The organism is Bacillus sp. EA-CB0995, assembly GCF_055814245.1.
Window position 1 is genome coordinate 4,405,515 of sequence record NZ_CP169269.1, and the last position, 54,486, is coordinate 4,460,000.

At 37.5% G+C, this 54,486-nt stretch carries 44 protein-coding genes, 2 rRNA genes, 5 pseudogenes and 2 riboswitches (2 of these 53 running past the window's edge); of the genes and pseudogenes, 13 read left to right on the forward strand and 38 right to left on the reverse strand.

The genetic code is table 11. From position 1 onward, the window contains the following. Positions 1-551: the 5' portion of a 23S rRNA (uracil(1939)-C(5))-methyltransferase RlmD gene (rlmD, locus tag ACEWFJ_RS22570; RefSeq protein ID WP_473689992.1), read on the reverse strand. The gene continues 826 nt to the left of window position 1, outside the view; the window shows 551 of its 1,377 coding nt (coding positions 1-551); the start codon lies at positions 549-551; its stop codon lies off the left edge, out of view. Positions 552-672: 121 nt separating this feature from the next. Further along, positions 673-774, forward strand: a riboswitch (purine riboswitch). Positions 775-955: 181 nt separating this feature from the next. Between rlmD and ACEWFJ_RS22575 the strand changes: the two genes are divergently transcribed. The 4 genes from ACEWFJ_RS22575 to ACEWFJ_RS22590 all read left to right on the forward strand — a co-directional run bounded on the left by ACEWFJ_RS22575 (position 956) and on the right by ACEWFJ_RS22590 (position 6,293). Beyond that, positions 956-2,152 carry a NupC/NupG family nucleoside CNT transporter gene (locus ACEWFJ_RS22575; RefSeq protein ID WP_098309164.1) on the forward strand — a complete coding sequence of 399 codons (1,197 nt, stop codon included), beginning with the start codon at positions 956-958 and terminating at the stop codon, positions 2,150-2,152. Positions 2,153-2,492: 340 nt separating this feature from the next. Continuing rightward, positions 2,493-3,611 (forward strand): polysaccharide deacetylase family protein, encoded by a 1,119-nt coding sequence (locus ACEWFJ_RS22580; RefSeq protein ID WP_473689993.1) that lies wholly within the window; start codon positions 2,493-2,495, stop codon positions 3,609-3,611. Positions 3,612-3,876: 265 nt separating this feature from the next. Next, complete coding sequence (locus ACEWFJ_RS22585) at positions 3,877-4,968, forward strand: polysaccharide deacetylase family protein (protein ID WP_473689994.1); 1,092 nt, start codon at positions 3,877-3,879, stop codon at positions 4,966-4,968. A 95-nt stretch (positions 4,969-5,063) separates the two neighbouring features. Further along, positions 5,064-6,293, forward strand: coding sequence for an aminopeptidase (locus ACEWFJ_RS22590; protein WP_473689995.1), 1,230 nt, complete (start codon positions 5,064-5,066; stop codon positions 6,291-6,293). Between the two features lie 53 nt (positions 6,294-6,346). On the opposite strand, the pseudogene ACEWFJ_RS22595 reads toward ACEWFJ_RS22590, so the two are convergent. From ACEWFJ_RS22595 to ACEWFJ_RS22630, 8 genes and pseudogenes are all read right to left on the reverse strand, one after another. Then, a pseudogene (locus ACEWFJ_RS22595) lies at positions 6,347-7,755 on the reverse strand (NAD-dependent succinate-semialdehyde dehydrogenase). A gap of 91 nt (positions 7,756-7,846) precedes the next feature. After that, positions 7,847-9,228, reverse strand: a pseudogene (locus tag ACEWFJ_RS22600) (sigma-54 interaction domain-containing protein). 229 nt (positions 9,229-9,457) lie between these two features. Then, a complete protein-coding gene (gene gabT, locus ACEWFJ_RS22605) occupies positions 9,458-10,819 on the reverse strand; it encodes a 4-aminobutyrate--2-oxoglutarate transaminase (protein ID WP_429707926.1) in 1,362 nt (453 codons plus the stop codon). Between the two features lie 277 nt (positions 10,820-11,096). Then, entirely contained in the window at positions 11,097-11,999 is a 903-nt protein-coding gene (locus tag ACEWFJ_RS22610; RefSeq protein WP_429707927.1) for a diacylglycerol kinase, read from the reverse strand. A 441-nt stretch (positions 12,000-12,440) separates the two neighbouring features. Then, a complete protein-coding gene (gene gatB, locus ACEWFJ_RS22615) occupies positions 12,441-13,871 on the reverse strand; it encodes an Asp-tRNA(Asn)/Glu-tRNA(Gln) amidotransferase subunit GatB (protein ID WP_473689996.1) in 1,431 nt (476 codons plus the stop codon). A gap of 14 nt (positions 13,872-13,885) precedes the next feature. After that, a complete protein-coding gene (gatA, locus tag ACEWFJ_RS22620) occupies positions 13,886-15,343 on the reverse strand; it encodes an Asp-tRNA(Asn)/Glu-tRNA(Gln) amidotransferase subunit GatA (RefSeq protein ID WP_473689997.1) in 1,458 nt (485 codons plus the stop codon). A 15-nt stretch (positions 15,344-15,358) separates the two neighbouring features. Beyond that, positions 15,359-15,649 (reverse strand): Asp-tRNA(Asn)/Glu-tRNA(Gln) amidotransferase subunit GatC, encoded by a 291-nt coding sequence (gene gatC, locus ACEWFJ_RS22625; RefSeq protein WP_017154187.1) that lies wholly within the window; start codon positions 15,647-15,649, stop codon positions 15,359-15,361. Between the two features lie 176 nt (positions 15,650-15,825). Beyond that, on the reverse strand, positions 15,826-16,077 hold the full coding sequence (locus tag ACEWFJ_RS22630) for a YiaA/YiaB family inner membrane protein (protein WP_429752676.1): 252 nt from the start codon (positions 16,075-16,077) through the stop codon (positions 15,826-15,828). A gap of 241 nt (positions 16,078-16,318) precedes the next feature. Between ACEWFJ_RS22630 and ACEWFJ_RS22635 the strand changes: the two genes are divergently transcribed. From ACEWFJ_RS22635 to ACEWFJ_RS22650, 4 genes are all read left to right on the forward strand, one after another. Continuing rightward, positions 16,319-16,801, forward strand: a complete 483-nt coding sequence (locus ACEWFJ_RS22635; RefSeq protein WP_473689998.1) for a MarR family winged helix-turn-helix transcriptional regulator — start codon at positions 16,319-16,321, stop codon at positions 16,799-16,801. Positions 16,802-16,877: 76 nt separating this feature from the next. Next, positions 16,878-18,059, forward strand: coding sequence for an ArsA family ATPase (locus ACEWFJ_RS22640; RefSeq protein ID WP_473689999.1), 1,182 nt, complete (start codon positions 16,878-16,880; stop codon positions 18,057-18,059). Further along, positions 18,052-18,246, forward strand: a complete 195-nt coding sequence (locus ACEWFJ_RS22645; RefSeq protein WP_473690000.1) for a DUF3926 domain-containing protein — start codon at positions 18,052-18,054, stop codon at positions 18,244-18,246. The genes ACEWFJ_RS22640 and ACEWFJ_RS22645 overlap by 8 nt, the downstream gene beginning before the upstream one ends. Before the next feature lie 163 nt (positions 18,247-18,409). Continuing rightward, a complete protein-coding gene (locus tag ACEWFJ_RS22650; RefSeq protein ID WP_429718917.1) occupies positions 18,410-18,973 on the forward strand; it encodes a cysteine hydrolase family protein in 564 nt (187 codons plus the stop codon). A 373-nt stretch (positions 18,974-19,346) separates the two neighbouring features. Here the strand turns inward: ACEWFJ_RS22650 and ACEWFJ_RS22655 are convergent, their stop codons facing one another. Genes ACEWFJ_RS22655 through ACEWFJ_RS22685 form a run of 7 tightly spaced genes read right to left on the reverse strand, consistent with a single transcriptional unit; the run spans position 19,347 to position 25,719 of the window. Further along, positions 19,347-20,345, reverse strand: a complete 999-nt coding sequence (locus ACEWFJ_RS22655; protein ID WP_473690001.1) for a histidinol phosphate phosphatase domain-containing protein — start codon at positions 20,343-20,345, stop codon at positions 19,347-19,349. After that, positions 20,335-21,138, reverse strand: coding sequence for a DeoR/GlpR family DNA-binding transcription regulator (locus tag ACEWFJ_RS22660; RefSeq protein WP_473690002.1), 804 nt, complete (start codon positions 21,136-21,138; stop codon positions 20,335-20,337). Before ACEWFJ_RS22660 ends, ACEWFJ_RS22655 begins: the two co-directional genes overlap by 11 nt. Further along, positions 21,135-22,139: an ABC transporter ATP-binding protein gene (locus tag ACEWFJ_RS22665; RefSeq protein ID WP_473690003.1), complete on the reverse strand. Its 1,005-nt coding sequence runs from the start codon at positions 22,137-22,139 to the stop codon at positions 21,135-21,137. Before ACEWFJ_RS22665 ends, ACEWFJ_RS22660 begins: the two co-directional genes overlap by 4 nt. A 1-nt stretch (position 22,140) precedes the next feature. Next, on the reverse strand, positions 22,141-22,920 hold the full coding sequence (locus tag ACEWFJ_RS22670) for an ABC transporter permease (RefSeq protein ID WP_473690004.1): 780 nt from the start codon (positions 22,918-22,920) through the stop codon (positions 22,141-22,143). Next, complete coding sequence (locus tag ACEWFJ_RS22675) at positions 22,917-23,762, reverse strand: ABC transporter permease (RefSeq protein WP_473690005.1); 846 nt, start codon at positions 23,760-23,762, stop codon at positions 22,917-22,919. The genes ACEWFJ_RS22670 and ACEWFJ_RS22675 overlap by 4 nt, the downstream gene beginning before the upstream one ends. Positions 23,763-23,798: 36 nt before the next feature. Continuing rightward, entirely contained in the window at positions 23,799-24,632 is an 834-nt protein-coding gene (locus ACEWFJ_RS22680) for an alkaline phosphatase family protein (RefSeq protein ID WP_230574550.1), read from the reverse strand. Beyond that, positions 24,622-25,719 (reverse strand): ABC transporter substrate-binding protein, encoded by a 1,098-nt coding sequence (locus ACEWFJ_RS22685; RefSeq protein WP_473690006.1) that lies wholly within the window; start codon positions 25,717-25,719, stop codon positions 24,622-24,624. Before ACEWFJ_RS22685 ends, ACEWFJ_RS22680 begins: the two co-directional genes overlap by 11 nt. Positions 25,720-26,057: 338 nt before the next feature. Between ACEWFJ_RS22685 and ACEWFJ_RS22690 the strand changes: the two are divergent. Further along, a pseudogene (locus ACEWFJ_RS22690) lies at positions 26,058-26,470 on the forward strand (PH domain-containing protein). Between the two features lie 165 nt (positions 26,471-26,635). Here ACEWFJ_RS22690 and pruA read toward each other — a convergent pair. The 6 genes and pseudogenes from pruA to pcrB all read right to left on the reverse strand — a co-directional run bounded on the left by pruA (position 26,636) and on the right by pcrB (position 35,537). After that, positions 26,636-28,183: an L-glutamate gamma-semialdehyde dehydrogenase gene (pruA, locus tag ACEWFJ_RS22695; protein ID WP_473690007.1), complete on the reverse strand. Its 1,548-nt coding sequence runs from the start codon at positions 28,181-28,183 to the stop codon at positions 26,636-26,638. A 158-nt stretch (positions 28,184-28,341) separates the two neighbouring features. Then, positions 28,342-29,110: pseudogene (locus ACEWFJ_RS22700) on the reverse strand (TSUP family transporter). Positions 29,111-29,383: 273 nt separating this feature from the next. After that, positions 29,384-30,565, reverse strand: coding sequence for a CamS family sex pheromone protein (locus ACEWFJ_RS22705; protein ID WP_473690008.1), 1,182 nt, complete (start codon positions 30,563-30,565; stop codon positions 29,384-29,386). Between the two features lie 16 nt (positions 30,566-30,581). Beyond that, positions 30,582-32,591, reverse strand: a complete 2,010-nt coding sequence (ligA, locus tag ACEWFJ_RS22710) for an NAD-dependent DNA ligase LigA (RefSeq protein ID WP_473690009.1) — start codon at positions 32,589-32,591, stop codon at positions 30,582-30,584. A 15-nt stretch (positions 32,592-32,606) separates the two neighbouring features. Next, on the reverse strand, positions 32,607-34,835 hold the full coding sequence (gene pcrA, locus ACEWFJ_RS22715) for a DNA helicase PcrA (RefSeq protein WP_473690010.1): 2,229 nt from the start codon (positions 34,833-34,835) through the stop codon (positions 32,607-32,609). Positions 34,836-34,847: 12 nt separating this feature from the next. After that, on the reverse strand, positions 34,848-35,537 hold the full coding sequence (gene pcrB / locus ACEWFJ_RS22720) for a heptaprenylglyceryl phosphate synthase (protein ID WP_440604289.1): 690 nt from the start codon (positions 35,535-35,537) through the stop codon (positions 34,848-34,850). Between the two features lie 197 nt (positions 35,538-35,734). Here pcrB and ACEWFJ_RS22725 point away from each other — a divergent pair, with 197 nt between their 5' ends. The 3 genes and pseudogenes from ACEWFJ_RS22725 to ACEWFJ_RS22735 all read left to right on the forward strand — a co-directional run. Beyond that, positions 35,735-36,118, forward strand: a complete 384-nt coding sequence (locus tag ACEWFJ_RS22725; RefSeq protein ID WP_429717350.1) for a YgaP family membrane protein — start codon at positions 35,735-35,737, stop codon at positions 36,116-36,118. A gap of 199 nt (positions 36,119-36,317) precedes the next feature. Then, positions 36,318-37,163 carry an SPFH domain-containing protein gene (locus ACEWFJ_RS22730; RefSeq protein ID WP_429720111.1) on the forward strand — a complete coding sequence of 282 codons (846 nt, stop codon included), beginning with the start codon at positions 36,318-36,320 and terminating at the stop codon, positions 37,161-37,163. A 15-nt stretch (positions 37,164-37,178) separates the two neighbouring features. Further along, a pseudogene (locus tag ACEWFJ_RS22735) lies at positions 37,179-37,328 on the forward strand (type II toxin-antitoxin system antitoxin); the annotation flags it as partial. A gap of 153 nt (positions 37,329-37,481) precedes the next feature. On the opposite strand, the gene ACEWFJ_RS22740 reads toward ACEWFJ_RS22735, so the two are convergent. The 14 genes from ACEWFJ_RS22740 to purE form a co-directional block, all read right to left on the reverse strand. Continuing rightward, positions 37,482-37,904: a DUF1801 domain-containing protein gene (locus tag ACEWFJ_RS22740; protein WP_473690011.1), complete on the reverse strand. Its 423-nt coding sequence runs from the start codon at positions 37,902-37,904 to the stop codon at positions 37,482-37,484. Positions 37,905-38,183: 279 nt separating this feature from the next. After that, the gene (locus ACEWFJ_RS22745) at positions 38,184-38,789 is read right to left on the reverse strand and encodes a hypothetical protein (RefSeq protein WP_473690012.1); all 606 of its coding nucleotides are present in this window, start codon (positions 38,787-38,789) and stop codon (positions 38,184-38,186) included. A 320-nt stretch (positions 38,790-39,109) separates the two neighbouring features. Continuing rightward, positions 39,110-40,375, reverse strand: coding sequence for a phosphoribosylamine--glycine ligase (gene purD / locus ACEWFJ_RS22750; RefSeq protein WP_473690013.1), 1,266 nt, complete (start codon positions 40,373-40,375; stop codon positions 39,110-39,112). Positions 40,376-40,697: 322 nt separating this feature from the next. Continuing rightward, positions 40,698-42,233 carry a bifunctional phosphoribosylaminoimidazolecarboxamide formyltransferase/IMP cyclohydrolase gene (gene purH, locus ACEWFJ_RS22755; RefSeq protein ID WP_429717334.1) on the reverse strand — a complete coding sequence of 512 codons (1,536 nt, stop codon included), beginning with the start codon at positions 42,231-42,233 and terminating at the stop codon, positions 40,698-40,700. Positions 42,234-42,269: 36 nt separating this feature from the next. Next, positions 42,270-42,848 carry a phosphoribosylglycinamide formyltransferase gene (purN, locus tag ACEWFJ_RS22760; protein ID WP_473690014.1) on the reverse strand — a complete coding sequence of 193 codons (579 nt, stop codon included), beginning with the start codon at positions 42,846-42,848 and terminating at the stop codon, positions 42,270-42,272. Beyond that, a complete protein-coding gene (gene purM / locus ACEWFJ_RS22765; RefSeq protein WP_473690015.1) occupies positions 42,845-43,885 on the reverse strand; it encodes a phosphoribosylformylglycinamidine cyclo-ligase in 1,041 nt (346 codons plus the stop codon). Before purM ends, purN begins: the two co-directional genes overlap by 4 nt. A gap of 143 nt (positions 43,886-44,028) precedes the next feature. Then, the gene (gene purF, locus ACEWFJ_RS22770) at positions 44,029-45,444 is read right to left on the reverse strand and encodes an amidophosphoribosyltransferase (protein WP_098309201.1); all 1,416 of its coding nucleotides are present in this window, start codon (positions 45,442-45,444) and stop codon (positions 44,029-44,031) included. Then, positions 45,429-47,648, reverse strand: coding sequence for a phosphoribosylformylglycinamidine synthase II (gene purL / locus ACEWFJ_RS22775; RefSeq protein WP_429712552.1), 2,220 nt, complete (start codon positions 47,646-47,648; stop codon positions 45,429-45,431). The genes purF and purL overlap by 16 nt, the downstream gene beginning before the upstream one ends. Further along, positions 47,632-48,315 (reverse strand): phosphoribosylformylglycinamidine synthase subunit PurQ, encoded by a 684-nt coding sequence (gene purQ / locus ACEWFJ_RS22780; protein ID WP_230574569.1) that lies wholly within the window; start codon positions 48,313-48,315, stop codon positions 47,632-47,634. The genes purL and purQ overlap by 17 nt, the downstream gene beginning before the upstream one ends. Then, entirely contained in the window at positions 48,312-48,566 is a 255-nt protein-coding gene (gene purS, locus ACEWFJ_RS22785; RefSeq protein ID WP_098309204.1) for a phosphoribosylformylglycinamidine synthase subunit PurS, read from the reverse strand. The genes purQ and purS overlap by 4 nt, the downstream gene beginning before the upstream one ends. After that, entirely contained in the window at positions 48,559-49,278 is a 720-nt protein-coding gene (gene purC / locus ACEWFJ_RS22790) for a phosphoribosylaminoimidazolesuccinocarboxamide synthase (RefSeq protein ID WP_429712554.1), read from the reverse strand. The genes purS and purC overlap by 8 nt, the downstream gene beginning before the upstream one ends. An 89-nt stretch (positions 49,279-49,367) precedes the next feature. Then, the gene (gene purB, locus ACEWFJ_RS22795) at positions 49,368-50,669 is read right to left on the reverse strand and encodes an adenylosuccinate lyase (protein ID WP_473690016.1); all 1,302 of its coding nucleotides are present in this window, start codon (positions 50,667-50,669) and stop codon (positions 49,368-49,370) included. Then, complete coding sequence (purK, locus tag ACEWFJ_RS22800) at positions 50,666-51,817, reverse strand: 5-(carboxyamino)imidazole ribonucleotide synthase (RefSeq protein WP_429712556.1); 1,152 nt, start codon at positions 51,815-51,817, stop codon at positions 50,666-50,668. The genes purB and purK overlap by 4 nt, the downstream gene beginning before the upstream one ends. After that, positions 51,814-52,299: a 5-(carboxyamino)imidazole ribonucleotide mutase gene (gene purE, locus ACEWFJ_RS22805; protein ID WP_429712557.1), complete on the reverse strand. Its 486-nt coding sequence runs from the start codon at positions 52,297-52,299 to the stop codon at positions 51,814-51,816. Before purE ends, purK begins: the two co-directional genes overlap by 4 nt. Positions 52,300-52,407: 108 nt before the next feature. Next, positions 52,408-52,509: riboswitch (purine riboswitch) on the reverse strand. Between the two features lie 216 nt (positions 52,510-52,725). On the opposite strand from purE, the gene ACEWFJ_RS22810 reads away from it, so the two are divergent. Next, positions 52,726-53,226 (forward strand): DUF1269 domain-containing protein, encoded by a 501-nt coding sequence (locus tag ACEWFJ_RS22810; protein ID WP_473690017.1) that lies wholly within the window; start codon positions 52,726-52,728, stop codon positions 53,224-53,226. Between the two features lie 149 nt (positions 53,227-53,375). Here the strand turns inward: ACEWFJ_RS22810 and rrf are convergent. Together rrf and ACEWFJ_RS22820 are read right to left on the reverse strand one after the other, a co-directional pair. Continuing rightward, positions 53,376-53,491, reverse strand: a 5S ribosomal RNA gene (rrf, locus tag ACEWFJ_RS22815). Positions 53,492-53,541: 50 nt separating this feature from the next. Continuing rightward, positions 53,542-54,486, reverse strand: a 23S ribosomal RNA gene (locus ACEWFJ_RS22820) (it continues 1,978 nt past the right edge of the window).

The window sequence follows — 54,486 nt, forward strand, 5'->3', positions numbered from 1 at the left end:
CAAATGCGTTTTACTTCTTGAATTAATGTATCGTTTTCTTCTGCTTGAATTAAGCATGTTTCCATATTAATGATGTCATGCGTTCCTTGGCGGTAGAAACCAGCGACAAGTCCGCCTTCACGTTCTCCAATTGGCACTTGTGCTTTGTTTCGATATACCCATGGATTTTCCATGCCAAGGACAGGGTGAACAGGCACATCATGCAATCCACCGATGCGCTGCATAACGTCACGTACTTGTTTTTCTTTTGCTTGCAGCTGTCCTTCATATGTTAAGTGCTGAAGCTGACAACCGCCGCACTGGTTATATACTGGACATTCTGCCTCTTTGCGATATGGACTTTCTTTATGAAGCTTCATTAAACGACCAAAAGCAAAGTTCTTTTTCACTTTAATAATTTTAATTTGTGCTTCTTCACCTGGTAATCCGTTTTTCACGAAAATAGGATAGCCATCTACTTTCGCAACCCCGGCACCGTCATGTGTTAAATCTTCAAACACTACATCTATAAACTCATTTTTTTCAACTGGTGGCGTCATTTTATTACTCATTTTCCGACCTCTCTTTTTTCATCACACTGCGTTACATTTTACCATACTCCCCTGTCCTTTAGCCATTGGAAGAAAAAAGCTATTGACGATTTTTGTCGATTAATGTTACGCTACTACTAATTCAATACGGATGGTGTTACCTCATATATACTTGATGATATGGATCGAGAGTCTCTACCCGGCAACCGAAAATTGTTGGACTATGGGGAAAACTAATGAATATTAGCTTTTTTGTGTATATAAGGACTCATATTGATTAGCTTTCTCGCATAGAAGAAAGTGGATCTGTATGGGTCTTTTTTTATTTTCATTTTAAAGGTCAGACATCATACGTATAACTTAAAACCTCGAGATTAACTTCTCTATTTATTACAAAATAACAACATCTGAAAGGAGCAAATTTTGTGCAATATGTGATGAGTATCATCGGCATTCTTGCCGTATTGGGAATTTGTTTTGCTTTTTCCAACAACAGAGCAAAAGTTAATTTCCGCGCTATTATTATTATGCTTGCTTTCCAAATTTTAATTGGTTGGTTTGTATTTGGAACAAAAATTGGTCAACAAATTATTGTTTGGATTGGTAAAGTCTTTAATAAATTGATTCAACTTGGTACTACAGGTGTAGACTTTTTATTTAACGGAATTCATAAAGATTTTGTCTTTTTCTTCAATGTATTATTAATTATCATCTTTTTCTCCGCACTACTTTCTGTTTTTAGTTATCTTGGTGTTTTACCTTTCATCGTGCGCGTTGCTGGCGGTGCAATTTCGAAAATTACAGGCTTGCCGCGTGTGGAATCGTTCCACGCTGTGAACTCTGTCTTCTTTGGATCAAGTGAAGCGTTACTTGTTATTAAAAATGATCTGCAGCATTTTAATGCAAATCGTATGTTTATCATTTGCTGTTCAGCAATGAGTTCGGTATCTGCTTCTGTCACAGCATCTTATGTAATGATGTTAGATACAAAATACGTATTAGTGGCCCTGCCGCTGAACTTATTCTCTAGTCTAATCGTTTGTTCACTATTAACACCAGTTGATACGGCGCAAGAAGATGAAAAACTGCAAAAGTTCGATAAAAATCTTTTTGGCAGTAGCTTAATCGACGCGTTGATTAACGGTGCATTAGACGGTTTAAAAGTAGCCGGAATTGTTGCAGCATTAATGATTGCTTTTATCGGTGTAATGGAAGTTGTAAACTTCGTGATTTCTTACGCATCAGGCGCACTTGGTCATAAAATTACACTACAACAAATTTTCGGTTACATTCTTTCACCGTTTGCATTCTTAATGGGAATTCCAGCACACGATGTTATTTCTGCCGGTGGTATTATGGGGACAAAAATTGCATTAAACGAATTCGTTGCTATTCTAGATTTAAAGAAAATCATGACTACATTATCCCCGCGTACAGTTGGGATTGTTACAGTATTCTTAATCAGCTTTGCAAGCATTAGTCAAATCGGCGCAATTGTCGGCACAATTCGTGCCCTATCTGAAAAACAAGGGCGCATTGTATCACGCTTTGGATGGAAGCTCCTTTGTGCTTCGACGCTAGCTTCTATTTTATCCGCAACAATTGCAGGGTTATTCATTTAACTATGCAGGCAGCTCCCTATTTAAAATAGGGAGCTGCCTTTTGTTTTCTTCACAAAAATTTTACATATTGCTCATAAAGTGAAACTTCCATCAGTGGGGGTTTTTTTCATCCCCCACTGATGGTTAGTTGAACCAATCGGGCTTTTACGGGCAGTTGTCCCCCACCTACCTTCCTCACTTTTCTCTAAATCTTGAGGTGGGGGTCTTACTGCCCGTTAATGCGGGATAAGCTAATAAAATATAGTATTTTTGCCTTAATTAACCAAAAAGGATATTTCCCTCTATATATGAGAGTGATATGATTAACAAGGGTATAATACACAATAGAAGGATGGATATAATGAAAAAATACGCACTAATGGCTTTACTTTCTTCTACCATTCTCACAGGTTGCAACACTAGTGTAACTAGTGATAAACAGAAAAAAGATGCAGCTGCTGAGAAACAAGTGGAACCGAAAAAAGTTGAAGCGAAAACAGTTGATGTTCCCTTAACACAAGGGAATATAACATGGGAGCCTTTTGCACCTGATGCAAAAAGCACTGTGCTCTATATGAACCATTTAAAAGATGCGTTTACAGAAGTACAATACCACGTTTGGCGCACTGCTGATGGCCCTGAAAGCAAACAAACATTTTCATCAAAGGAAAAAGAACGTAATTTTGCTTTCTCATTCCACTTAAAGGCTTTCAATTTGAAACGCGGGGAATATCAAATTGAAACAACAGGATTAAAAGAAGACGGCACACAAGTACCTCTTGCTAACTCTACAATTACCTTTCAACAATCTGTACCAATTCTAATGTATCATGCAATTGAAAAATACTCTGGACCAGGTGACGGTGAGTTAGGTTTGTATGTACCGCCAGCACAGTTCGAATCACATATGAAATATTTAAAAGATAACGGGTATACAATGCTGACATTTGAACGTTGGAACGATATAAATCGTGTCAATAAACCTATCTTTATAACGTTAGATGACGGGCGAAAAAATAATATGAATGCCCTTCATATTTTACAAAGTTTAAAAGATGACAAATTCCAGCCAGCAGCGACAGAGTTTATCGTTGCCAATGATATTGATGCACCAAATCGTCTTTCAAAAGATGAGATCAAACAGATGGTAGATTCCGGTATTTTCTCTATACAATCGCACACATCTACTCATGCGATGATGGCTTATTCAAACAATTACGATGAAGAATTACGCGTTTCAAAAGAGAAAATTGAAAGTCTTACTGGTCAGAAAATAATTGCTCTCGCGTATCCAGTAGGCTCTTATAATGATCAAGCTGTTGCAGAAACAAAAAAATATTACGAATTTGCAGTAACAACAGATCATGGCAATCATATGACAAAAAGTTTACCGAACGAACAATATTTAATTAAACGCCATTTTGTCGGACCTAACACATCAATGGCGCAATTTACAGCATTAGTAAGAGAGCGCAATTAATTATATAAATGCAAATTGGAAAACCGACATCCCCCCTTTCTTTTTAGGTGGGCGAGAACATCTGGCCATGCCTAGAAGCTGTTAAGGTCTTTTCCCGCCACATGCAGGAGTGAAAACAAAGGGAGAAAGCAAGTGCAGATTATGTTTTGCTGTGCATAGCAGCGACTTATATGTGGAAAAATTAAAATGGATTTACATATTTTAAGGCTGTTTTATTAACAAAGCAGCCTCTTCTTATACAATTTGACTAAAGGATGCTTATTATATGAAAAAATACATTTCTACTATACTACTCTCTACTCTGTTCATCTCTGGTTGTAGTAATACGACTCAAACAGAACCGAAAAAAGAAACAACGACTTTCAAGCAGCAAACAGATAAGAAAACAGAAGAGAAAGTGCAGCCACAAGGAACTATTTCATGGAATCCGATTACATACGAATCAACAAATACCGTTATATATACAAAAGATGTAAAAGCTCCCCTTACAGAAGTACAATATAAAATTTGGCGCACTGCTGACGGAAAAGAGAGTGCAAAAACATTTTCTTCTAAAGAAAAAGAGAAGCATTTTTCTTTACCGTTTGATTTAAAAGAATTTGAAGGAAAACGCGGCGAATATCAAATTGAAGCAATCGGTGTAAAAGAAGATGGGAAAACCATTCCACTTACAACATCGGCAATTGCATTCCAGCAATATGCACCACTTCTAATGTATCATGCGATTGCTGATTATAAAGAGGGCAATGGTCTGAAAGATCTGTTTGTATCTCCTGCCAACTTTGAAGCACAAATGCAATATTTGAAAGATAACGGCTATACATTGTTAACCTTTGAACGCTGGGGTGACATTAACAAAGTCAACAAACCAATTTTTGTTACATTTGATGATGGTATGAAAAATAATATGAATGCCCTTCATATTTTACAAAAGCTTAAAGATGATAAGTTCGAGCCAACCGCGACAGAATATGTAATTGTCAATTCCATCGATACAGAAGGCTCAATGTCTACAGCAGATATAAAAGAAATGATTGATTCCGGCATTTTTTCTGTTCAATCTCATACAGCAACACATGCCGATTTGCCGAAAATTACAAACTATGAAGAAGAACTAAAGGGTTCGAAGGAAAAACTCGAAAAGATTACTGGCAAACCCGTTATCGCTATTGCTTATCCATTTGGCCATGTAAATGACCATGTTGTTGCTGAAACAAAAAAATATTACCAATTTGCGACAACAACAAAACCTGGTCAATTTATTGAAAAAGGCGAGCCAGATGAATTGTTACGTATAAAACGTGTCCGTATTCATAACTCAACAACTGTGGAACAGTTTGGGCTGGCAATTAAATAAGAAAATAGAACTCGATTCCAATCGGGTTCTATTTATATTTTCAGAATCTTCATGTATTATGTACATAAGAACTATTTACGCAAAGGAGAATATATATGTCATTTGAACAAACGTTAGAAAAGTATGCTGCTCTAGCAGTAAATGTCGGAGTAAATATTCAACCGGGACAAACATTAAATATTGGTGCACCGATTGAAGCTGCTCCATTTGTTCGTCTTGTTACAAAGAAAGCTTATGAGTCAGGTGCAAAGCATGTGTATGTCGATTGGGTTGATGAAAATTTAACACGTTTAAAATTCGACTTAGCACCAGAAGAAGCATTTTCTGAATTCCCTGCTTGGAAAGCGCATGCACGTGAAGAACTAGCAAAAGAAGGTGCAGCATTTTTATCCATTTACGCAGAAAACCCTGATTTATTAAAAGGTGTAGATCCAAAGCGCATTGCTAGCGCAAATAGAGCAGCTGGAGAAGCAATGAAAACAGTTCGCGAATATATGATGACTGATAAAGTAAGCTGGTGCGTTATTTCTGTTCCAACAACAGAATGGGCAGCAAAAGTGTTCCCTGATGTACCAGAAGAAGAACAAGTAGCAAAATTATGGGATGCAATTTTCCAAGCAACTCGTGCTGATTTAGAAAATCCTGTTCAAGCTTGGAACGAACATAATAGTAACTTACATACGAAAGTAGGCAATTTAAACGACAAACACTATAAAGCACTATACTATAAAGGACCAGGAACAGATTTAACAATCGAACTTCCTGAAAAACATTTATGGGTGGGTGCTGGCAGCATTAACGAAAAGAATGTACCATTCATGGCAAACATTCCAACAGAAGAAGTATTTACAATGCCATTAAAAACAGGCGTAAACGGCTATGTAACAAGCAAAAAACCATTAGTTTATGCAGGAAATGTTATCGATAACTTTACGCTTACATTTGAAAATGGCCGCATCGTAGACTTCAAAGCTGAAGTTGGTGAAGAAACATTAAAACATTTAGTCGAATCAGATGAAGGTTCTCACTTCTTAGGAGAAGTTGCATTAGTACCGCACGACTCACCTATTTCTAATACAAATATTTTATTCTACAATACGCTATTTGACGAAAATGCATCTTGCCATTTAGCAATCGGTAATGCCTATGCTTTTAACTTAGACGGCGGTAAAACGATGTCAAAAGAAGAGCTAGCAGAAAATGGTGCAAACTCTAGTATTACACACGTAGACTTTATGATCGGTTCTGCTGAACTAGATATCGACGGTATTACAGCAGATGGTACACATGAACCAATCTTCCGTAAAGGAAACTGGGCGTTTTAATAAAGTGAATAAAGAAGAATCGCATCAACGGTTTCGTTGATGCGATTCTTCTTTTATAGACCTAACGAAATATATTTAATTTCTAAGTACTCTTCAATTCCAAAGTAACCGCCTTCACGGCCAATACCACTTTCTTTAAATCCGCCAAATGGAGCTTGTGCGACAGATGGAAGACCGTCATTTAAACCAATAATCCCGTATTCCAATGCTTCGCTAATTTGGAATGCTTGGCTAATATTTGTTGTAAAGATATATGCTGCTAAGCCATATGGCGTATTATTTGCACGCTCAATTACCTCTTCAGCTGTTTTAAATTTCGCAACAGGTGCAACCGGTCCAAATGTTTCTTCTGTCATACATAGCATATCATCATGTGCTTCGCCAATTACAGTTGGTTGAACAAAATGGCCATTTAATTCTGCAATCTTTTGTCCGCCATTAAGTACCTTTCCACCCTTTTGAATCGCATCTTCTATATGTTCTTGCACTTTTTCAACAGCTGACTCATCAATAAGTGGTCCGACAGTCGTGCCTGCTGCAAAACCGTCACCTACTTTTAGTTCTCCTACAGCTGCTTGGAATTTCTCTACGAAGTTTTCATACACATCTTCTTGAACAAACACTCTATTCGTACAAATGCACGTTTGACCAGCATTACGGAATTTCGAGCCGATTACTGCTTCTACAGCTTTATCTAAATCTGCATCATTCATTACAATAAACGGTGCATGACCACCTAATTCTAATGAAACTTTTTCACTGTTTCAGCTGCACCGCGCATCAATTCTTTTCCAATTTCTGTTGATCCAGTAAAGGATACTTTTCTTACGCGTCCATCATTCATCCACGTATCAGCAATTGCTTTCGCACTTCCTGTTACGATATTTATGACACCTTTTGGAATTTCTGCTTCATGTGCAAGTTCAGCTAATTTTAATGCTGTTAATGGTGTTTGGCTTGCTGGTTTTACGACCGCCGTACATCCTGCTGCTAATGCAGGTGCCACTTTTCTTGTAATCATCGCTGCTGGAAAGTTCCATGGCGTAATTGCTGCAATTACACCAACAGGCTGTTTCGATACAAGGATACGTTTATTAGGATGCGAAGCAGGAATCATGTCTCCATATACACGCTTCCCTTCTTCTGCATACCATTCTACAAAGCTATTCGCATAGTTTACTTCACCAAGCGCTTCTGCAAATGGTTTTCCTTGTTCCTTTGTCATAATAGCCGCAATTTCTTCTTTATGATCATCAATTAACGTGAACCACTTTTTCAATTTGTTCGCACGCTCAGCTGCCGTTAGCTTTGACCAAGTCTTAAACGCTTCATGTGCAGCATCTACCGCTTGCTTTGCTTCAGTTACTCCACCTTTTGGAACAGTAGCAAATACTTCTTGTGTAGCCGGATTGTTAATTTCAATTTGTTCATGCAAATGAACAAATTCCCCATTAATATACATCGCTTTCTTATCTAAATTAATAGCCATTGTTTTTTTATCCAACCTTTTCATCCTCCTTTATATTTACTGTACCAAATGCAATGGTACTTTTTTAAATTCCTTCTTCTCCTCCAACGAGAAGTTCTTCTCCAATAAACTTTTTGATTTTTCTAGTTGCTGCGGACTGACTAATTTTTAAAGTCTCTGCTACCTTATAGCTTGATTGATGTGCTTTATACGCTTTCAAAATAATATTGCGCTCTACTTCCTCTAACATTTCATACAAACTTTTTCCGGATTGTTCAATTGTAGAATTTTGCATAGATAATGGTAAGTCTTCCAATGTAACAAGCTCATCTGCAGTAATAACAACACGTTCCATCACATTTTCTATTTCTCGATTATTTCCTTCCCAAGGATATTCTAAAAATGCTTGTAATACATGCGGAGATAGCTTCACATTACGCCCATACTTCTCATTAAAATGCTGCAGGTAATAATAGACTAGTGGTAAAATATCTTCTTGTCTCTCACGTAAAGGAGGAATATAAATCGGAATCACATTAAGGCGGTAATATAAATCCTTTCGAAACGTCCCCTGTTTCACCATTTCTTTCAAATTTCTATTCGTTGCGGCTACAATGCGCACATCTACTTTTTTAATTCTCTGCCTCCTACTGGGCGGAATGTTTTTTCCTGTAATACTTGTAAAAGTTTCGCTTGAATTTCAAGAGGCATTTCTCCAATTTCATCTAAAAAGAGTGTCCCTTTATGAGCCAGTTCTAAAATGCCTTTTTTCCCTTCACGATGCGCACCTGTAAAAGAACCACTTGCATATCCAAACAGTTCAGATTCAATTAAATTTGTTGGCAAAGCGGCGCAATTGATTTCATAAAACATTTCATTTTTACGATGGCTAAGTTCATGTAAATGGCGTACTAATCTACTTTTTCCAACCCCTGTTTCTCCTAAAACAAGAACCGTGCTATCTACTACGGATACTTTTTTTATCGTTTCAACTATCCTCTGCATAGCTGCACTTTTAAAAATAAGTCCTTCATGCTCATATGTTTCTCGTAATTCTTTTTTATACGTTTTTAATTGATCCGTCATTGCCTCTACCTTTTTTCGCAATTGATAGAGCTCTGTTAAATCACGTGAGTAGCTAATGACCCTTCTTAAATTACCGTGATCATCGAAAACTGGCCGTGTTCGAACATGTAAATATTCTCCTGACTTTGTTGTCTGCACTAATTCAATTGGCTTCTCTTTTTCGATGACTTCAAGTGTTGCAGATGGATAAAAAATCCCTTCCTTTTGTAACTCTTTTACACTCTTACCAACCAATTTCTCCGCTGGTAACTGGTAATGTCTTTCGCACATGCTGTTGACACGAACAACAATACCTTTCTCATCTGTTACAAAAATCTCATCAAATGCATGTTCAAATACATCTTTTAAATCCATAAATACTCGTTCCTTTTCCGCCACCATTCCAGTCACTCCCTGAAGTTTAAATATTTTCAAAGTTTTATAACCCTGCTATGATAAAGAGCATTTGAAATATCACAGATTGACGGTTCATCTTAGAGAATAAATGATATTCAAACACGTCCAATTTATATATAATACTTTGTCATTATTATATAACAGGGAGAACCGGAACAGTTGCAAACAAGTTTTTAAAATGAATATTTTACAGGAAACTCAATACGCTTTTAGCTTATACGTGTGCTTTATCTACTTTTCCATAACAAGCTTGAAGCGATTCTTCAAGAATGTTAAGCCCTTCTTCAAGTTGCTCATCTGTAATAACAAGCGGCATTAAAACGCGAACGACATTTCCATATGCGCCTGCCGTTAATAGCAATAAACCTCTCTTATTTGTTTCTGCAGTAAGATTTGCAGCTAACGTTTTATCTGGCTCTTTCGTTACTTTATCTTTCACTAATTCGAAGGCACACATTGCTCCTAACCCGCGAACATCACCAATGCATTCGTATTTTTCAGCCATTTGTTGAAAACGATCCATTACTTCTTTTCCAATATGCACAGCACGTTCATTTAAATTTTCTTTCTCCATTACTTCAAGAACAGCTAATGCAGCGCTGCATCCTAATGGACTTCCAGCATACGTTCCACCTAATTCACCAGGTGCAGCCTCATCCATTACTTCTTTTCGGCCAATTACACCACTAATTGGTACACCCGCTCCTAGCGATTTAGATACAGTAATTAAATCTGGTACTACATCGTAATGGTCAATAGCAAAATATTTACCCGTACGGCCAAATCCTGTTTGAATTTCATCAGCAACAAACAAAATGCCATGTTCAGCACATAAACGATGTACTTCTTTCACAAACTTTTTACCCGGGACGATAAAGCCGCCTTCTCCTTGTACAGGCTCCATCACAACAGCTGCAATGCTTTCTGGCGCAACCTCTGTGATTAAGAAGTTTTTAAACTCTTCAATGATAAAATCTTCATATTGTTCTTCTGTTAATCCAGCTGGACGACGATATTCGTAAGGGAATGGAGCTTTATAAACCTCTGGTGCAAACGGACCAAATCCATGCTTATACGGCTTTACTTTACTTGTCATTGTCATCGTCATTAATGTACGGCCGTGAAATCCTTTTGTAAATGCAATAATCCCTGTTCGTTTCGTATACTTACGAGCAATTTTCACTGCATTTTCAACAGCCTCAGCTCCGCTGTTTAAAAACAATACTTTTTTATCAAAAGCCCCTGGCGCTATCGCAGCTAGTTTCTCTGCCAATTCAATATACGATTCATACATCATTACGTTAAAACCTGTATGGATATATTGATCGATTTGCTTATGAAGAGCCTCTGTAACAGTCGGGTGACAATGTCCGACGTTGATTGTGCCGATTGCCCCAGCAAAGTCGATAAATTGATTTCCATCCACATCTGTAACAAGCGCTCCATGAGCCGATTGTACAAATGTTTGAATTCCATTACTTACTCCTCTTGGTACGATATTTTGGCGGCGTTCAAATAATGAAGCTGCTTTTGAACCCGGAATATTTTGATTAACCTTAGCAAAATTTGTTTTCATTGTATATTCCACCTCTTTTAATGATTTGCTTTTTATATTGCAAAAAGTATGCCAATTTTCAAACACACTGTACTCCTATATTTTTATAAATTTTGACTCAAAAAATAAGTCCTTAAAGACTCGAAGAGAGTCTTTAAGGACTTATTTAAAAGATTTCTATCCATTCTCGCATTTCAATTACAGAAATGGATGGGACACGCTGACAAAAAATATATGCAAAAATACAACAAAAGTACAACGAACTGCCAATTTACATTCTTTACAAAAAAACTACCTTTTACAAGGTAGTTTCTTTTTGCTCTGGAACAAATAATTCTAAACAGTGATATATATTTTCAAACTCCATCGGTGCATCGCCGCCGTACTCACCGTCTAAATTAATCATTAACTTTTCTGGAGAATGTACTTTAATTCGATTTGCCTGTGTATATAATACTTTCGGATTATTTATATGCTCACCACGCTGCGCTTGTGTTGCTGCCTTAATTAGGTCTGCAATAGAACCCTTTTTTAATATTAACAAATCAAACAAACCATCATTAATAGATGCATACGGCGCTACTTTTTCAAAGCCGCCGACAGATCGTGTATTCGTAATTAAAAACATTGTAATTTCTTCTTGCAGCATCTTTCCATCATACTCAATTTCTACATATGTCGGATGCAAAGACGGTAACATTTCAATCCCCTTTAAATAATATGCAAGTTGCCCAAGTACTGTTTTTAATTTACTTGGCACTTCATATGTTAATTCTGTAATGCGGCCACCGCCAGCAATATTAATAAAATATGTATCATTTGCTCTTCCAAGATCAAGAGGTACCGTTTGACCAGCACAAATGATATCAGCAGCTTCTTCGATTGAGCGAGGTACACCAATCGCTCGAGCAAAGTCATTTGTCGTTCCAACTGGGATAATCCCAAACTTCGGAAGATGCTCATTTCCAACTAACCCATTCACAACTTCATTTAACGTACCATCGCCGCCTGCTGCAATAACAACATCAAACTTACGCTCTGCCGCTTGCCTCGCTGCCACAGTCGCATCTCCAGGGCCTGTCGTCGCATGACATGACGCTTCATACCCTGCTTTCTCTAATTTTTGTAGTACTTCTGGCAAGCTCTTCTTAAATAACTCGCGACCAGAAGTTGGATTATAAATAATTCTTGCACGTTTCATATAACATTAGCACAGGAAAACCCTCATTCATCAAAAAGGGAAAGGAATAGCCGCCAAGCATTTGCTTAGCACTCCTATGCGTACCCTCCTCTCAATTCTACATGTATTTCCTTCAACCTAACAAAGCAATATAATTTCATTGTTAACACTAAATTAACATTTATTTCATACCATATTATGAAAAAATTCTCTCTAGATTTAGATTTATCATTATTACAAACTTTTTGCAACTATCATACCATACTTAACTGAAGGGATTTTTCTTATATTTGTCAGTTAATCAAACGTTTGTTTAAACAAAATATCATTTAAACAAACGTTTGATTAACTCAGAAAAACACCCATATTTGGGTGTTTTTCTGTTTAATCTTCGTTGTTGCATTCTCGCTTCAGCGGCTTCGCGGTTTCTCATCCTAAGCGAAACGCCTCCACTTTTCGTGCTTATCGCTTGTTAATCTCTTCAAGTAAGATTTTATTAACAAGCGGCGGATTTGCTTGTCCTTTTGTTGCTTTCATAATTTGACCAACTAAGAAACCAATTGCACGGTCTTTACCGTTTTTGAAGTCTTCAATAGACTGTTCGTTATTATCAAGAATTTCTGTTACGACCTTACGAAGTGCTCCTTCGTCAGAAATTTGAACAAGACCTTTTGCTTTTACGATTTCTTCTGGGTCTCCACCTTTTTCAATTAACTCGTTAAATACTTTTTTCGCAATTTTAGACGAAATTGTACCTTTTTCAATTAATTGAATCATTTTAGATAAACCAGCTGGTGTTAGTGCTACATCTTGTAATTCTTTTTGTTGTTTGTTTAAGTATGCTAGTACTTCACCCATTAACCAGTTTGATGTTAATTTCGCGTCTGCACCATCTGCAACTGTTGCTTCGAAGAAATCAGACATCTCTTTCGTTAATGTTAATACGTGTGCATCATAAGCTGGTAAGCCAAGCTCTTCAACATAACGTACTTTACGAGCATCTGGAAGTTCAGGAATAGAAGCACGCACGCGTTCTTTCCACTCATCATCGATGTAAAGCTCAACTAAATCTGGCTCTGGGAAATAACGGTAATCGTCAGATCCTTCTTTCACACGCATTAAGATTGTTTTCTTCGTTGCTTCATCATAACGACGTGTTTCTTGTTGGATGATCCCACCAGATAATAGTTCTTTTTCTTGACGTGTCTGTTCAAACTCAAGACCTTTTTGTACGTAAGTGAAAGAGTTTAAGTTTTTCAGTTCTGCTTTTGTACCGAATTTTTCTTGTCCAACTGGACGAAGAGAAATGTTCGCATCACAGCGAAGAGAACCCTCTTCCATCTTACAATCAGATACGCCTGTATATTGAATGATTGATTTTAGCTTTTCTAAGTAAGCATACGCTTCTTCTGGTGTACGCATATCTGGCTCAGATACGATTTCGATTAACGGCATACCTTGGCGGTTGTAGTCTACTAATGAATAACCTTCGCTTGTATGTGTTGATTTCCCTGCATCTTCTTCTAAATGAAGACGTGTAATACCGATGCGTTTCTTTTTGCCGTCTACTTCGATTTCAATCCAACCATTTTCCCCAATTGGTTTATCAAATTGAGAGATTTGATAAGCCTTCGGGTTATCTGGATAGAAATAGTTTTTACGGTCAAATTTTGTTTCTGTTGCGATTTCACAGTTTAATGCCATTGCAGCTTTCATTGCAAAGTTAACTGCTTCTTTATTTAGAGTTGGAAGCACCCCAGGATATCCTAAGTCAATTACACTTGTTTGTGTATTTGGATCCGCTCCGAATTCTGTTGGACTCGCAGAGAAAATTTTCGAATTTGTTTTTAACTCAACGTGAACCTCTAAACCGATAATTGTTTCAAAATTCATCTATGCTCGCCTCCTTACAGACTTGCTTTTTTTGTATGATAATCTGTTGCTTTCTCGAACGCATGTGCAACGCGATAAATTGTAGCTTCATCGAAGTGTTTACCAATAATTTGCAGTCCAAGCGGCATGTTGTTTGCGCCGAATCCACATGGAACAGAAATTGCTGGAACACCTGCTAAGTTTACTGGAATTGTTAAAATGTCATTTGCATACATTGTCATTGGATCATCGATTTTTTCGCCTACTTTAAACGCTGGAGTTGGCGTGGTTGGTCCGATAATAACATCATAGTTTGCAAATACATTTTCAAAGTCATTTTTAATTAATGTACGTACTTGTTGTGCTTTTTTGTAATATGCATCATAGTAACCCGAGCTAAGTGCGAATGTACCAAGCATAATACGACGTTTTACTTCGTCACCAAAGCCTTCGCTACGTGTATTCTTATACAGGTCCATTAAGTTATTCACATTATCAGAACGAACGCCGTAACGTACGCCATCAAAACGTGAAAGGTTAGCAGACGCTTCAGAAGAAGAAATTAAGTAGTATGTTGCTAGTGCATATTTAGAGTGTGGAAGCGATACTTCTTCCCAAGTCGCGCCCATACCTTCTAACACTTTTAAAGCAGCTAATACTGACTCACGGGCCTCTTCGCCAACACCTTCACCTAAGTATTCTTTTGGCACAGCGATGCGTAAACCTTTTACGTCGCCTGTTAAACCAGCTAAGTAATTGCCAACTTCAATGTTTGCAGAAGTTGTATCCATACGGTCAACACCTGAAATAGCTTGCAGTAAGTATGCATTGTCTTCTACTGTACGTGTAATCGGTCCAATTTGGTCAAGTGAAGATGCAAACGCAACTAAACCGAAGCGAGATACACGACCATATGTTGGTTTTAAACCAACAACACCGCAATATGCAGCTGGTTGACGGATAGATCCACCTGTATCAGATCCTAAAGAGAATAATACTTCTCCTGCAGCTACAGATGCTGCTGAACCACCGCTTGATCCGCCTGGTACGTAATCTAAGTTCCAAGGGTTTTTCGTAGCGTAGAATCCAGAGTTCTCGTTAGAAGATCCCATCGCAAACTCGTCCATGTTTAATTTACCAATTGTAATTGTGTCTGCAGCGTTTAGCTTTTGCACAACTGTCGCATCATAAATTGGGTCAAAGTTTGCTAATATTTTACTCGCACACGTTGTACGAAGACCTTTTGTTACAATGTTATCTTTCACACCGATTGGCATACCAAATAGTAAACCATTATCTTCAGCGCCTAATTTTGCATCTAATTCTTTCGCTTTTGCACGTGCATTTTCTTCATCTAATGTAAGAAACGCTTTTACGTTATCTTCAACATCCGCAATACGTTTGTAAGATTCATCTACTAAATCCGTAACGGAAATTTCTTTGCTTTGTAATTTTTTATGTAACTCTGATACAGAACGATCAAATAATGACATCGAAATTCCCCTCCTCTATTCTAATACTGCTGGAACACGGATTTGATTATCTTTGTGATCCGGTGCATTTTTTAATACTTCTTCAACTGGTAAACCTTTTTCAGGTACATCTTCACGCATAATATTCTTCATATCTAATACGTGAGTTGTTGGTTTTACGTTTGTTGTATCTAATTCATTTAACTGCTCAGCAAATGTAACAATTGCATCGAGTTGTTTTTGAAATTTTTCTGCTTCTTGATCTGTAATTGCAAGGCGTGCTAAATGCGCAACATGCTTTACATTCTCAACGGAAATTCTTGACACGGCTAGGCCACCTCCATAATATATCGTACAATCTACAATACTATTGATGATACCAAATTTTCAGTAGTTCAAGCAAGTGAACACAGCACACTTCACCCATTTTTGAACAAAAAAAGAAAGGCTTTCGCCCCCCTTATCAATTTGCTATATAAAATTCTATTAAACAGAATCCATTCTTACTTCTCAATTGTTTCTTTTTTGGAAACTGGTTCAGCATGGATGTTGTTTGCATTATCCTCTTCATTATCACGAATTGTTTTTTGCAATACAAAACAAGACATCGTTAAAAATAATGTACCAAGTAAATAATAGCCTTTTACACTGAGTGGTTCCTCTAGCGTATAAATACCAATTAACATGCCAGAAAGCGCACAAACGAAAGATGTCCATGCTAAAAACGTGAATGCTTGAGTGTTTCTCCTTCTCATTGTTCTTCTCCCCCTTATCAATACCTAACCCATTATTAGATGGGTATACCATCATTCATACTATAAAATCTCATGTAAAATACTCTATCTTTTGTATTACTCTAGCATACATATAATTCTTTATAAAGAAAAAAATGGATATAGTCTGAAAAGTTAAAAATAATTATTTGACATTTATTGAGGTTGAACATAGAATGAAAATAAATATTACGAACATCGAAATATACGGGAGTGGAAATAATTGCTGCAATACGAACATTTTTTAGATTTACTGCTAGATAACGCCAAGAAGCTTTTCTATCCAGAAGAATGGGTGAGCATTGATTTATCACTTTCAAAAACAGAAGTATTCTGTCTGTTATGGATGGAGCGAAACACAGACATTACGATGAGTAAAATTACGGAACTTCTTGATATTCCAATGAGTACGACGACAGGTGTCGTCAATCGTCTCGTAAAAAAAGGGTATATTGAGCGCTACCGAAGTGAAAGTGATCGTCGTATTGTATTGATTCGTTTAACGGAAACTGGCCTAGAGCTTGTAGAAGAAGTAAAGCAAAATGCTGCTCATTACTTCAGCCTTGTGACTGAAGCACTATCAGAAGAAGAAAAAGCATTTTTACTGCAAATCTTCCAAAAAATCATGAACCATATTGCTACATCACAACAAAAAACAGAAGAAAAGCTTACTTCACCTAAGATGAAAAACATTCCGATTGAATAAAACCCTTTATGGGTTTTTATTCAAAGATATATTTCGACTCTCGTAATATTCGATTACCGAAACAAAGGGGATATGAATGATGAGAATTATTTTATACACAGGTAAAGGCGGCGTAGGGAAAACAAGTATTTCAGCAGCAACAGCAATGCAAAGTGCAAAACAGGGACTAAAAACATTGGTGATGAGCACCGACCCTGCTCATAGTTTAGGAGATTCATTTGGTATGAAACTTTCCTCAGAGCCACAAGAAATTTGTGAAAATTTATGGGCACAAGAAATTAATACAATCTATGAAATGGAAAAGGGCTGGGGTAAACTTCAAAAATATATTACATTACTATTTACATCAAAAGCAGCTGACGATATTACTACAGAGGAACTTACTATGTTCCCAGGTATGGAAGATTTAATTAGCTTACTGCGTGTATTAGATTACTATAAACAAAAAACATACGATGTCATTATTATTGATTGTGCTCCAACTGGTGAAACATTAGCTATGCTAAGTTTCCCTGATATGCTCGGCTGGTGGATGGAAAAACTCTTTCCAATTAAACGTAAAATATTAAAAGTTGTACGTCCTGTCGCACAGCCACTTCTTAGATTCCCCCTTCCTACCGATGATGCCATGGACGAATTAACACATACTCTCGAACAGCTCGGTGAAATGAGAGATATTTTATCCAATCGAGAAGTAACAAGTATTCGTGTTGTTGTGAATCCGGAAAAAATGGTTATTAAAGAGGCTCAGCGCAGCTTTACGTATTTAAATCTATACGACTACAATGTTGATGCTATCATGATAAATCGCGTCATTCCTGACACTGTCACAGACTCTTATTTTCAGGCCTGGAAAGATACACAAAAGAAATATAAGGCATTGATTCAAGATAGTTTTCAGCCGCTTCCTATTTATGAAGCACCAATGTTTGAACAGGAAGTAGTTGGTTTACCTATGTTAGAGCGTGTTGGCGATGCTTTATTTAAAAATGATTCTGATCCAACTGCCGTGAAATTCAACGGACGGACGCAATATGTCACAAAAAACGGTGATGAATATATCTTTGTTCTTTCCATCCCATTCTCTGATAAAAGTGAACTCTCTTTAAACCAAAAAGGTGACGAACTCATTATTCGAGCCGGTTCCGTAAAACGAAACATTACCTTACCAAAAACATTAACGCATTTGTCCATTCAAGGAGCAAAATTTGAAGGTGATGTACTCAACATTCGATTTGGAGGTGTTGTTCATGCGTGAAGATTTGCTACGGAAAGTCATTCGGACGAAGATAGAAGTTGGAGGGTATGTTATAAACGGATTACCTGCCCCACTTCAGCAGCGAGCAAACGAGATGCTGAACATGTTTCATGAAGAACTAACTTCTTATATAAAGGAACAGAAACAACCTGCGGAAACTTCTTTAAAACGTGTGACAATTGAATAACGGTATAGAAAAGGCCAGGAAAATTCCTGGTCTTTTCTACTTAAACTTTTCAATTTTAATTTCATGTAAATTTCTTTATCTCACATTTTTCAAAAAGGAAAACTCCCTAAACTAATGGAATAATTAAACGAATACAAAATCGAAACTGGAGGCTGTAACTGAAATGAAAACTGCTCTTTTACTCGTCGACATCCAAAATGATTATTTTCCAAACGGAAAGATGGAACTGCGAAATGCTAGCGAAGCAAGTGAATATGCAAAACGCATACTTCAATATTTCCGTGAAACAAATCAGCCTATTTTTCATATCCAACATGTTTCCACTCGCGAAAATGCAACATTTTTTCTTCCAAATACAGAAGGTGTACACATTCATAAGAATGTTCGTCCTTTGCAGCAAGAAACAGTCATATTGAAGCATTATCCAAATAGTTTTCGAGAAACTTCATTATTACAAGAATTACAAGATTTACAAATCGAACACGTTGTTATATGCGGCATGATGACACATATGTGCATTGATGCTACAGTACGAGCTGCCTTTGATTTTGGCTTTACATGCACAGTAATACATGATGCGTGTGCAACGAAAGACTTAATCTTTAAAAACGTTTCCATTCCAGCTGTATATATTCACAACACAATTCTAGCTTCCTTAAACGAAGTGTATGCTGAGATAATCAGCACTGAAGAGTTTTTACAGCGCGAAAAATCCCTTTGGACTTAACCAAAGGGATTTTCTTTATATCGTTTCATTTCTCTTACGCTTCCATCAGTAACTCTATATTCCTATCAAGATGTATAAAAAAGAAACACCGCCTTCAGCGAGCAAACTGAAAGCGGTGTCTTCTTGTCTAATCATAGATTTTCCTTCAAATTGTATTATACAGGAAATTTATGAAATTTATACAGAGAAATACTACAAAATACAATATATTTTCTACGAATATAACGTATTTTTAATAGAAATGTTAAAAACTAAGCAGATTCAATATATATTCACTCTTTTTATTGTAATTCCTAATAAAAACAGTTTTAGACTAAAGATACTAAGTAAAGTTTCCATGGTACAAACGAAGATAAAACCTTTTTCATGTTTCTTATCCTAAAGGTCTCATAATTCTTTTGCGCTGTTCAAATGTAGCAATTTCCCTTATTCCTTTTCCCAAAAGCATTTCCGTATTTTTCTCTACATATGCCCCTAAATCATCGGGAAAATGAGAATCTGAGGATGTGGTAAATGCTACTCCTTCTTGAACTAAAATATCTAAAAAAGTTGGACTTGGACACATTTCTTTCACAGGATAACGATAATATAATCCGGCATTAATCTCAGTTGCTGTATTTGTTTCGATTAACGCTCTCGCAATTTCTTTATAATGGGAAAGGAGAAGATTCTCGTCCGGCCGGAATTTAAATACTTTTAAATTATCAAGATGAGCAACAAAATCAAATAGCTCACTTCGAATTGCCTTTTCTACTACATGGAAGAAGTCCTTATATAATTCTACTAAATTGTAATTAGAAAAATATTCTTGGGTATCAGGGTTATCAAATCCCCATCCATATATATAATGAACTGAACCAATTACATAATCCCAATCGTATACTCCAAGCAATTCTTTCAGTTCTTTCTCTCCACCAGGAAAATAATCTGCCTCCATTCCAAGGCGCAGCTTTATTCCTTCTTTTTCCCAGACTGCTTTTGCTTCTGTAATAGCTTGTACAAATTCGTCCATAGATTGTGTCATAACTTGATCTAGCCATAATCGTTGCTTTCTGCCGATTTCCGTATCACTCAAGTCCAAATACCGCTCAAAATACGAACGAGTTTCTTTAAAACGATATAAATGATCTACAATTCCAACTTCGCTTAACCCTTTTCTCTTTGCCTCTTGTAAATATAAATCGAGCCAAGTTACATCATATGCACCTTTTTGAAGACGCTGTCCCAATCGTTCCATACTTTTATTCAACCATTCTAGCGTATGATACTTCTCCTCAATTGGACTAAAATGATTTAAAGCAATATTTGTACGATTAAGCCAGTGCAATGAATAAGGCCCTTCTTCTAAATGTAAATGATAATCAACTTTCATACTGCTCTCCACCTTTGACTATAATCCATTGTAGCATCGTATCTAGCTGATTTTTTCTCCATGCATGCGGCATATCTTGATCACAAATGATATAATCAACCGCCGCCAATGGGCAAATACGATAAAATGATTTTGTATCCACCTTAGAAGAATCAGCCAATACAAATATTTGGCTCGCTTGCTTTACCGTTGCAGCAGAAACAATAGCCTCTTCCAAGTCATAGTCACTCACATCTGTCTGTGTAATTCCTCCGCATGAAAGAAATACTTTATCAAATTGAAACTCCTGTAGAATTTTACATGTTAAAGAACCGGTAATTGATCTTTGCTCAGGGTTTAATACTCCCCCAAGAATAATAACTTTCCCATCGAAATATTTCTCTTCTAATCGTTGATTTAAAATATCGGCTACCGCTAATGAGTTTGTAACGATAGTAACTCGCTGTACATCTTGTATGAAATGAGCTAAATGGATGGTTGTTGTTCCTATATCAATCATTACAGTATCTCCATCTTGAATAAACCGTGCAGCCTTTTTTCCGATTTCCTGTTTCAAATCGTAAAATACATTCATTTTCTGACTAAAATGAGGTTCATTATTTGTTTGATGATAGTTAACAGCACCGCCATGTACTCTTTTCAGTTTTTTCTCTTTTTCTAAAATATCTAAGTCTCTTCTAATTGTTTCCGGTGTTACTCCTAAACTTTTAGCAAGGGAAGCGACAATAATCTTTTTTTCTCGTTCTAACTGATCTAAAATATGTTGGTGACGCTCGAGCAACGATAAATTCATATCAGCGAAATCACATCCTCTTTACTAATGTATAATTTTCTTAGTTCATTTTCTTGTAAAATCTCTCTAGTGCTATGAAGATGCTCAGCTGTTATCGTTACATTGTTAGAGCACAATTCATAACGTGTAACATTCCCAAGCATCATAACCTTATGAATTTTCCCAGAAATCGTATAGGTATTTGATCGGCATTCAGGGCTAAACACTTCCGGGCGTATAGCATATAAGTCATGTGTAAACTCTTCTGTATCTCCTATTAACAACTTCAGTTCATCTCTCGTTAATACATTATAATTCCCCATAAATCTAGCCACAAATTCATTAGTAGGATGAGTATAAATTTCATGTGGTGTACCACTTTGGGCAATATGCCCTGCATTTAAAATGTAAATTTTATCACTAACAGCCATTGCCTCTTCTTGATCATGCGTAACTAGTACAGTCGTCATATTTAATTCCTGTTGAATAGATTTCAACAACTTCTGTAAGTTTTTACGAATTTGCGCATCTAATGCGCTCAACGGTTCGTCTAAAAGCAACACTTTCGGTTCTGTTACAAGAGAACGAGCTAATGCAACCCTTTGTTGTTGTCCCCCAGATAATTCCCTTGGATAAGATTGTTCTTTTCCTTGTAATCCAACAAGGGTAATCATACGAGATACTTTTTGGCGAATCGTCTCTTTGTCCATTTTTTTCATTTTTAACCCGAACGCTACATTTTCTTCTACAGTCATATTTGGAAATAATGCATATGCTTGAAATACCATTCCCACTTGGCGGTCTTTCGGTTTTGCGTTTGTCACATCTTTTCCGTCAATTTGAATTGTACCGTTGTCCATTTCTGTTAACCCTGCTAAAGTACGAAGCAACGTACTTTTTCCGCAACCGCTTGGTCCTAATAACGTTACAAATTCCCCCTCTTTAAAAGAAAGAGATATATCGTGCAGAACTGTTTGATTATTAAAGGACTTCGTAAGATTTTCTATTGTGACATAACTCATATTACACTGTCTCCTTTTTTATACGTGTCATTTTTACAAGAATTGTCGAAAGAATACACATTAAAAAGAAATAGCAAACTACAATAGCACTCGCAATGTGCCCACTTTTGCTTAAATTTTGATACAAATATGTTTGAATCGTTTCGAAACGTCCTCCGACAAGCAAGTTAATTAATACAAATTCGCCAAACAACATAGAGAATGACAAGAGAGACGATACTAAAAGCCCAGATAAAATGTTAGGTACGATGATTTTCATAAATGCTGTAAAACGACTGGCTCCCAACATTTCTGCTGCTTCCATCAATGATTTTGCATGTATTGTACGTAAACTATTTCGTGTTCCTTGATACATATAAGGAAGAATTATAACAAAGTAAGCTCCAACAACTACTAATACCATCGAAATTCCACTACTTGAATAAGCACGGATTAAGCCTACGCCAATAATGACACCAGGCATTGCATACGTCATAATAATGAGCGCTTGTACAAACTTTTCTAATCTAGGTGCATATACAACAATTGAAAATATTGCAGGCACCATAATGATAATTGCTAATACAGTAGACCCTAACGATAACAGTAAAGATCGTCCAAAAGCTTCTATAAAACGCATATCACTAAATAAATCGCTGTACCACTGCAATGTCAGCCCTTCTGGTAATATCGTTCTATTCCACTCTGTCGCAAAAGAATATAGAATTGTTGCAAGCAACGGAATAAACAAATACAAAAAAACGATTCCTATTGTAACGTAATGATAAAACGGTCGTTTCAAGATAAATCCCTCCGAATTTTACGAGTTAACCATTCATTAATTAACATCGCTACTACTAGCACTAAGCCTAAAAGAACCGCTAATGCACTACCTAGTTCAGGACGGGCGAATATATCTCCTGATACTAAAGCTCCTACTCGAATTGTCACAAGATTATACGTACTTCCAGTTAGCGCGTAAGCTGAAGCATATGCCCCCATTGCATTAGCAAACAAAATGCTAAATGTCCCTGCGATACTTGGCAATATAACCGGCAAGCCAATTCGTAGCCAAAATTGATAAGAAGATGCCCCAAGTAATGCAGCTGCTTCTTTCCATTGTTTTTGAATTCCGGCATAGACTGGGTAAAGAAGCATGATTCCTAACGGTAATTGAAAATAAATATAAATTAATACAAGCCCTGACCAAGAATATAAGTGGAAGGAGCTTAACGTATCCCACCCCAATTGTTGAAACAATAACATAAACAATCCACTATTCCCTAATAAAACAATGAAAGCGAAGGCTAAAGGAACACCTGCAAAGTTAGATGTCAAATTCGCAAAAATTAAAATTCGATCTTGTATTTTTCTAGGAAAAAGAGTAATTGAATACGTAGCAAATACAGAAATTAAAATTGCAATAAAGCTTGAGAAAATTGAAATCATAATACTGTTTTTAAATGCTTGATGATAATAAAAATTCTTAAACACTTCTATATAGTTGGAAACAGTGAAACCATTTCCTCCTGTTTGTTGAAAGCTTCCATAAATCATAGAAATGAGCGGAACAAATAAAAATAACACAATCAATAAAAAGAACGGAATAAGACTTGCTATAAGCATTCCATTAATACGTTTCAAATTTAAAACTCCTCTCTCAAAAGAAAAGGCGTCTTCTTAAATGAAAGACGCCTTTTTTACACCAGGAATAACTAAATTTTGCATAAGGTGTGACGGCTGAATTCCAAGTAAATTACAAACTAAAGGAGCAATTTGTAATTGAGGAATTTCCTCCTCATATATTCCTGTTGTCACTTTATCACTAATGATAAACAACGGAACATCACGATCAGCCGCTGTTGTTCCCCCATGATTACCATCATCATTCATTCCATGATCTGCAGTGATAATCACTTGATATCCAGCTTCTATCCAAGCCGGTAAAATATTTGCTAAAATAACATCTACAGCAATAACCCGATTACGATATCTAGCTGAATCTGCTGTAAATTTATGTCCGTCATCATCTACATTCATAGAGTGAACATACAAGAAATCCGGTTGATATGTTCGCAGTAAGTAATTGGCATCCGCAAACAAATGTGTATCTGGATAATGATCTTCCCAATAGAAAATGCCTTTTTCAATTGGGCGGGAATCGTCCAATTGAATACGATCCGTTTCAGGATGAAACGGCGCTTTATTATATAGCTCACTTACCCAGTAGTACGAAGCCGTTGCATTTGTTAAACCATGTTTTTTCGTTAAATGAAACAAACTTTCCTTATTTGATAAACGAACTACATTATTTGTTGTAATACCATTTTCATAAGCTGGAGTACCTGTCAACAACACCTCATATAAAGGACGAGACATCGATGGCAATTCTGATTTCACTTTATACCTTGCTGCTTTTCCCTTTTCAACAAGGTGATGCAAGTATCCCATTTGCATCACCGCAGTGTCATAACGCAAACCATCAATCATAATAAATGCAAGTTTATTTGACATACATTAACACCTGCTCTTGCCATAATTGCGGTAATTGTTTTGTTACATCTTCCCAAGCTTTTTCATCTGCTACATGTCGTACATTTTTGTACATTGTATCTGGCAGAAGCTTTGCCTTTACGTCTGCAGGAAGCTTTACATTTTCACGAATTGGACGAGCATATCCATTTGCTAAATTGGTTTGTCCTTTATCTGATAAAATATACTCACGCGCTAACATAGCTGAATATGGATGTTTTGCATACTTATTGATAACCGTAGCATAACCAGACATAACGGACGTTTCTTCTGGAATAACTACATCAAAACGATTTGGATCAATTTTATCGCGATATCCTAATGCATTAAAATCCCAGACGATTGCAACATCAACCTCTCCTTTTTCTAAAGCTGCTAAGTTCGGATCAGCTGTACCTAAACGTCCTTGTTTAGCTAACTTTTGAAAGAAGTCAACACCCGGCTGGATATTCTTCTCATCTCCACCGTTTGCGTAAGCTGCGGCTAATACCCCAAATTGTGCTTGATTTGCTTTTTGTACATCACCGATTGTTACCTTGTAATCTCCTTTTTCGAGATCCTTCCATGATTTTGGTGGATTTTTCACTTTATTCTTATCTGTGATGAATGCGAGCGTTCCTGTATAACCCACTACCCAATGGCCATCCTTATCTTTCGCCCATTCTGGTATATCATTCCAATAGGATGTTTTATACGGTAATGTTAATCCTTTTTCTTTTGCCAATGGACCAAAAGCAATACCAACATCACCGATATCTCCCGTTGCATCATTCTTTTCCGATTCGAACTTCGCTAACTCTTCAGCGCTCGACATATCTGTATCTGTATGTTTGAGGCCGTACTCTTTATTCAAGTCATCCCAAGTCCCTTTCCAGTTTGCCCATGCATCAGGCATCCCTACTGAATTGACCTCTCCCTCTTTTTTCGCCTTTTCTACAACTTCTTGAAGCGAGAGCTTATTATAATCAATTGCTTTTGCCTCTTTTTCTTCTTTACTTGAACATCCTGCAAACATAGAAACTGCTAAAGCACCTGCTGTTACGACCTTCCAAATCGATTTTTTATTCATATAAAAGTCAGTCTCCCTTTTTGTTTTATTGTTTGTTTACTTTTGTTTACACTTCAAATAATAATAAACAAATATAAAGCAAAAATTAAAAAGTTGTAAAGGTTTGGTTTTTTAATCGTTAAGGAATTGTAAATTTATAAAATTATTCATACTTTTTAGAGGTCGGATGTAACATACCTCGAGCATCATTTGAATAAATTTGAATTTTCAGATATTATTAAGTGTAGCAACAACAAAGCATCTATAACTAAAATGGTTGTAGAAATTCGCCTATTACCAATTAATGGAACTTTCAGATCATTAAGAATATACAGCTTTAGAGACAGGAGGGGATTTCATTGTATTTTCCATCAAAAAAAGATTTATGGTTATATCCCATTTATTTTGGTTGTATAATTGCTTGTTTTGTTCCACTATTTATAAGAAGAGACTACGGAGTTCTTTTTTCACAATACCTTTTGCAATCTTGTTAGTTTGGAGTTGGTTTACAACAGGATATAAAGTAAATAGCGAACTACTAATCATCCAAAATAGTCCGATAAAAAAGAGAGTTTCAATAAAAGATATAAAAAAAATTACACAAACAAAAAATCCGTTAGCATCTCCCGCACTTTCAATTGATAGGCTTGAAATAATTTATGGATCTGATTTTGGAATGGCACTTGTGTCTCCAAAGGATAAACAAAAATTTGTATCTTTGTTGAAAAGCATGAATCCACAAATTGAGGTGGAAAGCAGGTTAAATCAATGAACTTTTGGAGTGATTCTGAGAATCACTCTATTTTTATCCCGTATTAATATCACCATTATTTAAATCATACTCTATTAAGCTAACATATCTGTTCATCGCAACCGTCAAGAATAACACAAACAAAAAAAGACCTTCCCACTTAGGAAAAGGTCTTTCTTATACTTCTTATAGAGTTTCAGAAGTAGTTTTTGCTTGCATGTGTAATGCTATATAGTCAGGTCCACCAGCTTTAGAGTCTGTACCAGACATGTTAAAGCCACCGAATGGTTGGTAACCTACGATTGCACCAGTACATCCACGGTTGAAGTATAAGTTACCAACATGGAAGTCTTCACGTGCTTTTTCAATATGTTCACGGTTATTAGAAACAACTGCTCCTGTTAAACCGTATTCTGTATTGTTCGCAATTGCAAGTGCATGATCAAAGTCTTTTGCTTTGCAGAATGCTACAACTGGTCCGAAGATTTCTTCTTTCATTAGACGAGCATCTTCAGCAACGTCAGCAATGATTGTTGGCTTAATGAACCAACCTTTAGAATCATCACCTTCGCCACCCGCTACAAGTTTACCTTCTTCTTTACCAATAGCAACATAGCTCATTACTTTATCGAATGCAGCTTGGTCGTTAACTGGTCCCATGTTTATGCCTTGTTCAGCTGGGTTTCCTACTGTTAATTCACTTGTTAATTCAATTGCACGGTTTAATACGTGATCGTATACATCTTCATGGATTACCGCACGAGAACATGCAGAACATTTTTGTCCTGAGAAACCAAATGCAGATGCAACGATAGATTTTGCTGCTAATTCAAGATCTGCTTCTTTATCAACAACGATTGTATCTTTACCGCCCATTTCAGCGATAACACGTTTTAACCAAATTTGCCCTGGATTTACTTTTGCTGCGCGTTCGTAAATACGAATACCAACATCGCGTGATCCAGTGAAGCTGATGAAGCGTGTACGAGGATGATCAACTAAGTAATCTCCAACTTCAGATCCGCTACCAGGAATGAAGTTTACTACGCCTGCTGGTAAGCCAGCTTCTTCTAATACTTCCATAAACTTCGCTGCTACTACAGGTGTTGTACTAGCTGGTTTTAATAATACAGTGTTACCAGACACTAATGCAGCTGTTGTCATACCTGCCATGATTGCAAATGGGAAGTTCCAAGGAGAAATGATAACACCTACTCCTAATGGAATGTAAGAGAAACGGTTATATTCAATTGCACGGCTTTCTACTGGAATGCCGTCTTTTAATTTCAACATTTGACGACCATAATACTCCATGAAGTCGATTGCTTCTGCTGTATCAGCATCTGCCTCATTCCATGGTTTACCTGCTTCTTTCACAAGAATTGCGGAAAACTCATGTTTTCTGCGGCGAACGATTGCAGCTGCACGGAATAAAATATCTGCGCGCATTTCTGGTTTCGTTTTTCTCCAAGTTTGGAATGTTTCATCCGCTACTTGCATTGCTTTTTCTGCTAATTCACGATTTGCCTTTGAAACGCGGCCAACGACCTCTTCTTTATTTGCAGGATTCACAGAAACGATTTTATCGTCTGTAGTGACCTTTTCTCCCCCAATAATTAATGGATAGTCTTGTCCAAGATAAGATTCTACTTTCTTTAAACCTTCTTCAAATGCTACTTTATTTGCCTCTACTGTAAAATCTGTAAATGGCTCATGTTTGTATGCTACTACCATTATTTTAGCCTCCCCTTAGAAAAAAACGTTTACATAATACAACATTATTCTACACGATAATTTCGATTTGTTCAAATATTCTTAGACTTATATTTAAAAAATTATTTAATTTTTTAAATATAATAAATAAAAAAACAACATGATGCATATGCATCATGTTATAAAATATGAACGTATTCCCAAAAGTTTTTCCCAATTAACAAAATCGTTACTGTCAAAAATAAAATTCGTATATATCCTACGCCCTTTCGAACAGCAAATCTTGAACCGAAATATGCCCCTGCAATCATTGATAAACCCATAATTAAACCATATTTAAACTGAATTGCACCTAAAAATAAAAATGTAATCAATGATACAATATTGCTAACAAAATTTAACACTCGACCAGATGCCGCTGCACCGATAAAATCCATCCCAATTAATAAAAATGCAAAAATTAAAAATGAACCTGTGCCCGGTCCAAAAAACCGTCATAAAATCCAAGCATTAAAATAACGAAATAAAATAAAAATGTTTTTCCTTTCGTCATTTTCTTATAGGTAGCTACACTACCCCAATCTTTTTTAGAATAATATAAATCGCAATTAACACAAGCATAACTAACACAAGAGGTCGCAAAACATCCGGTGGGATGTACTTTACAACAAATGCCCCTGCAACTGCCCCAACAATTGTGAACGGAATTAGTTTTCCTACAATGCGAAAATCTACTTTTTTAGAACGAATAAAATAAAGCGTACTCGTAAATGATCCCATTGTTGCTGCCAATTTATTTGTAGCAATAGCCGAAGCCGGCGGCAACCCAAGAAACATAAGTGCTGGAAGGGAAATTAAACCGCCTCCTCCAACCACAGAGTCGATAAATGACGCTAAAAATCCGAAAGCAATGAGTAGTATAATGACTTGCAAGCTTAAATCTTCCATCTGTCCTTTCCCTCGATCCCCTTTTTTATTAACAACATTAAAAATTATAACAAAATTTCTAATATAAAGTGAAACTTTAATCAGTGGGGGTCTTTATTCCCCACTGATTATTAGTTGAACCACTCGGGCTTTTACGGGCAGTTTAGCTCCCACCTATCTGCTTCGCTTCTCTCACCCTTGAGGTGGGGGTCTTACTGCCCGCGAATAACGGGCTAAATGCTCGCAAATAATGCAATAGAAAAAGCCGTTCCTATAATAAGGAACGACTTTCTCTTAATCTAAAATTTGGACAAACGGTTTATCTTGCTTTACGTCACGAATAATAATTGCTTCTGGGCGTTCTACCGACTTAATCGTTACTTGCACTTTAACATAGTTAGGAAAATACTCCATAACAGCCCCAGCTACAAATTGTGTAAATCCAATGACTTCCGCTTTTCCATTAAACTGAACTGGAATCTCAAGCTTCATTTCTTTTAATTGACCATCTTTATAGAACCCTCTGCCAACAACCGCAGTATAGTTTCCGTCAAAATAAGTCGCTAGTTTAGCATTAAAGTTCTTTACAATTGTTGCATCGTCACGATAATTCGTGTCTGCTTCATTCGAAGGGAACAAATAATATTTTTCATCTATTGCTTTCCAATCTTCTACTTTGTCACTGCCTTTATCAACTGTTGTATATGATAAATATGATCCTGGTACAAGTGAAGATTTAGCTTCTTGTCGATAAATCGCAAATGTAATTGGGACATTTTTCAATTCATCTTTCTGTTTCAAAATCGGTAAAATTTCTTGGGCCATTTCCTTACCCTGTTTTAGCAATTCTTCGTCAGAGATTTTATTTTCACGCGGATAACCATGTTCTTCTGTATAATAATTAACAGAATTCATCGCAAGACCAATTACAACTCCGCTTAACTCTGCTTCGTTGTTACTTTTTGTTTTTAAATAATCTTGTTCTAAAATTTGCGCTAGATAAATTGGACTCTTTTCATTTTTTGCTTGTAATGTTTCCGATTCTCCTGCCGGTAACTCTGGATTCAATCCATTTGGCAGCTTCTTCTTCGATACTTTTTCTAAATTAGCTTGTTGCTCTGGTGTACGTTTTCTGCCCAATAGCGCTTGTATCGTATCTTTATCTAAATACTTTCCTTCCTGATAGAAATAATCTTTCGTATCATATGATTCTTTCGCAATGCGCATTAATCCTGTTTCAAATTCATCAACATCTAAACGGCTATTTAATCCTTGTACAGCTAACCCATGTGCTGAACCTGATTTAAATGGAACTGCTGTTTTATAAAAATCATCTGAAATAGAGTATTTCGGAAGAATCGCTTTATCTTTCGAATCCCCGGATTTTTCTACAACTTTATCTTCTTTTTTCAAATCAGCGCTACATCCACTGAGAAGTAACCCAAGGCTTAACACTGCTAATATAACTTTTTTCATGGTAACTTTGCACCTCTTAATTATTGAGCTCTTGTAAGAACCTCGCTTCATCCCAAATCTCAACGTTATGTTTTTGTGCTTGTGCTAGCTTAGAGCCAGCAGCTTCTCCTGCAATGACTAAATCTGTACTTTTGCTCACACTACCTGTGACTTTCCCGCCAAGTTCTTCAATTTTCTTTTTCGCTTCACTGCGTCCCATCACTTCTAGTTTACCAGTTAAAACAACTATTTTCCCTGCAAAATAAGATTCAATGTTTTCTAAATCTGTTCGTTTTATCCCTTTATAAGTCATATTTACGCCATATGACTTAAATTGTTGTAATAACTCTTGTACATCTTCATTATCAAAATACGTAACGATAGATTGCGCCATTTTTTCACCAATCTCATTAATGGTCGTCAGCTCTTCTTCTGTCGCCTTCGCTATGTGATCCATCATTTCATAATGTTCCGCTAATGTGCGAGCAGCTTTGGCTCCAACGTGGCGAATACCAAGGCCGAACAGTAATCGCTCTAATGAATTGTCTTTTGACGTTTCAATTGCTTGTACTAGATTTGAAGCAGATTTTTCTCCAAAACGTTCTAGTTGTAATAGCTGTTCTTTCGTTAATGTATACAAATCTGCAAACGTACGAATATAATTTGCGTCAAATAACTGGGTAATTACACGTTCACCTAACCCATCGATATTCATCGCATTACGTGATACGAAGTGAATTAATCCTTCCCGAATTTGTGCTGGGCATGCTGGATTAATACAACGAAGCGCAACCTCTTCTTCTAAACGAACAAGTTCACTCTCACATGCCGGACAATGCGTTGGCATATGAAACTCTTCTTCTTCACCTGTACGGCGGTCTACAATCACATTTACAACTTCAGGAATAATGTCTCCAGCTTTCTTTACAACAACATAGTCGCCAATGCGAATATCTTTTTCACGAATTAAATCTTCGTTGTGTAAAGAAGCCCTACGAACAATCGTTCCTGCCACGCGTACTGGTTCTAATTCAGCAGTTGGGGTTACCACACCTGTTCGTCCAACACTTAGCTCAATGCCCGTCAGCTTCGTAACAACTTCTTCCGCTGGGAATTTATATGCAATTGCCCATCTCGGACTTTTTGCTGTTGTTCCTAAGCTTTCTTGAAGTGACACATCGTCTACTTTAATAACGATACCATCAATTTCATAATCAAGATGTGGACGTTTTTCTTGCCAATCTTGTACATAATGAATGACCTCATCGATTGTTTCGCAAACTTGGCGATTAGGGTTTGTTTTAAAACCCAGCTCCCCTAAAAGGTTTAACGATTCACTATGCGATGTAATTGTCTTTCCTTCTAAATCAGTAAGTCCATATACAAATAAAGATAAATTACGCTTTGCTGCAATTTTTGGATCAAGCTGACGCAATGAACCCGCTGCTGCATTACGTGGATTCGCAAAGACAGCTTCTCCGTTCTGTTCTTTTTCTTCATTTAACTTAACAAATGAACGTTTTGGCATGTACGCTTCACCGCGCGCTTCTAGCGTCACTTCTTCTGTTAAACGCAGAGGAATTGCTTTAATTGTTTTTAAATTTTGTGTAATATCCTCACCCGTTATACCATCACCACGAGTTGCCCCTTGAATGAAGCGCCCTTTTTCATAATGAAGGGAAACGGCAAGTCCGTCAATTTTTAATTCACACACATATCTTACATTTTGTCCGTCAATTCCTTGACGTACCTTGCGATCAAAATCACGTAAATCTCCTTCATTAAAGGCATTTCCTAAACTTAACATCGGTGATTTATGCGTTACTTTCTCAAAAATATCAAGAACCTCTCCGCCAACGCGAACAGACGGAGAATCTTCTGTAAATAATTCTGGATGCTCTGTTTCTAATTTTATAAGCTCTTGCATATGACGATCATACTCGGCATCAGATACAGATGGATTATCTAGCACATGATATTCATAATTAAACTTATTTAAAATGTCACGCAGCTCTTCAATGCGCTTTTGTGCTGCTTCTTTCGGCATAACCTCATTCCTTTCTTACACTTTCGTAACTGGTGCAAATTTAGCCAATAATCGTTTAATACCAATTGGACTTGGAAACGCAATGTCTAATTCTTTTGCATCTCCGTCCCCTTTTACACTCACAACCGTACCAATGCCCCATTTTTGATGTGATGCTTTATCGCCAACTGACCAGCCAATTTGCTCACCGCCTGTTGTTTTCGCGGCAGGACGAACAAAGGCTGAGCGTGAACGAGTTGTCGTTGTAGTCGTAGGTTTTGACTTTGTACTAAAACTTTCACGCTTTGGTTTCACTTCATGAAGCGTTTCAATGAGATCCTCAGGAATCTCAGAAATGAAACGTGACTCTTTATTCATACTTGTTCTACCAAATATCGTTCGCATTTGAGCATTCGTTACGTACAGTTCTTCTTCTGCACGTGTAATACCAACGTATGCTAAACGGCGCTCTTCTTGCATTTCATCTTCTTCCATTAAAGAGCGCGTATGCGGGAAAATTCCTTCCTCTAGCCCTAAAATGAAGACGACAGGGAATTCTAATCCTTTTGCAGAGTGCATTGTCATTAAAATCACTTCTTCACCAGCCGTTGGATCTTCATCTACACGGTCAATATCAGCAACAAGCGCTAAATCAGTTAAGAAAGCAACAAGGCTCTTATCTTCGCTTTGAGATTCAAACGTTTGTGTAACAGATAAGAATTCTTCTAAGTTTTCTAAGCGTCCTTCTGATTCTAATGTACGTTCATTCTTCAGTGCATCACGATAACCTGTTTTCTCTAACACTTCCTCAACAAGCTCTGTTACTGATAAATACTCTTGCATGTTCACCCAATTATGAAGCTGCTTTGCAAATTCTGCTACTGTCTTCGTAATTTTTGCACTTAGTCCAACGTGTTCAATTTCATCTAACACAGCCGTCAGCGAAAGACCATTTTGCACGCCATAATTAATAATTTTATCAATTGATGTTGCTCCAACACCGCGTTTTGGTACATTAATAATACGAGCGAAACTAATTTCATCATCAGGATTCGCAATTAAACGTAAGTATGCCAATATATCTTTAATTTCTTTACGATCGTAGAACTTAATGCCCCCGACAATTTTATATGGAATATTGGACTTCAGAAAAATCTCCTCGACCATACGAGACTGAGCATTTGTACGATAAAGTACCGCAAAGTCTGTGTACTTTCGACTGCCTATTTGCACTTCATCACGAATCTTTTTCGCGACAAAGTAAGCCTCATCCTTTTCAGTTGCAGCACGGTAATACGAAATTTTACTCCCTACTTGATTATCCGTCCATAACTTCTTCGGTTTACGGTTCATATTATTTTCAATAACAGCATTCGCTGCGTTTAAAATACTTCGCGTCGAACGATAGTTTTGCTCCAGTAAAATAACCTGTGCATTTTCATAATCTTTTTCAAACGACAAGATATTAGCAATATCTGCCCCGCGCCAGCGATAAATCGATTGATCTGAGTCACCGACCACGCAAAGGTTTTTAAAACGCGCAGCCAATTTATTAACGAGAATGTACTGAGCACGGTTCGTATCTTGATACTCATCAACGTGAATATATTGGAATTTACGTTGATAAAACTCCAGTACTTCTGGTATACGCTCAAATAATTGAATAGTCGTCATAATTAAATCATCAAAATCAAGCGCATTATTTTTGAGAAGACGCTTTTGATACTCTGTATACACATCGCTTGTCATCTTTTCGTATGGATCTGCAATTGAGATTTTCTTCGCATATTTTTCTGCAGATAACAATTCATTTTTCGCATTACTAATTGTCGCAAGAACAGAACGAGGTTCAAACTTCTTTGGATCAATATTGCGCTCTTTCATAATTTTTTTCACAACTGTTAATTGGTCGCTTGCATCTAAAATCGTAAAGTTACGATTAATGCCGATGCGATCAATATCGCGTCGTAAAATGCGAACACACATGGAGTGGAATGTTGAAATCCAAATATCCTCTGCTTCTGGACCAACAAGCTTGTCAATACGCTCACGCATTTCACGTGCAGCTTTATTTGTAAACGTAATCGCTAATACATTCCACGGTGCAACACCTTTTTCACCAAGTAAATAAGCAATTCGGTGCGTTAACACACGCGTCTTACCACTGCCTGCACCTGCCATAAGTAACAGCGGTCCCGCCGTTGTTTGTACAGCTTTTTGCTGCTGCGGATTTAATCCTGTTAATAATTTTTCTGTTTTACTCATTTATTCGGTCACCTACTCTCCTTTTACAGCTTTTACTGTTGCTAAAGCTTTCTTTATATCTTCATAAATTAAATTTCCAACGACAACTGTATCCGCATACTGTGCCATTTTCTTCGCTTGGTCTGCACTTGCAATTCCGCCGCCGTAATATAATGTTGCATTTTGCAGCTCAGCTTTCACTTTTCTTACGAGTTCCACATCTCCATATGTGCCGCTGTATTCTAAATAGAAAATTGGTAAATGAAGAAGTTTGTCAGCCATACGTGCATATGCAATCACATCGTCTTCTGACAACTCACAGTTTGCTTCTGTTAACTTTGCCACTTTCGCTTCTGGATTTAATACACAGTATCCCTGCATAAAAATTTCATCCCAGTTCATAATATCCCCAAACTCTTTCAATGCCGCATGGTGAAGGCCTGTTATCCATTCGATCTTTCGGCTATTTAATACGCTCGGGATGTAATAAAAATCGAATCCTGGTGTAACAGAATCCATCGTTGAAACTTCTAATACACAAGGAACCGCATATCTACGAATGCTTACTAGCATGTGTAATACATTATCAATTGTAATTCCGTCACTTCCGCCTACAATAACAGCGTCCGTTCCTGACTCACAAATAAGCTCTAAATGTTCGTCGCTTAACTCCTTATTCGGGTCAAGCTTAAATACATGTTTCCACTGTGAAATATCGTACATGAAAACACCCTTTCTTTTTATCTAATCGCCTTTACACATTCTTTCATTATAACAAAAAATAATGTGCTGACACACATTCCACACAACATCTTTTTCTACGTCAAATGTTGGATTGTATATAGAGAAAGCATGAAAGGAACAATAACTCTTGAAATAGATATATCTATTTTAAAGCTGATGAAGAGGGAGTGAATGTCTTGTTCAAGCAAAACATCGGCACAATGAATGCCTTTATTCGTATTACCATTGGTCTCGTTCTGCTTAGCTGCAATACAGCAAAACTTGCAAGAAGACCATGGTGTATTTGGTCCAAAATTATGCTTTGGGTTGGAGCAATGAGAATTGCAGAAGGAATCGTTCGTTTCTGTCCTATTGTGGCAGCATGTAAACTCGGTAAATTTATGAATATCCCGGATTTAAAAATGCCTGGCATGGATCTTATGAAGAATGGACAATCTAATAAACAAGAAGCACATCATACTTCTCATGACGAAGAAAAAACAAGCTCTGGAAGTTATGATGCTTCTGATAAGGAAATTGAGTCTGCACTTGAAAAGGCTCTTATGTCCAAACCGCTTTGAATCATTTGTCACTATGCAAGATGCTCTAAAAGAAACTTAGCTGCTGCAGTGGGCGGCTAAGTTTCTTTTATTTTACCACGAACAGGAACTAATGTTCGTTATTGGTGGTTTTTTTATTTTTTTGAAAAAATTAGGATATAATCCTATTGTCAATCTTGATATAAAAGTGATATCATTTTTATATCAAGGGGGCGAAAATATGAAGGAAAAACAAGTATTTCATGTAAATGGTTTTTTAGGAATAGTTGTCATTCTAGTTTTAATTGGTATCGGTGTATTCAGCCTTATTAATGAATTATTCGCTATTGCCGTTATCTCGTTTTTATTAGCAGCAATCCTTGCAAGTGGCATTGGCATCGTCCAGCCAAACCAAGCAAAAGTGATTACATTTTTCGGTAACTATTTAGGAACAATTCGTGAAAATGGATTATTTTTAACAGTTCCATTTGCATTTCGCCAAACCGTTTCACTACGCGTGGAAAACTTTAATAGTAAGAAATTAAAAGTCAATGATGTAGAGGGGAATCCGATTGAAATCGCAGCTGTTGTTGTATACAAAGTCGTTGATTCCGCAAAAGCAATCTTTGGTGTCGAACATTATGATGCCTTCGTGGAAATTCAAAGCGAAACAGCAATTCGCCACGTGGCAACGAAATATGCATATGATAATTTCCAAGATGAAAACAGCATTACACTGCGTGGAAACTCAGAAGAAATCTCCGAAGAGTTAAAACGAGAATTAGAAGCACGCTTAGAAATTGCAGGAGTAGAAGTAATCGAAACTCGTTTAACGCACTTAGCTTATGCAACAGAAATTGCACACGCAATGCTTCAGCGTCAACAAGCAAAAGCAGTATTAGCTGCAAGAAAAGAAATTGTCGAAGGTGCCGTACAAATGGCGAAAGACTCGATTCAAAAGCTAGATGAAGAAGGTATACTTGAGTTAGATGACGAAAGAAAAGCAAATATGGTCAATAACTTACTAGTTGCTATTGTTTCAGATAAAGGAGCACAGCCTGTCATTAATGCAGGAAGTCTATATTAGAGGTTGTCGGTAATCATGGCTAAAAAGAAAAGCTTTCCATTACGAATCGATCCCCAATTGTACGCAGTTATTGAAAAATGGGCAAACGACGAATTCCGAAGCGTGAATGCTCATATTGAATATTTACTTCGCGAAATGGCAAAACAAAAGGGTAAGATAAAAAAGAAAACGAGTCCTAACTTTTTAACAAGTAGGACTCGTTTTCCTTTTAGGAGTATCGCCATCAAGCTAAGCTTAAGTAAGAATTAATTCAACTAGATTTTTTTCTGCTTTTTAAAGAATGAATATGAACTATTTAAAAATCTACATAAAATTTCATTACTGATTTGGATACGTCTCTTTCAAAAAACTTACAGATTGTTTGATTAGCGCTTTTAGAACATTAATATCAATGTCTGCTACTTTATTAATATATACACATGATTTTCCAGACGTGTATTTTCCAAAGTTTTTTAATAGTTCTTCTCGCCCAGGGTCACCAGTTGCAAAATATAAACTAATTTTGGCTTTTCTAGGGGAAAAGCTCACTAATGGGGCATCTCCTTCATGACCGGATGCATATTTATAATGGTATGTTCCAAATCCAATAATGCTCGGTCCCCACATCTTTGCTGTATAGCCCGTTGTTTCAGTAAATATATCTAATAATTGATATGCGCTTTCTCTTTTTTTAAGACTTTCAACATTTTCAATAAACTCAATTACGCTATTGTCGGTTTCTGTTGTTTTGAGTTTGTACATATTAGAGACCCTCCTTTTTAGATATCGGTTTCATCACATATATATAATTATAATATAGGGGTCACCATACATATCCATCAAGTTAAGATGAATTTGTATCTATATAACGAAAATAAGGCTATTCTTTTTGTAGAAATATGCAGAAAGGGTGGCATTTTTTACACCTAGGGGTAATTGATATTCTTAAGTTGATGGGCATGTGGAAAATCCCAACACCTATAAAACAGCCTCCCAATAATTAGGAGGCTGTTTTATTGTTTTTTATTTTATGTATCGCAATTATTTATTGCCAAACATTTTATCCATTGATTTTGAATTTGCAAACAATGCTTCCTCTAAATTTTCATCAGAAACAATTTTATAGTTACCATCTTTGTCTTTCTTTAAGTTCAGCGTAACTACACGAGTCGTCATTGTCGCATCTTTATCAGACAAGTTCTTAACAAGAGTTGTCGTCATCATTTGCTCCATTGCCTTATCAGATTGTTCTTTGTTTTCACTAAACGCACTTGCAAAAGCCATAGGCATGATCTCTCCGATTGTCTTTGTAGTTGCAACAGCCATGTCAACAGAAGTGATTTTTACTTTAACCTTTGCCTTATCATCTTTCTTAGATACTTGTTCTGGTTCTTCAAATTTATAGTTCTTTACGATTGCATCGAATACTACCTTCCCCTCAATGCCGTCTTCCGTTTTATTTAGTTTGCTAAAATCGTAGCCCTTATCACCTTTATAAACAAAAGTACTTGCTTTTTCATAATTCCCTTTTTGTATCGCTGTCAAAAATTCTTGTACAGTATCATCGGGATTCGAGCATCCTGCCAATACACTCATTAATAATCCTATCATCATGACAAATGTCAATGATTTAAACATCTTTTTCATAATTATTCCCCCTGCTATTTATTAGAAATATTTAATGACATCTATATCTTACTTTATAAAAAAATAACAAACAATAAAAAGTAATATTCAGATTAATTGAATGCAATCGCTTGGTAAATTTTCGTGATTATATAATCCATCAGTGGGGGTCTTACTGCCCGCGCATAGCTGGATAAAATAAAGGATCCAAAGCAAAATGTACTTTCGCTTTGGATCCTTATTTCGTCGTCTTAAGAAGTGCGTGGCAAGAAACTCACCCGATTATCAACTTTACTATTTAACAGAGCTAGCTAGTATTTAAAGGGCCTTTTAACAACCCTCTAGCAATCTACTTTCGCAATTGCGCGGTACCCTATATCACTTCGATAAAATAAACCATCACTCTCAATTTTCGTGATTTCTCCATACACCTTATTCTTTGCCTCTTGTAAGTCTTTTCCTTTGCAAGCAACAAATAACACACGCCCACCGTTAGTTACAAATTCTCCATCTTTAACATCCGTTCCGGCATGAAATACGATAACATCTTCCAATGTTTCTAGTCCTCGAATTACAGCACCTTTTTCGTAAGCTTCTGGATATCCTTTAGAAGCTAATACAACACCAATTACTGCTTCTTCAGACCACTCTAAAGTAAGTTCTGTTCCATCTAATACATGATTACATACATCAACTAAATCGCTTTCTAACCGTGGTAAGATTACTTCTGTTTCTGGATCACCAAAGCGAGCATTGAATTCAATTACTTTCGGGCCTTCACTTGTTAAAATAAGCCCTGCATATAAAATACCTGTAAAAGAACGTCCTTCTTGTATCATTGCTTGAGCTGTTGGATGTAGAACAGTTTCAATCGCTTGTTCTACTGCTGATTGCGGAATTTGTGGTACCGGAGAATAAGCACCCATTCCGCCTGTATTTGGTCCTTTATCCCCATCAAAAGCACGTTTATGATCTTGTGCAATTACCATTGGATATACAGTTGTTCCGTTTACAAATGCCATAAGTGAAAATTCTTGGCCGTCTAAAAATTCTTCAATGACAACCTTTTTGCTTGCTTCTCCAAACTTTACATCTTGCAGCATTTCTTTTACAGCCTGCAGTGCTTCTTCTAACGTCATGGCAACTGTTACGCCTTTACCAGCTGCTAGGCCATCTGCTTTAATAACAATTGGTGCGCCAACTTTTTCAATGTATTGTACAGCTGCTTCATACTCTGTAAATGTTTCATATGCCGCCGTTGGAATATCATACTTTTTCATAAGCTCTTTCGTAAAAGCTTTACTTCCTTCAATAACAGCTGCTGCTTTGTTCGGACCAAAAACGCGAAGCCCTTCCTCTTCAAAGCGATCAACAATACCGTTCATAAGTGGAATTTCCGGGCCAACAAACGTTAAACCAATGTTATTTTCTTTTGCAAAAGCAATAAGCGCATCAAAATCATTTTCATCGATAGCTACGGGCGTTGCTACATCTTTCATTCCTTCATTTCCTGGCGCTACATATACAGTCTCTACTTGCTCTGATTGTGCAAATTTCCATGCTAACGCATGCTCACGTCCACCACGGCCAATTACTAAAATGTTCATATTTCATCCTCCATTATTCAGATAAAGTGAAACTTCCATCAGTGAGAGCTTACTGCTCATTAAAATAGGATAAATACAAAGGAACAGACTCAAAAATTCAGTCCCTTCTTACGTGTCCAGCGATATATCGACGGAAGTGGTGCATTTATCGGCGCTTTTCACAATATATCGACCGTTCTTTAAAATATATCGGCGCTTCGACAGAATATAAAGACCCTTCGACAATGTTCGACACGCGAATAATCTAACAGCTGGCTCATATTGAAAAGTAGAAGAAGATGACCCAAAAGTGGACTTTTTGGTCATCTCCTTTGTTTCTAAATTAATGTTTGAAATGACGTACTCCAGTGAACACCATTGCAATGCCGTACTCGTCTGCTTTTTTAATTGAATCTTCGTCACGAATAGATCCGCCTGGCTGAATGATTGCTGTAATACCTGCTTTAGCCGCTTCTTCTACTGTATCTGGCATTGGGAAAAATGCATCGGAAGCAAGTGCGCTGCCTTTTGCTTTTTCGCCAGCTTGATTCATCGCAATTTTCGCTGCACCAACGCGATTCATTTGACCTGCACCAACACCAATTGTCATTTCATCTTTTGCTAGAACAATCGCATTCGATTTTACATGTTTCACAACTTTCCATGCTAATTTCAGATCGTTCCACTCTTGCTCTGTTGGCTCACGTTTTGTTGGAATTGTAACTGTTGCATCATCTAATGACAACGTATCTTCTTCTTGTACAAGTAAACCACCTTGGATAGAAGTTAGCTTTTTACTTGCTGTTTCTGCTTTTGCAATATCTATTGTTAAAAGACGTAAATTTTTCTTACTTTGTAATACTTCTAACGCTTCTTTTGAGAAAGACGGTGCGATAATGATTTCTAAGAAAACTTCATGTAGCTTTTCTGCTGTAGCTTTATCAATTTCACGGTTTGCTGCAATGATACCGCCGAAGATTGATACTGGATCAGCCTCATATGCACGTGTGTACGCTTCATGAATATCAGCACCAACACCAACGCCGCATGGATTCATATGTTTTACCGCTACAACTGCTGGCTCTGTAAATTCTTTTACGATACTAAGAGCTGCATCTGCATCGTTAATGTTATTGTAAGACAGCTCTTTCCCATGTAATTGCTCTGCATAAGCAACAGAAGAAACTGCTGCAAATGGCGCTTTATAGAATGTTGCTTTTTGATGCGGATTTTCGCCATAACGTAAATCTTGTTTTTTCTCAAACGTAACAGTTAGCGTTTCAGGGCTTTCTTCTCCTGTTTGTTCTGTTAAATAGTTTGAAATTAATGCATCATATGCCGCTGTATGACGGAATACTTTTGCTGCTAATTTACGTTTTGTTTCTTTTGAAACTTCTCCGCTTCCCTTTAGTTCTCCTAATACAACATCGTAGTCTGTTGGATCAACAATAACTGTTACAAACTCATGGTTTTTCGCAGCAGATCGAATCATTGTTGGTCCGCCAATATCAATATTTTCAATTGCATCAATAAATGTCACATCTGGCTTTGCAATCGTTTCTTTAAATGGATATAAGTTTACAACAACAAAGTCAATTGGCTGAATGCCAAGCTCATTCATTTGAGACATATGTGTTTCATTATCACGTACTGCAAGCAATCCGCCATGAATGTTTGGGTGTAATGTTTTCACACGTCCGTCCATAATTTCTGGAAAACCTGTTACTTCAGAAATTCCAATGACTTGTAAGCCGTTTTCTTCTAGTAATTTTTTTGTTCCGCCTGTTGAAATAACCTCAATACCTTGCTCAAGTAATCCTTTTACGAACTCTACAACTCCAGCTTTATTTGAAACACTTACTAATGCACGCTTTTTCATTTATTCTTCACCCCTAGTTGTATTAAAATGCTGCTCTTATGACTTCACTTTAGAATGTAATAAAGATTTCACCGTATCCACGTACAATCTATGTTCGACAAGTTGAATTTTCTTTTGTAAACTTTCTCGTGTATCATCTTCAGAAACTGCTACCGCTTCCTGTGCGATAATTGGTCCTGTATCCATTCCTGCATCCACGTAATGGATTGTTACTCCTGTTACTTTCACACCAGCTTCAATCGCTTGCCCAACTGCATCTTTTCCTGGAAAACTTGGCAATAACGACGGATGAATGTTAACAATTCTGCCTCCATAAGCAGCTAGTAACGTTGGACCAATTAAACGCATATACCCCGCTAAAATAATCCAATCAATCTCGGATTCTTGTAATTTCTTTAATATTGCTTGTTCAAATGCTTCCTTTGATTCATAATCTTTCGCTGAAAAGGAAAAGCAAGGAACATGATGATTATTTGCACGCTGAACAACACGCGCACTAGGTTGATCACATACAAGTAAGCTAAGCTGTGCATCTAATCTTCCGTCTTCTACTGCATCCACAAGTGCTTGAAAGTTAGAACCACTTCCTGAAGCAAAAATTGCTATTCGGTTCATGATACTACTCCTCCATTAAATGTAACCCCTGAACCTTGTACAGTACGTCCGATGATACGAGCTGTTTCCCCTTGTTCTTCTAAAAGCTTAATAGCACCTTCTGCATCTTCTTCTTTGACCGCTACTACCATACCAATACCCATGTTAAAAATATTGAACATTTCTTCTCTATTTAATTGACCAACTTCTTGCAGTAAATCAAAGATTGGATGAACTGTCCAAGAACCAAGTTCGATTTGTGCTCCAATACCGTCTGGCAACATACGTGGAATATTTTCAATAAATCCACCACCAGTAATGTGAGCCATACCGCTTACGTTATATTTCTTCAATAGTTCTAAAATAGGTTTGACATAAATTTTCGTTGGTGTTAATAATTCTTCACCAAGTGGGAGTTCTAAACGACCATACGTACGATCAAGTGAAAGCTGTCCATCCTCTAATAGCACCTTACGTACAAGAGAGTAACCATTACTATGAATTCCACTAGAAGCAAGTCCGATTAATACTTGATTCGCTTCAATGGATTGTCCCGTAACAATTTTCTTTTTATCAACAATACCAACTGTAAAACCAGCTAAATCGTATTCTTCCTCAGAATACATACCAGGCATTTCAGCTGTTTCCCCGCCGATTAATGAACAACCAGCTTGACGGCATCCTTCTGCAATTCCTTTGACGATGTTTTCAACTTTACTAGGTTCTGCTTTACCACAAGCAATATAATCTAGGAAAAAGAGCGGCTCTGCCCCTTGAACAACAATATCATTCACACACATTGCAACTGCATCGATGCCGATTGTGTCATGCTTATCCATCATGAAAGCGAGCATTAATTTTGTTCCTACACCATCTGTTCCAGATACTAATACTGGCTCTTCTAATGCAAATTTTGAAAGATCAAACATTCCTCCAAAACCGCCTAAGCCACCTAGCACTTCTTTTCTCATCGTTGTTTGCACGTGTTTTTTCATGCGAGATACCGCTTCATATCCAGCTTCAATATCTACTCCTGCTTGCTTATATGCATTCGCCATCGTTTCTATACACCTCGTCTTTTTATACTGAAAGAATTTCTCCCGTCTACCGAACAGTAAAACTATAATGATAAAACTTTAAGAAAAAGCAAGCTTCTACACAGCGTATAGTAGAAGCTGCTATACTTTCTTATTACTCTACTTTATTTCATACTTTCTAAAAGCTCTTGTTCGTAATCATAAAGAGCCGTTGGATAATCTCCATTAAAGTAAGCCATACATAAACCGCCATATTTCCCTTCATATGGGCGGCCAATTGCATCGATTAAGCTCTCTTCACTTAAAAACGTTAAAGAGTCTGCTCCAATGATTTGACGAATTTCTTCTATTGAATGATTTGCTGCGATTAATTCTTTTCTTGTTTGAATGTCAATTCCATAGAAGCATGGATACTTAAGCGGCGGCGAAGCAATTCTTACATGCACTTCTGTTGCCCCAGCCTCGCGAAGCATACGAACAATTCGCTTGCTTGTTGTACCGCGCACAATAGAATCGTCAATCATAACAACACGTTTCCCTTCAACAACACCACGTACTGCTGAAAGCTTCATTTTTACACCTTGCTCACGTAATTCTTGTGAAGGTTGAATAAAGGTACGTCCAACGTAACGATTCTTAATTAATCCTAATTCATAAGGAATTCCTGTCGCTTCCGCGTAACCGATTGCTGCCGAAATACTAGAATCTGGTACACCTGTTACAACATCAGCTTCAACTGGAGCTTCCTTTGCTAACAATTTCCCCATATTTTTACGTGCTGCATGAACGTTAACACCAGCAATGTTTGAATCAGGGCGAGCGAAATAAATATACTCCATACTACAAATCGCATGCTCCACATCATTTGTATAGCGATCTGCGTGTATTCCCTCATCATTAATAACAATGATTTCTCCAGGCTCTACATCACGAATGTATGTTGCCCCAACAACATCAAACGCACATGTTTCAGATGCTACAACGTACGCATCTCCCATCTTTCCGATCGAAAGGGGCCTAAATCCATTTGGATCTAATGCAACAATCATTTCGTTTCCTGTTAATAATAAATATGCAAAAGCACCTTTTACTTTGTTTAGTGCATCTTTTACACTTTCAATTAATGTACCTTTTGTATTGCGCTTAATTAAATGAAGCAATACTTCTGTATCCGAACTTGTTTGAAAGATGCTTCCTTCTGCTTCTAATTCACGACGAAGCATTTTTGCGTTAATTAAATTACCGTTATGAGCTAATGCCATACTATGGTCTGAGAAGCGAAATAACAGTGGTTGAACATTTGCAACTTCAGCACCGCCTGCTGTCGCATAACGAACATGCCCAATCGCTGATTGTCCGTTTAAGCCTTCTAACTCGCCGCGTGAAAACACTTCTGATATTAAACCAAGACCTTTATGACCAATGATTTTCTCCCCATTATTTACAACAATGCCAGCGCCTTCTTGGCCACGGTGCTGCAAGCTATGCAGTCCATAATACGTAACTTGAGCTGCATTTTCATGCCCCCAAATTCCGAAAACGCCACATTCTTCATTTAGCCCCTTTATTTCATTAAGCATGGAATAGCCCCTTTCCAAGCCGTTCTCATTTCATCAACATCTGCTGTAAGCAATACTTCGTTTTCTTCATTACGAATTGTTAATTGATTTGCACTTGTTACTTCCCCAACATAAAGTGCATCTATCATACTTTCAAACGCTTCTTTTTGCTCACGTTTTACTGTAACAACAAAGCGAGATTGTGATTCTGCAAATAACATTGCTGTTGCTTCTCCAGCTAATTTCACATCTGCACCTAATCCGTTTGCACCCATTGCACTTTCTGCGAAAGCAACTGCTAATCCGCCTTCTGCAACGTCATGCGCTGATTGTACAAGACCTTTTTGAATAGCTGCTAGTAATTGCTTTTGGCGTTTTTCTTCTACTTCTAAATCGATGCTTGGTGCTTGACCGAAGATTTTACCATGTAACATTTTTTGTAGCTCACTACCACCAAACTCAGCTTTCGTTTCACCGATTACATAAACAAGATCGCCAGCTTGCTTAAACTCTTGCGTTGTTACATGCTTTACGTCATGTACAAGACCAACCATACCAACAGTTGGTGTTGGATATACCGCTTCACCGCTGCGTTCGTTGTACATTGATACGTTTCCGCCAATAACAGGTGTACTTAACGTGCGGCATGCTTCGCTCATACCATCTACTGACTTCTCAATTTGCCAGAAAATTTCTGGCTTTTCTGGATTACCAAAGTTTAAGCAATCTGTAATTGCAAGCGGCTCACCGCCAGAACATACAATATTACGAGCTGCTTCTGCTACAGCAATTTTCCCGCCCATTTCTGGGTCTAAGTAAATGTAGCGAGAGTTACAATCTGTTGTCATTGCTAATGCTTTATTTGTTCCGCGTACACGAACAACCGCTGCATCAGATCCTGGTGTAACAACTGTGCTTGTGCGTACTTGATAATCATATTGATCATATACCCACTCTTTACTTGCAATCGTTGGTTGTTGTAATAGAGATAATAATGTTTCTTTATAATTCTCCACTTTTGGTGTTTCCATCTTCATTTGTTGGAACTCTGCAAAATACGCTGCTTCTTTTGAAGGCTTATGATAAACAGGTGCTTCTTCTGCTAATGCATCAGCTGGCACTTCCGCAACCATTTCTCCTTTATGGAATAAACGAAGCATTTTATCTTCAGTTACTTTTCCCATTGTCACTGCCGCAAGACCGTATTTTTCAAATAACTCTACAATCTCTTGCTCTCTACCTTTTTTCACGACGATTAACATACGCTCTTGTGATTCAGAAAGCATCATCTCATATGGCGTCATACCTGTTTCACGTTGTGGTACATCATCTAAGTACATTTCAATACCCATACCTGCTTTACTTGCCATCTCTGCAGAAGATGATGTTAGGCCTGCTGCTCCCATATCTTGAATACCGACAAGTGCATCAGATTTGATAAGCTCTAAGCACGCTTCAATTAAAAGCTTCTCCATAAACGGGTCGCCTACTTGCACTGCTGGGCGCTTTGCATCGGAATCCTCAGATAGTTCTTCTGACGCAAACGTTGCACCGTGAATACCGTCACGGCCTGTTGCTGCACCAACATACATTACTGTATTACCAGCACCGTGCGCTTGGCCTTTTTTAATATCTTCATGGTTAATTAAACCAACACACATTGCATTTACAAGTGGATTCCCTTCATAGCATGGATCAAACTGTACTTCTCCGCCAACAGTTGGAATTCCAATGCAGTTACCGTATCCTGCAATACCTGCTACAACTTCTTCAAATAAATATTTCACGCGCGGTGATTGTAACTCACCGAAGCGAAGTGAATTTAACATAGCAATTGGACGTGCTCCCATAGAAAACACATCACGTATAATACCGCCTACTCCTGTTGCCGCACCTTGATACGGCTCAATTGCAGATGGATGGTTATGACTTTCCATTTTAAATACTACCGCTTGATTGTCACCGATATCTACGATACCAGCACCTTCACCAGGACCTTGTAATACACGTTCACCAGTCGTTGGGAACTTACGAAGAACTGGCTTTGAGTTTTTATAACTACAATGTTCTGACCACATAACAGAGAATAATCCTGTTTCTGTATAGTTTGGAAGACGGCCTAAAATCTTTTCAACCATTGCAAACTCTTCGTCGGTTAATCCCATTTCTGCATAAATGCGTTTTTCTTTAATTTGAGTTGGATTTGGCTCAAGCAGTAACGACATATGTTTCCCTCCAATGTTTCAAAATAGATTGAAATACTTTTAGACCATCCGCTCCTCCAAGCAATTCGTCAACAGCACGCTCTGGGTGCGGCATCATGCCAAGTACATTCCCTTGCTCATTTACAATCCCTGCAATATCTGAAACGCTTCCGTTTGGATTCTCTACATAACGGAACACAATTTGATTATTTTCTTCTAACTGTTTCAATGTCACTTCATCACAGTAGTAGTTTCCTTCACCATGAGCAATCGGAATATCGATAACTTCGTCTTTCTCATATTGCGACGTGAACATTGTTGTATTATTTTCAACACGTAGCTGAACAGTACGACACATAAATTTTAAGTTTTTATTGCGAATTAATGCACCTGGTAGCAATCCAGACTCTACTAAAATTTGAAAACCGTTACATACACCTAAAATTGGTTTTCCTGCTTCAGCTGCTTTTTGTACACCTTTCATTGCGTTTGCAAAGCGAGAAATAGCTCCGCAGCGAAGATAATCTCCGTAAGAGAAACCGCCTGGTAGTAAAATTCCATCGTACTCATCTAAGTTTTCTGTATCATGCCAAACATAGTCTACATCTTGGCCAAGCTCATCTTTAATTGCATGAAACATATCCACATCACAGTTCGAACCTGGGAAAACGATTACGGCAAATTTCACTGCGCGACAACCTCCTCAACTTCATAGCGATAATCTTCAATCACTACGTTCGTTAATAATTTCTCGCACATTTCTTTTACCATTGCATCAATATCTGTAACTGATTTATCAATTGTTAACTCCATATATTTACCGATACGAACATCTTGTACTTCTGTAAATGAAAGACTATGAAGTGCCCCTTTTACCGCTGTTCCTTGTGGATCTAATACACTTTCTCTTAACGTGACATATACTTTTACTTTATACATGTGAAGCTCCCCCTAATCGTTTTAAAAGTTCTTCATAAGCATCTGTTAAATTACCAAGATCGCGGCGGAATACATCTTTATCAAATTTTTCGTTGCTCGTTTCATCCCATAAACGGCATGTATCTGGTGAAATTTCATCCGCTAATAAAATTTCTCCCTCTTCTGTTACCCCAAACTCTAATTTAAAATCTATTAATCTTACACGACAGTTTGCGAAATGCTCAATCAATACTTGATTGATCTGTAGAGCTTTTTCTCGTAATGTGCTTACTTGCTCTGGCGTTGCAACGTTTAACACACGAATATGATCTTCTGTTACAAGCGGATCTCCTAAATCATCATCTTTGTAGTAAAATTCCACAATCGGTGTTGTAAGTGCAGTTCCTTCTTCCATTCCTAATCGTTTTGAAAGACTGCCTGCAATTACATTTCTTGTGACAACTTCTAATGGAATGATGCTCACTCTTTTTACGATTTGTTCTGTTTCCGATACTTTCTCAACAAAGTGTGATTTGATTCCCACTTCTTGTAACTTTCTGAATAAAAGAGTTGTAATCTCATTGTTCAGACGACCTTTTCCAGAAATCGTCGCTTTCTTTTCCCCATTGAAAGCAGTAGCACTATCTTTGTACTCTACCCAAACCATATCTGCTGTTTCTGTACGATAAATTCTTTTTGCTTTTCCTTCATACAGCAATTCTAGCTTTTGCACTTCGCAAGCCCCCTGTAGTTTGAAAAATGTGAATAGTATAATTAAAAAGAATGGCACAGAATGATCCTATTCTGTGCCATATAAAATTATCAGTTTAAGCCAAGACGTTCAAAAATTGTATCAACGTGTTGTAAGTGATGTTCATAGTTGAAACATTCATTGATTTCTTCTTGTGTTAATTTGCTTGTAATGCGCTCATCAGCTTCTACAAGCTCCTTAAATTGTACTTGTGTTTCCCAAGCTTCCATCGCTTTAGGCTGTACGATATCATAAGCTTCTTCACGTACCATACCTTTGTCGATTAGCGTAAGCATTACGCGCTGAGAGTAAATTAAACCATATGTTCTTTGCATGTTACGCTTCATGTTTTCTGGGAATACCGTTAAGTTTTTCACGATATTACCGAAACGATTTAACATGTAGTTTAATGCGATTGTTGCATCTGGTAAGATAACGCGTTCTGCAGAAGAGTGAGAAATATCACGCTCATGCCATAATGGAACGTTTTCGTAAGCAGTCATCATGTAACCACGGATAACACGAGCCAAGCCAGTCATATTTTCAGACCCAATCGGATTACGTTTATGTGGCATTGCAGACGAACCTTTTTGTCCTTTCGCAAAGGCCTCTTCTACTTCACGTGTTTCACTTTTTTGTAAACCGCGAATTTCGACTGCCATTTTTTCGATAGATGTTGCAATTAGTGCAAGTGTTGACATGTAATGTGCATGACGATCACGTTGCAGCGTTTGTGTTGAAATCGGTGCTGCTTCTAATCCTAAATTTTCACAAACATATTTTTCAACGAATGGATTGATGTTCGCGAATGTACCAACGGCACCAGATAATTTACCAACGCGAACTGTATCAGCTGCTTGCTTAAAGCGCTCTAAGTTACGTTTCATTTCTTCATACCAAAGGCCAAGCTTTAAACCAAATGTTGTTGGTTCTGCATGAACACCATGTGTTCTTCCCATCATAATTGTGTATTTATGTTCTTTTGCTTTATTAGCTAAGATACTAATGAAGTTCTCTAAGTCTTTTAATAAAATTTCATTAGCTTGTTTTAAGATGAAAGATAACGCTGTGTCTACTACGTCTGTAGATGTTAAACCGTAATGTACCCATTTACGTTCTTCGCCTAATGCTGGTGTCTCAGATACCGCACGAGTAAATGCTACAACATCATGACGTGTTTCTTGTTCAATTTCATAAATACGGTCAATATCGAAAGAGGCATTTTCACGAAGTTTTTTCACATCTTCTTTTGGAATATCTCCAAGTTCAGCCCAAGCTTCACAAGCTAAGATTTCAACTTCTAACCATGCTTTAAATTTGTTTTCTTCCGTCCAAATCGCACCCATCTCAGGGCGTGTATAACGACTAATCATCTTTTTCCCTCCAACAGTTGTTCTTGATGGTCCCAAATATGCAATGTCCGCGCTTTTTCTAAAGCAACATCAATCTTATCATTTAAAATATTAACGTGCCCCATTTTACGCTGCGGCTTTGCTTCTTCTTTACCATATAAATGCAAGTAACACCCGGTTAACCTATTCACTTGCTTTAGGACCCCTTCTATATGTTCGCCTAAAATGTTTACCATGACAACTGGTTTTAACAAAATTGTTTCTCCAAGAGGTAAATTACAGATTGCTCGGATATGCTGTCCGAATTGACTCGTTTCACAGGCATCAATTGTATAGTGTCCAGAGTTATGCGGTCTTGGTGCTAACTCATTAATATAAATCTCACCATTTGCTGTAGCAAACATCTCTACTGCTAGTGTTCCCACTAACTTTAGTTCATCCGCTAATCTCTCTGCATACTGAATTCCTTTTTGTGATAGTTCTTCTGTAATACGAGCTGGTACGATTGATTCATGTAAAATGTTATTCACGTGAATATTTTCGGCTACTGGAAATACCTTCGTTTCACCGTTTACACTACGTGTAACAATAACGGAAATTTCTTTTTCAAATGAAACCCATTTTTCTACAATACATTCCGCCTGATTTACAAGTTCCACCGCTCTCACAATATCAGCTTCACTTCTTAGTACAACTTGCCCTTTTCCATCGTATCCCCCTGTTGTTGTCTTTAACACACAAGGGAAGGAAAATTCAGCAATTGCTTCTAAAAGCTCTTCCTGCTTCTGAACGAGTCTGTATGGTGCTACTGGTAAACCCGCTTTCGTGATTGCATTTTTTTCTGTATAACGATTTTGCGTTGTGTATAATAATTGACTGCCCTGTGGTAAATAAGCATTCTTTTCAAGCCATTGTAAGCAGTTATAATCAATATTTTCAAATTCATATGTTACAACATCACTTATTTCTGCTAAGTGCTGAATTGCTTTTAAATCATTATACGGTGCCACAATTTCAATGTCGGCAACTTGTGCACACGGCGAAGACTTTGCTGGGTCTAATACTGCAATCTTATATCCCATTTCCTTTGCTGCAATCGCCATCATTCTGCCAAGTTGTCCCCCGCCAATAATACCAATCATTTGTCCAGGTAAAATCGTTTTTATCACAGCAGTTCACTACCTTCTCGCACATTTTTTTCAATTGCCTCTCGTCTCAGTTCTAATGCATCGTATATATCATCATGAAACGATCCTAGCATTTGCGTGGCAAGTAAACCTGCATTTGTAGCTCCGGCTTTTCCAATTGCGACAGTCGCAACTGGAACACCTCCTGGCATTTGGACAATAGATAGCAATGAATCTAAACCGTTTAACGCCTTCGATTGGACAGGAACACCGATGACAGGAATATTCGTTTTTGCAGCAACCATTCCTGGTAAATGAGCAGCTCCGCCTGCCCCAGCGATAATAACTTTTATTCCACGTTCACGAGCTGTTTCTGCATATTTAAACATATAATCTGGAGTCCGATGAGCGGATACGACTTTCTTCTCATACGGAATATTTAACTCTTCTAATATTTCACAAGCATACTTCATTGTTTCCCAGTCTGACGTGCTTCCCATAATGACTCCAACTAGTGGTTTCATATTAGAATCCCCCGATTCAAATAAAAAAAGCCTGATATAGAACATTCCTCTTTTACTATGAGAGAAAGTGCTCTACTCAGGCATGCGTATCCCATGTGAATAGAAAAATACCGAGTGACTTTCCCTCATAGTCCAACGATTAACGGTCGTTAGGTAGAGACTTGCAGGCCATATCCCCGCGATTATATGAGGTGCGATATAATATTGCTTCTACCGTTATATTAACAGGTGTTATTCAAACATGTCAACAAATAATCGAATGTTTTTCATAATATTAAATGTAACGTTCGTGTTTATTCCAGAAAACCGTATAAATATGCTTTATAAAACGAAATATATGTCCAATAACAAGTATTATTCAGGCATAATTTTCTTGACATACATACAAAATGCAGTGATACTTAAAGAAAAAGGCAGGTTTTGAATATGGACAAACAAGTCGCTGTACTTACTTTTGAAGAAGATACACAATCCTACAAAGCATTCTCTGTTATTAAAAAATTTCATTTAGAGCATCAACTAAAAGTGGAACAAATTGCAGTTATTAAACGCAAAATAGATGGTGAATTATCAATTGAAGATTTCTTAGATGTAACAGGCGCTGATAAAACCAATAAAGGCGGTTTAATCGGGATGTTTGTTGGGATTCTAGGCGGACCTTTCGGTGTATTGTTAGGTGGACTAATTGGATCAACGATTGGTATATTTAAAGATAAAAAAGAGATTACACATGCATATTCTGTTTTTGAAAACACATTAAAATCTATTAAACCTGGAAAAACAGGAGTCATTGTGATTGTGGAAGAGAAGACAGAAGATACATTAAATAGCATTGTACATGAAGGAAATGGAAAAATAGATCGTTATTCTGAAGCTGAATTGCGCTCCGAAATTGAGGCAGAACGTAAAAAATTAAAAACTAAGTAACTAGTGAACTGTACCCCGAATCGTGAACACTAAAAAAGTCCATGATTCGGGGTTTTTTGTATGTTTTTAAAGCTACTTCCTCGTTATAATGGAAACAATCATACTTTTTTAAACACAAAAAAACCTAAGTCGAAACGACTTAGGTTTTTGCCTGGCAACGTCCTACTCTCACAGGGACAAAGTCCCAACTACCATCGGCGCTAGAGAGCTTAACTTCCGTGTTCGGTATGGGAACGGGTGTGACCTCTCTGCCATCATTACCAGACTTATGAAGGTATATTCCTTCAAAACTAGATAACATTTGCTTCATATTATATGGTTAAGTCCTCGATCTATTAGTATTCGTCAGCTCCACATGTCACCATGCTTCCACCTCGAACCTATCAACCTGATCATCTTTCAGGGATCTTACTAGCTTAACGCTATGGGAAATCTCATCTTGAGGGGGGCTTCATGCTTAGATGCTTTCAGCACTTATCCCTTCCGCACATAGCTACCCAGCTATGCCCTTGGCAGAACAACTGGTACACCAGCGGTGCGTCCATCCCGGTCCTCTCGTACTAAGGACAGCTCCTCTCAAATTTCCTACGCCCACGACGGATAGGGACCGAACTGTCTCACGACGTTCTGAACCCAGCTCGCGTACCGCTTTAATGGGCGAACAGCCCAACCCTTGGGACCGACTACAGCCCCAGGATGCGATGAGCCGACATCGAGGTGCCAAACCTCCCCGTCGATGTGGACTCTTGGGGGAGATAAGCCTGTTATCCCCGGGGTAGCTTTTATCCGTTGAGCGATGGCCCTTCCATGCGGAACCACCGGATCACTAAGCCCGACTTTCGTCCCTGCTCGACTTGTAGGTCTCGCAGTCAAGCTCCCTTATGCCTTTGCACTCTACGAATGATTTCCAACCATTCTGAGGGAACCTTTGGGCGCCTCCGTTACTTTTTAGGAGGCGACCGCCCCAGTCAAACTGCCCACCTGACACTGTCTCCCGGGTCGATAAGACCCGTAGGTTAGAATTTCAATACAGCCAGGGCGGTATCCCACCAGCGCCTCCACCGAAGCTAGCGCTCCGGCTTCAAAGGCTCCCGCCTATCCTGTACAAGCTGTACCAAAATTCAATATCAGGCTACAGTAAAGCTCCACGGGGTCTTTCCGTCCTGTCGCGGGTAACCTGCATCTTCACAGGTACTATAATTTCACCGAGTCTCTGGTTGAGACAGTGCCCAAATCGTTACACCTTTCGTGCGGGTCGGA

Excerpts from the sequence above, each read along its gene's own strand:
- ACEWFJ_RS22630 (WP_429752676.1), bottom strand. The coding sequence starts at position 16,077 with ATGAGAAGGAGAAACACTCAAGCATTCACGTTTTTAGCATGGACATCT.
- gabT (WP_429707926.1), bottom strand. The coding sequence starts at position 10,819 with ATGAAAACAAATTTTGCTAAGGTTAATCAAAATATTCCGGGTTCAAAA.
- ACEWFJ_RS22810 (WP_473690017.1), top strand. The coding sequence starts at position 52,726 with ATGGACAAACAAGTCGCTGTACTTACTTTTGAAGAAGATACACAATCC.
- pcrB (WP_440604289.1), bottom strand. The coding sequence starts at position 35,537 with ATGTACGATATTTCACAGTGGAAACATGTATTTAAGCTTGACCCGAAT.
- ACEWFJ_RS22645 (WP_473690000.1), top strand. The coding sequence starts at position 18,052 with ATGCGTGAAGATTTGCTACGGAAAGTCATTCGGACGAAGATAGAAGTT.
- pcrA (WP_473690010.1), bottom strand. The coding sequence starts at position 34,835 with ATGAGTAAAACAGAAAAATTATTAACAGGATTAAATCCGCAGCAGCAA.
- ACEWFJ_RS22610 (WP_429707927.1), bottom strand. The coding sequence starts at position 11,999 with ATGAAACGTGCAAGAATTATTTATAATCCAACTTCTGGTCGCGAGTTA.
- ACEWFJ_RS22730 (WP_429720111.1), top strand. The coding sequence starts at position 36,318 with ATGAAGGAAAAACAAGTATTTCATGTAAATGGTTTTTTAGGAATAGTT.
- ACEWFJ_RS22665 (WP_473690003.1), bottom strand. The coding sequence starts at position 22,139 with ATGAGTTATGTCACAATAGAAAATCTTACGAAGTCCTTTAATAATCAA.
- gatB (WP_473689996.1), bottom strand. The coding sequence starts at position 13,871 with ATGAATTTTGAAACAATTATCGGTTTAGAGGTTCACGTTGAGTTAAAA.
- purS (WP_098309204.1), bottom strand. The coding sequence starts at position 48,566 with ATGTATAAAGTAAAAGTATATGTCACGTTAAGAGAAAGTGTATTAGAT.
- purH (WP_429717334.1), bottom strand. The coding sequence starts at position 42,233 with ATGAAAAAGCGTGCATTAGTAAGTGTTTCAAATAAAGCTGGAGTTGTA.
- purF (WP_098309201.1), bottom strand. The coding sequence starts at position 45,444 with ATGCTTAATGAAATAAAGGGGCTAAATGAAGAATGTGGCGTTTTCGGA.
- pruA (WP_473690007.1), bottom strand. The coding sequence starts at position 28,183 with ATGGTAGTAGCATACAAACATGAGCCATTTACAGATTTTACAGTAGAG.
- ACEWFJ_RS22705 (WP_473690008.1), bottom strand. The coding sequence starts at position 30,565 with ATGAAAAAAGTTATATTAGCAGTGTTAAGCCTTGGGTTACTTCTCAGT.
- gatA (WP_473689997.1), bottom strand. The coding sequence starts at position 15,343 with ATGTCATTATTTGATCGTTCTGTATCAGAGTTACATAAAAAATTACAA.
- ACEWFJ_RS22660 (WP_473690002.1), bottom strand. The coding sequence starts at position 21,138 with ATGAATTTATCGTTGCTCGAGCGTCACCAACATATTTTAGATCAGTTA.
- ACEWFJ_RS22740 (WP_473690011.1), bottom strand. The coding sequence starts at position 37,904 with ATGTACAAACTCAAAACAACAGAAACCGACAATAGCGTAATTGAGTTT.
- ACEWFJ_RS22650 (WP_429718917.1), top strand. The coding sequence starts at position 18,410 with ATGAAAACTGCTCTTTTACTCGTCGACATCCAAAATGATTATTTTCCA.
- purE (WP_429712557.1), bottom strand. The coding sequence starts at position 52,299 with ATGAAACCACTAGTTGGAGTCATTATGGGAAGCACGTCAGACTGGGAA.
- ACEWFJ_RS22685 (WP_473690006.1), bottom strand. The coding sequence starts at position 25,719 with ATGAATAAAAAATCGATTTGGAAGGTCGTAACAGCAGGTGCTTTAGCA.
- purL (WP_429712552.1), bottom strand. The coding sequence starts at position 47,648 with ATGTCGTTACTGCTTGAGCCAAATCCAACTCAAATTAAAGAAAAACGC.
- purM (WP_473690015.1), bottom strand. The coding sequence starts at position 43,885 with ATGGCGAATGCATATAAGCAAGCAGGAGTAGATATTGAAGCTGGATAT.
- ligA (WP_473690009.1), bottom strand. The coding sequence starts at position 32,591 with ATGCCGAAAGAAGCAGCACAAAAGCGCATTGAAGAGCTGCGTGACATT.
- ACEWFJ_RS22580 (WP_473689993.1), top strand. The coding sequence starts at position 2,493 with ATGAAAAAATACGCACTAATGGCTTTACTTTCTTCTACCATTCTCACA.
- ACEWFJ_RS22655 (WP_473690001.1), bottom strand. The coding sequence starts at position 20,345 with ATGAAAGTTGATTATCATTTACATTTAGAAGAAGGGCCTTATTCATTG.
- purN (WP_473690014.1), bottom strand. The coding sequence starts at position 42,848 with ATGAACCGAATAGCAATTTTTGCTTCAGGAAGTGGTTCTAACTTTCAA.
- ACEWFJ_RS22585 (WP_473689994.1), top strand. The coding sequence starts at position 3,877 with ATGAAAAAATACATTTCTACTATACTACTCTCTACTCTGTTCATCTCT.
- ACEWFJ_RS22590 (WP_473689995.1), top strand. The coding sequence starts at position 5,064 with ATGTCATTTGAACAAACGTTAGAAAAGTATGCTGCTCTAGCAGTAAAT.
- ACEWFJ_RS22640 (WP_473689999.1), top strand. The coding sequence starts at position 16,878 with ATGATGAGAATTATTTTATACACAGGTAAAGGCGGCGTAGGGAAAACA.
- ACEWFJ_RS22680 (WP_230574550.1), bottom strand. The coding sequence starts at position 24,632 with ATGTCAAATAAACTTGCATTTATTATGATTGATGGTTTGCGTTATGAC.
- purD (WP_473690013.1), bottom strand. The coding sequence starts at position 40,375 with ATGAACATTTTAGTAATTGGCCGTGGTGGACGTGAGCATGCGTTAGCA.
- purB (WP_473690016.1), bottom strand. The coding sequence starts at position 50,669 with ATGATTAGTCGTTATACACGCCCTGAGATGGGTGCGATTTGGACGGAA.
- ACEWFJ_RS22745 (WP_473690012.1), bottom strand. The coding sequence starts at position 38,789 with ATGAAAAAGATGTTTAAATCATTGACATTTGTCATGATGATAGGATTA.